This is a genomic window from Marinibacterium sp. SX1 (genome assembly GCF_050389775.1).
Classification (GTDB): domain Bacteria; phylum Pseudomonadota; class Alphaproteobacteria; order Rhodobacterales; family Rhodobacteraceae; genus Marinibacterium.
On the sequence record NZ_CP177144.1, the window covers coordinates 3,305,795 to 3,361,870 of the forward strand.

Below are 56,076 nucleotides of genomic sequence, written 5' to 3' on the forward strand. Positions count from 1 at the left end.
ATGGGCGTGCGCAAGGGCGACCGGGTGGTGATCTACCTGCCGATGATCCCCGAGGCGGCCTATGCCATGCTGGCCTGCGCCCGGATCGGCGCGATCCATTCCATCGTCTTCGCGGGCTTTTCGCCCGATGCCCTGGCCGCGCGGATCAACGGCTGCGACGCCAAGGTCATCATCACCGCCGACACCGCCCCGCGCGGCGGGCGCAAGACACCGCTGAAATCCAATGCCGATGCCGCCCTGCTGCATTGCAAGGACACGGTGAAATGCCTGGTGGTCAAGCGCACCGGCGACCAGACGACCTGGATCGCCGACCGCGATCACGATTACAATGAAATGGCCCTGGAGGCCGACGAATATTGCAAGCCGGCCGAGATGAACGCCGAAGACCCGCTGTTCATCCTTTATACCTCCGGTTCGACCGGCCAGCCCAAGGGCGTGGTGCACACGACCGGCGGCTACCTGGTCTATGCGGCGATCACCCATGAACACGTGTTCGATTACCACGATGGCGATGTCTACTGGTGCACGGCCGATGTCGGCTGGGTGACCGGCCACAGCTATATCGTCTATGGCCCCCTGGCCAATGGCGCGATCACGCTGATGTTCGAAGGCGTGCCGACCTATCCCGATGCCAGCCGGTTCTGGCAGGTCTGCGAGAAGCACAAGGTCAACCAGTTCTACACCGCCCCCACCGCCCTGCGCGCGCTGATGGGCCAGGGCGACGGGCCGGTCGAGTCCTGCGATCTCAGCTCGCTGCGCATCCTGGGCACGGTCGGCGAGCCGATCAACCCCGAGGCCTGGAACTGGTATTACAACGTCGTCGGCGGCGGCCGTTGCCCGATCGTCGACACCTGGTGGCAGACCGAGACCGGCGGCCACCTGCTGACGCCCCTGCCCGGCGCCCATGCGCTGAAACCCGGCTCGGCGATGAAACCCTTCTTCGGCGTCAAGCCGGTGGTGCTCGATCCCCATTCGGGCGAGGAAATCAGCACCTACCCGACCGAGGGCGTGCTGTGCCTGGCCGACAGCTGGCCGTCGCAGATGCGCACGGTCTGGGGCGATCACGAGCGGTTCGAGAAGACCTATTTCTCGGATTACAAGGGCTATTACTTTGCCGGCGACGGCTGCAAGCGCGACGAGGACGGCGATTACTGGATCACCGGCCGGGTCGATGACGTGATCAACGTCTCGGGCCACCGGATGGGCACGGCCGAGGTCGAAAGCGCGCTGGTCGCCCATGCCAAGGTGGCCGAAGCCGCCGTGGTCGGCTATCCGCACGACATCAAGGGCCAGGGCATCTATTGCTACGTCACCCTGATGAACGATGCCGAGCCCTCGGAAGAGCTGCGCAAGGAGCTGCGCGCCTGGGTGCGCACCGAGATCGGCCCGATCGCCAGCCCGGATGTCATCCAATGGGCCCCGGGCCTGCCCAAGACCCGGTCGGGCAAGATCATGCGGCGTATCCTGCGCAAGATTGCCGAGAACGATTTCGGCTCGCTGGGCGATACCTCGACCCTGGCCGACCCGTCGGTGGTCGACAACCTGATCGAGAACCGCGGCAAGTAGGCCCAGACGGGCCTTGCGCCGGCCCAGGACGGGCCGGCCGGTCCGGTGCCCCATGCAGGACACCGGGCCGATCCAAGGATTTCAACGGGTTAGAGATGCGGTTTAACCTTCTGGTCACCAGGCGACCAAGCCGCTACAACCCGACCCGCACCACGACCGGCCGACCCGGCCGCAACGACCTGCGCCCATGCGCCCCATGCGAAATGGAGAACCACACATGGACGGAACCACGACGACGACAACTCCGGCCGTTCTGATCCTGCTCGGCCCCCCGGGCGCCGGCAAGGGCACCCAGGCCCGCAAGCTCGAAGAGGATTTCGGCCTTGTCCAGCTGTCCACCGGCGACCTGCTGCGCGCGGCGGTGGCCCAGGGCACCGAGGCCGGCAAGGCGGCCAAGGCCGTGATGGAAGCCGGCGGGCTGGTCAGCGACGAGATCGTCATTGCCATCCTGCGCGACCGGCTGGCCGCGCCCGATTGCGCCGGCGGGGTGATCCTCGACGGTTTCCCGCGCACGACGGTCCAGGCCCAGGCGCTGGACCAGCTCCTGGCCGAGTCGGGCCAGTCGATCAACGCGGCGATCAGCTTCGAGGTCGATGATGCGGCCATGGTCGACCGGATCTCGGGGCGCTATACCTGCGCGGGCTGCGGCGAGGGCTATCACGACAGCTTCAAGCAGCCGGCCGTTGCGGGCACCTGCGACAAGTGCGGCGCGACCGAGTTCAAGCGCCGGTCGGACGACAAGGCCGAAACCGTGGCCGCGCGGCTGGAAGCCTATCATGCCGATACCGCCCCGCTGATCGGCTATTACGATGCGGCCGGCGTGCTGCAGAAGATCGATGCCATGGGCCGGATCGATACCATCTTCGCCGACCTGTCGCGCACGGTCTCGGCGGCCATCGCCTGACGGGCATCCTTCCGGGGCGGTGGGTGTGAACACCCCCCCTACCCCGGATGGCGCCCGTCGCGCCCACGATCACAGGATTGGGCGGGTGTTCATCCCCAGCCACGCCGTAGGGCGGGTGTTTACACCCGCGCCCACAACGCGGGGCACGTGGCCACGCCCGCGCCCAGCCTCAAGGCAAGTGTTCGCGCCCACGCCGAAGCGCGCTTGTTCACGCCCGCAAACACACCGCAGGGCAAGTGGTCACACCCGGGACCACACCGTAGGGCGGGTGTTCACACCCGCAGCCGCACCGCAAGGCAAGTGGTCACAGCTGGGACCACGCCATAGCGAACGTGTTCACACCCGCAACCACACCGCAGTGCAAATGGTCACGCCCGGGACCACGCCGTAGGGCGGGTGTTCACACCCGCCGCCCCCCGGTCACCCATCACCGCCGAACCACAGTTTCGGCTCGGCCAGTTCCACCGAATTGCCCGCCGGATCGCGCAGGTAGATCGACCGCGCCCCGTTCGGCCAGCGGAAATCCTGCTCGATCTCCAACCCCTCGGCCTCGATCCGCTCGCGCCAGGCCACCAGCGCCGTGCCACTGGCCGCGAAACAGACATGCGACGGGCCATCCGCCCCGTGGCTGGGCACCGGCAGGTCGGGATTGTGCGGCGGCTCACGCGTGGCCTCGGCCACGAAACACAGCAGCACCGCCCGCCCGCACCGAAAGAACACGTGCCGCCCGTCCAGCCGCAGGATGCGCTCCAGCCCCAGCAGACCGCCATAGAAGGCCTCGGCCGCATCCAGGTCGTCGACATAGACCGCCGCTTCCAGCAGCCCGTCCAGCACCGCCCCGCCCATGGCGCCCCTCTCCCCGGCCGTCATACCCCGGTGGCCGGGATTCCGCTGCGCTCGACCCTGCGCGGCGCGGTCAGCTCCTTCCAGGTCGACAGCGCCCGGCCCACCGGCTGATGCGGCGGGCGGGGCACAAAGGCCCCGTGGCCGGGCTCGGCCCGTGTTGCCCCGTCCTCGACGGCCAGCTTGCCCCGGGTCAGCACAAAGCGCGGCAGGCCGCGCACCTCCATGCCCTCGAAGACATTGTAATCGATGATCGAGGCCTGGCGTTCGGCCGAAATCACCTTGCCCTTCTTGGGGTCCAGCACCACCAGGTCGGCATCGGCCCCCACCAGGACGGCCCCCTTCTTCGGATACATGTTCAGGATCTTGGCAATGTTGGTCGAGGTCACGGCCACGAATTCGTTCATCGTCAGCCGCCCGGTCTCGACCCCGTGGGTCCACAGCATGGGCAGCCGGTCTTCCAACCCGCCGGTCCCATTGGGGATCTTGGTGAAATCGCCCAGGCCCATGCGCTTCTGCTCGGTGGTAAAGGCGCAATGATCGGTGGCCACGACCGACAGCGTCCCGGCCTGCAGCCCGGCCCACAGCCCGTCCTGGTGCAGCTTGCTGCGAAACGGCGGCGACATCACCCGCCGCGCGGCATGGTCCCAGTCGGGGTTGAGGTATTCGCTCTCGTCCAGCACCAGGTGCTGGATCAGCGGCTCTCCCCAGACCCGCTTGCCGTTCTGCTTGGCCCGCCGGATCGCCTCGTGGGCCTGTTCGCAGGACGTGTGCACGATATAGACCGGCACCCCGGCCATGTCGGCAATCATGATCGCCCGGTTGGTCGCCTCGCCCTCGACCTCGGGCGGCCGCGACCAGGCATGGGCCTCGGGTCCGGTGTTGCCCGCGGCCAGCAACCTGGCCTGCAGGTCGGCCACGATGTCACCGTTCTCGGCATGGACCAGGGGCAGCGCGCCCAGCTCGGCACAGCGCGTGAACGACGCGAACATCTCGTCGTCATTGACCATCAAGGCGCCCTTGTAGGCCATGAAATGCTTGAAGCTTGTCACCCCCCGGGCCACCACCTCCTGCATCTCGTCAAAGACCTGCTCGCTCCACCAGGTGATCGCCATGTGAAAGGAATAGTCGCAACAGGCCAGGCCCGACTTGTTGTCCCACATCCGGATGGCGTCCAGCAGGCCCTGGCCCGGGCTCGGCAGGGCGAAATCCACCACCATCGTCGTGCCCCCGGCCAAGGCCGCCCTCGTGCCGCTTTCAAAGGTTTCGGCCGCATAGGTCCCCATGAAGGGCATCTCCAGGTGGGTATGCGGGTCGATCCCCCCGGGCATGACGTAACAGCCCGTGGCATCCAGCACCTCGTCACCGGCCAGGTCCGGCCCGATCGCCGTGATCACCCCGTCCTCGATGCAGACATCGGCCAGCTGGGTCAGGTCCGCCGTCACCACCGTGCCGCCCTTGATAATCGTCGACATGCCCTCTCTCCCGTTCCTGGGGCCGGGCCAGGGGCCACGACCCTTGCTTCTTTCTCTTTCCAAGTATTCCCGGGGGAGTCCTCCACCGGAGGACGGGGGCAGCGCCCCCTTCCGCCCTCGCCGCCCGCGCCGTCGGCCGGGCCATGGCCGATCAGCCGGCGATGCCCGCCGTCTCGAGAACCGCGTGAAACAGCACATCCGTGCCCGCCGCGGCCCAGTCCCTGGTGATCTCCTCCGCCTCGTTGTGGCTCAGCCCGTCGACACAAGGGCACATGATCATCGCCGTCGGCGCCACGTCGTTGACCCAACAGGCGTCATGGCCCGCCCCCGACACGATATCCATGTGGCTGTAGCCCAGCCGCTCGGCCGCCCGGCGTACCGTCGCCACGCAGGTCTCGTCAAAGGCCGGCGGATCGAACTGGCCGACGATCTCCGTTTCCAGCCCGACCCCGATTTCTTCGCAGAGCCCCGGCGCCTTGGCCTCGAAGGCCTCCAGCATCGCGGCCAGCACCTCGGGCCGGTGCGACCGGAAATCGACGGTAAAGACCACCCGCCCGGGAATGATGTTGCGCGAATTGGGATAGACATCCACATGGCCGATCGCCCCAACCGCGTCGGGCTGGTGCGCCATGGCGATCTCGTGGACCAGTTCGGTGATCCGCGCCATGCCCCGGCCGGCATTGCGCCGCATGGGCATGGGGGTCGATCCGGTGTGGCTTTCCTTGCCCGTCACCGTGCATTCGATCCAGCGCAGCCCCTGGCCATGGGTCACCACGCCGATGTCGCGCCCCTCGGCCTCAAGGATCGGGCCCTGTTCGATATGCAGCTCGAACATCGCATGCATCCGGCGTTGGCCCACCGGTTCCTCGCCCTTCCAGCCGATCCGCTCCAGCTCGTCGCCGAACCGCCGGCCCTCGGCATCCGCCCGGTCATAGGCCCAGTCGCGCCCGTGCACCCCGGCAAAGACGCCCGAGGCCAGCATCGCCGGGGCAAACCGCGTGCCTTCCTCGTTGGTCCAGTTCACCGCCACGATCGGCCGGCGGGTGCGGATATCCAGATCGTTGAGCGAGCGCATGACCTCCAGCGCGCCCAGAACGCCCAGAACGCCGTCGTATTTCCCGCCCGTCGGCTGGGTGTCCAGGTGGCTGCCCATGTAGACCGGCAGCGCCTCGGGGTCGGTGCCCTCGCGCCGGGCGAACATGTTGCCCATCTCGTCCAGCCCCATGGTCAGCCCGGCCGCCTCGCACCAGGACTGGAACAGCGCCCGCCCCTCGGCATCCTCGTCGGTCAGGGCCTGGCGGTTGTTGCCCCCGGCCACGCCCGGGCCGATCCGCGCCATGTCCTCAAGGCTGGTCCACAGCCGCTCACCATTGATCCGAAGGTTTTCGCCCGGCGCCGCCATTCTGGCCTCCTTGCTGGCTTCATTCGCAAATTGATTTGACCAGATGGTCAAAGCGACGCTACCACGGGGTATCGGCGCCTCACAAGCGCGCCTCCCGGTTCCGGCCGGTCCCCGCCCTGTCCGGCGCCCGGCCTGACCGCGAAAGCAGCACGCCGCCGGTCCACGTTAACCGCGCCCCATCCGCGCAACAACCACGGCACCCGCAGGGGCGACCCCTTATAGCGCCCCGCAGGGGTGCCCCAAAAACCGAAACACCACCGGGCGGCCCGCCCGCCCGGCCTCGCAGAAAGGCCCGCCCATGCCCAAGGACCGCGCGCCCACCCGGATCCAGCGCAAGAACCGCAAGGCCATCCTGGATGCCGCGCTTGAGGTCTTTTCGTCCCGGGGGTTCCGCGGCGCCACGGTCGACGAAATCGCTTCGGCCGCCGGGTTGTCCAAGCCCAACCTGCTCTATTACTTCCCCTCCAAGGACGCCATCTACATGGCCTTGCTCGAAGCCCTGCTCGACAGCTGGCTCGACCCCCTGCGTGCCCTGGACGACAGCGGCGAACCGCTCGACCAATTGCTCGGCTACATCCGCCACAAGCTGGACATGAGCCGCGACGCCCCACGCGAAAGCCGCCTCTTCGCCCATGAAATCATGCAGGGCGCGCCCCGGATCAGCGACATCCTCACGGGCGAGCTGAAAGCCCTGGTCGATGACAAGGCCGCCCTGATCGCCCGCTGGTCGGCCGAAGGCCGCATCGCCCCGGTCCACCCCCAGCACCTGATCTTCTCGATCTGGTCGCTGACCCAGCATTACGCCGATTTCGATGTCCAGGTCCGCGCCGTGCTGGGCGACGAGGATCCCTTCGACAGTGCTCCCGATTTCGTCGACACCCTGTTCCGCCGCCTGCTGACGCCTTAACCCGCGCTTAACCCTTCCCACGCTAAGCCCGTGCCCATGCAGGTTGTTCACGACGACCGGGGCGTCGATCCCTGGATCCAGCAGATGTTCTCGACCCGGGCCGCCCGGCGCGGGGCGGTGGTGCGCCGCTCGATGTGCTGGGTCGACCGCGAGGTCGGGCGCGACACCTTCCTGCGCGAGGTCCGCCGCCGTGGCTGCCATGTCATCCAGACCGCCGACCAGTTCATCGTCATCTGCCATGACGGCCCCATCCGCCTGCTGTTCTAGAAAATTCCCCGAATTTTCTAGTCCCCCGGCCGCCACTACCCCGCCATCGGATTGTTGGCATGGGTCGTCCAGTCGGCATGCCCCGCCTCCACCACCTGCCCCGTGCGCGGATCGACATGCCCCGGCGCCAGCGGCTCCATCGTGATGCAGCCCTCCACCGGGCAGACATCGGCACAGAGATTGCAGGCCACGCATTCCGCGTCATCCACCCCGAAGACCCGCCCTTGGGACATCGTGATCGCCTGGTGCGACGTGTCCTCGCAGGCCGCGTAACAGCGCCCGCAGCGGATGCAGGCCGCCTGGTCGATCCGAGCCTTGGCCACGTAATTCAGGTTCAGATATTGCCAATCCGTCACGTTGGACACCGCCCGCCCGATGATGTCGCCCAGCCCGGCGTGGCCCTTGTCGTCCATCCATCCCGCCAGCCCGGCAATCATCTCCTGCACCACCCGGAACCCATAGGTCATCGCCGCCGTGCAGACCTGGACATTGCCCGCCCCCAGCGCCATGAACTCGGCCGCGTCGCGCCAGGTCGTCACCCCGCCGATGCCCGAGATCGGCAGGCCGCGCGTCTGCGGATCGCGGGCGATCTCGGCCACCATGTTCAGCGCGATGGGCTTGACCGCCGGGCCGCAATAGCCCCCGTGGCTGCCCTTGCCGTCGATCATGGGCTCCGGCGCGAAATCGTCCAGGTTCACGCTGGTGATCGACGACACCGTGTTGATCAGCGACACCGCATCCGCCCCGCCGTTCCGCGCCGCCCGGGCCGGAAAGCGGATATCCGTGATGTTGGGCGTCAGTTTGACGATGACCGGCCGGTCGTAATGGGTCTTGCACCAGCGCGTGACCATCTCGATGTACTCCGGCACCTGCCCCACGGCCGAGCCCATGCCCCGCTCGCTCATCCCGTGCGGGCAGCCAAAGTTCAGCTCGATCCCGTCCGCCCCGGTCTCGGCCACCCGCGGCAGGATGGCCTTCCAGGCCGCCTCCTCGCAGGGAACCATGATCGACACCACCAGCGCCCTGTCGGGGTAATCGGCCTTGACCCGGGCGATCTCCTCCAGGTTGGTCGCCAGCGGGCGGTCGGTGATCAGCTCGATGTTGTTCAGCCCAAGCACCCGGCGATCGGCCCCGTGCACCACGCCGTAGCGCGGACCGTTCACGTTGACCACCGGCGGGCCCTCGGCCCCCAGCGTCTTCCAGACCACCCCGCCCCAGCCCGCCTCGAAGGCCCGGCGCACGTTGTATTCCTTGTCCGTCGGCGGCGCCGAGGCCAACCAGAAAGGGTTGGGACTGTGGATGCCCAGGAAATCCGATGTCAGGTCCGCCATGCTCTGCCCTCCGTTCCTGTCCCGGCAAAGGCGCCACGGTCCGCCGCCCGCGCCCGACCTGCCGGCTTCTTCTTGGTCCAAATACCCGGCGCGCGGCCCGCCTCAGGCGCCCAGCTGACCATGGATGTCCATCGCCGCGTCACGCCCCTGGGCCACGGCCGTCACCGTCAGGTCATCGCCCCCCGCGGCACAATCGCCCCCGGCCCAAAGCCCCGGCCGGCTGGTCCGGCCCCGGGCATCCACGGCAATCTTGCCGCCGTCCGTCTCGATCCCCGCCGGCACCGGCCCCAGAACCTGGCCCGTGGCCACCAGCACCTGGTCGGCCGCCAGCCGCATCCGCTCGCCGGTCTCGACCAGCCGGCCTTCCCGCGTCTCGGTCACCGCCAGCTCGACCTCGGCCACCGTGCCCTCACCGTGCAGCGCCACGGGCACCAGGTTGAACATCAGCCGCACGCCCTTTGACGCGGCCAGGTCCTGTTCGTACCGGCTGGCTCCCATGGCCGCCCGGTTCCGCCGATAGACCAGGCTGACCGTCGCCGCCCCCAGCAGCCGGGCCTGGACCGCCGCATCGATGGCCGTCATGCCCCCGCCGATCACCACCACGTCGCGCCCGATTTCCAGCGCGGACAGGTCCCGGGCCTGGCGCAGCGCCGCGATGAAATCGACCGCCGGCTGCACGCCGCCCAACTCCGCCCCCGGCAAGGCCAGCGCCCGAACTCCGCCCAGCCCCATGGCCAGGAAGATCGCGTCATGATCGCGCGCCAGCGCCTCCAGCGTCAGCTCCGCGCCCAGGGCATTGCCCGGCGCAATGCGGATGCCGCCGATCTGCAAAAGCCAGTCGACCTCGGCCGCGGCAAAGCCCTGGGTCGCCTTGTAGGCCGCGATCCCGAATTCGTTCAGCCCGCCGGGCTTGGCCCGAGCTTCAAAGATCACCACGTCATGGCCCAGCAACGCCAGCCGATGTGCACAGGCCAGCCCGGCCGGCCCCGCGCCCACCACGGCCACCGAGCGCCCCGTCGCCGGCGCCCGTTCGAAAGGATGCCCGCCGGCCGCCATCATCGCATCGGTGGCAAAACGCTGCAGCTTCCCGATCTCGACCGGCCGACCCTCGGCCGCTTCGCGCACGCAGGCCTCTTCGCACAGCGTTTCCGTCGGGCAGACCCGGGCGCAGATGCCGCCCAGGATGTTGGCGTCCAGGATCGTGCGCGCCGCCCCGCGGGGCTGGCCGGCCTGGATCTGGCGGATGAACAGGGGGATGTCGATGCCCGTCGGACAGGCCGTGATGCAGGGCGCGTCGTGGCAGAAGTAACAGCGATCCGCGGCAACGGCGGCCTCGTGCGGGGCCAGCGGCGGATGCAGATCCTCGAAGTTCCGCGCCAGGTCGCGCGCCGGCAGACGGCCGGCCACGATCCCGGGGGTCCGGATGCCTGTGGCCATGGCGGTCTCCCTGATTGCTAGGCCTTCACGCAGATCGTGCCCTCAGCTTGCCACATCCCGGAATTTTATCAATTGGTAAATTTCGTCCACCGCAGGAATGACCCCAACGGCCGCTCACGGCTTGCCGTCCCCTCTGGTCCCGCGCACGGGCTAATGGTCTCGGTTTTCACGAGAAAACGGCCAATAGCGAGGGAACCTCGCCGGAGGCCACACAAGGCTTCCCGCCCTGCCCCGCCCGGGGTCATCACCCAGGTCGATTGCCGGACTAGTCAGCACGCGCGGCGCAGTAACATCACCAACAGCCGCGCACGGCTTGCCGCCCCCTCAGGGCCCGGCCCCAAGGTCGTCACCAATGTCCGTTGTCGAAATAGCGGCCCATGCAGCGCAAGATCATCGCCGGGGGCCGCGCGCGGTCACCTGCCGCCGCGCGCGGGGCGGCAGGTGGATGTCATCGGGCCGGGCGCACCGCCCGCCCGGCAGGCCTCACGATTGCGAGGCCTGGCAGTTGATCAGCTCTTCCACGCCGGCCAGCGTGCCATCGAGGCTCAGCGTCACCGGGGCATTGTCGCCGGCGGTCACGGTCATCTCGGTCTTCTTGGCAAAGTCGTAGACCAGCTCGGGATTGTTGGTGAACACGAAGCCACCCAGCCAGGGGCCGGAAATGTAACCTTCGGATTCGCCGTTGAACTCGATCCCGTCGAAATGGAATTTCACCGGCGCGGTCTTGCCTTCCTCGATGAAGGTCCAGCCTTCGTTATAGGCCGCAAAGAACCCGCCATCGCGCAGCGGCAGCAGGCCGAATTGCAGCAGAATGCCGTTATCAAACGTTTTTTCCATGAGGCAGCCGTTGCCGGCATTCTCGTCGACCTTGATCTCCCAGTCGCCCACGGTTTTCCAGCTGGGCAGGCCCTGGGCATGAGCCAGCGGGGCGGCAACGGCGAGAATCGCGGCGGCGATGGTCAGGTGTCTGGCGGTCATGATGTCCCTCAACAATTTCACTCTCCAGTACGGGCCAGCATGGGACAGCCATGCAAAGCCCAGATGACAATGCCCGTTATTTTCCGGATTTGGTACATAATTCTCGACCCTTAGTGGCAATGGCGGGAAAATGCCCAAGTCTGTTGCAAGCCTTGCACATGTCGGGTGACATATGGCCCGTCACCCGCGCGGCGGGCCGGCCCCGGCCCGACAAGCCCGCGCCCCGCCTGCCCCGAAATTGCCCCGATCACGTCCCGCAGCCGCCAAACCCCGGTGCGACGCTGGCCCCGAGGCAGCCAGCAGTTCGGGCACAACCGGAGACACATCCGGCCCCGCCCGGGGCACCCACGACCCTCCTCCGCGCGGCAGAAGGCGGCGCGGCCGGACCGGCCCCTGCGCCCTGCCCGTCCCGGCCCCGCCGGCCCGTTCCAAGACCCGAAGACCCGCCCGAAACCCCGACCGCCCCGATCCCGCAGAACGCGCCCAGAACAAGGTCCCCGCCCATGCCCATCCTTCATCTCAAGCAGGCCCACCCCCGCCCGGCCACCGAAAACGCCGACCTGCGCGAGACCGTGCGGACCATGCTGGCCCGGATCGAGGCCGAAGGCGAGGCGGCGGTGACCGATTACGCCCGCCAGCTCGACCGCTGGGACGGCCCGGCCGTGCTCTCGGCCGAGGCCCGCGCCCGCGCCGTGGCCCGCGTGCCCGAGACCGACAAGGCGCTGATCCGGCTGGCCCATGACAACATCCGCCGCTTTGCCGAGGCCCAGAAGGCCACGCTGCAGGATTGCGCCGTCGAGCTGCGCCCCGGCCATTGGGCCGGCCAGAAGCAGATCCCGGTGTCCTGCGCCGGCTGTTACGTGCCCGGCGGGCGTTACATCCACGTGGCCTCGGCGCTGATGACGATCACCACGGCCAAGGTTGCCGGCGTGCCCCGGATCCTGGCCGCCACCCCGCCGCGCCCGGGCCAGGGCATTCCCGATGCGGTGGTCTATGCCATGGACCTGGCCGGGGCCGACACCATCCTCAACCTCGGCGGCGTCCAGGGCATCGCGGCCATGGCCTTCGGGCTCTTCGGCACCCGGGCGGCCGATATCCTGGCCGGGCCGGGCAATTCCTACGTGGCCGAGGCCAAGCGCCAGCTCTTCGGCCGGGTCGGCATCGACATGTTCGCCGGGCCGACCGACAGCCTGGTGCTGGCCGATGACACGGCCGATCCGTTGATCGTGGCCTGGGACCTGGTCGGCCAGGCCGAACACGGCATCGACAGCCCGGTCTGGCTGGCCACCACCCATCGCCCCCTGGCCGAAGAGGTCATGCGCCTGATCCCCGGCCTGATCGACAGCCTGCCCGAGCGCAACGCCGCCCTGGCCCGCCAGGCCTGGGCCGATCGCGGCGAGGTCATGCTCTGCGACAGCCGCGAGGACATGGTGGCCGTGTCCGAAACCTATGCGCCGGAACACCTGCACGTGCAGGCCCGCGACCTCGCCTGGTGGCTCGACCGGCTGACGACCTATGGCTCGCTCTTCCTCGGCCAGGAGACCACGGTGGCCATCGGCGACAAGGTCTCGGGGCCGAACCACGTGCTGCCGACCAGCGGCGCGGCGCGCTATACCGGAGGCCTGTCGGTGCAGAAATTCACCAAGACCGTGACCTGGCAGCGCACCGACCCCGATGCAATGCGCGAACTGGCCCGGGCCACCGCGGGGATCAGCCGCGCCGAGGGCATGGCCGCCCATGCCGCCTCGGCCGAGATCCGGCTGGAGCGGCTGGCCGCGTCGGCTGATGCCCCTCACGCCGCCCCGGGGATCGATACTCCTGTCATCGCCTCCTCGTCCGACACCCCACTCGCGGCCCTGGGTGCCGACATTCCGCGCGCGATCCCCGCAGCCGACATCCCACTCGCGACCCCCGGTGCCGACATCCCACCCGCGGCCTCCGGAGCCGACACCCCGCTGGCGGCCTCCCGGTCTGATGCCCGCCCGGCGGCGGCCACCGAAACCGAGCCGCCCGCCCAGCCCGAGCCCCTGGCCCGCCGCGCCCGCGTGGCCTGAACCACCCGTCGCCATCGCCGGCGCACCCGGCGAAAGCAGTGAATTGATGCGCCGACGTTCACCCTTTGGTCAGACCCTTGCCACTATGCTCGCCCCAAAGAGGCAGGCAAGGCAGACATGGCAGACGTATGGACCTGGGGCTGGTACAGCCCGATCACCTGGCCGGGCTATTCCGCGGCGGACCAGGACAATCTGGACAGCATCGGCAACAATCTTCCGGTCAATCCGCTTGGGTATGTCGAATTCACCATGCGCGACGGCAATGACGACGGCATCATCTATGATCACGATACCGACGATGTCGTGCCGGCCGATTATTCCGAATATGTCTTCGGCCCGACGCTGACGCTGCATCCCCAGGAAATCGCGCTTTACACCAATTCGACCATGGTGATCGACGGCACGCTCTATACCGGGCTGGCGATCCAAGTCACCCTGTTCCAGGGCGGGACCTGGGGCGCCCGGCTGATGGATTTCTCGATCCCGCCGGGGTTGCACCATTCCGATGTCACGGCGATCACGCTGGGCACTTGGAACGGTGTCGAATACGACGGGATCACCCTGGCCGGGGTAGACGACCCGTTTGTCTGCTTTGCCGCCGGCACGCGCATTGCCACGCCGACGGGGCTGCGCCGGGTGGAAACGCTGGTGCCCGGCGACATGGTGCTGACCCGCGATGACGGCCCGCAGCCGATCCTGTGGCGCGATTGCCGGGCAGTGCCGGGGGTCGGGCGCAATGCGCCCTACATCCTGCGCGCCGGCGCCTTCGGCGATCACGGAACATTGTGCCTGTCGCCCCAGCACCGGCTGCTGCTGACCCTGCCGGGCCTGTCGCCCGGCGGCACCTCGCGTCCCGCCACCACCTCATGGCCCGAAGATGCCGGCGGCGGCGCGGCCCATTGTACGTCATCCGGCCCGCCCGGAGACCTGGCCGATCCGCAAACCGATCCGGGCGGTCATGACCCGTTCCCCAATTCGCCCGCCCATGCCGCGGGGGGACGATTGGCCGTGCCCGACGATGACATCATGGCCGGCACCTGCCTGGGCGCCATCAAGCACCTGGTCGATCCGCGCCGCCCCCATGCCATTGCCCGGCTGTCCTGCGATCAGCCCATTGCCTATGTGCACCTGCTGCTGCCCCGCCACGGGCTGATCTGGGCCGAAGGCATCTGGGCCGAAAGCCTCTGGCCCGGCCCCCAAGCCATCCGGCGCATGAGCCCACCTGCCCGCGCGCGCCTCGACCGGCTCTTTCCCGGCATCGTCGAGCGCCCCTCCGCCTATGGCCCCACCGCCCGGCCGCTTGCGCTGCGCCGCGACATCCTGCCGGTGGTGCGGTCGCTCGGCGCCGAGGCCCTGATCAGCCCCGCCCGCCTGCCGCCGTCCGTTCTGGCCACTCCGCCGGCCGGCCCGGCCCGACGGGCTGTGGGGTCACCTTAAGGGTCATGGTCATATGCGATCAGGTCGGACGAACACGCCAATCCCTGACACCGGCTTGGCGCAACATGCCAAAGGCCGGATCTGCGCCAGATGCCCTATGCCGAATTGGCGACGGGATGCGCTGCGGACGGACCCTCCCGGGTCAAACATGAACTTGCGATTTGGTACCCAAGGTCGGACTCGAACCGACATGACCTCGCGGCCGGGGGATTTTGAATCCCCTGCGTCTACCATTCCGCCACTTGGGCCTTAGACGTGTGATCTAGCGTCCCGGACCGCGCCATGTCCAGAGGCAATCGGGCCGTATCGAACCGGGATGAAGCACATCATGGCCGGATACCCGGCCCGCTGTCCTGGCAACAGAGGTGGCACACAGGTCAGACCCCGGCGCCACACCACGAATGATCCGACGGCATACCGACGGCATCACGTACGAGCGGAAGAATGCGCCACGGGCCGGCCCGATCACTCGGTCAGTGCCTGGCCGCAACTGCGTGTCGGCGGGCCAAACACCAGCCACACGATTGGATCAAAGGATCGCCCCGAACATTCGGGCACTCCCCTGTCGCCGCTGCGTGTCGGATGGCCAGGCACCAGCCCCGCGAATGGAACAACGGGCCGGGCCGATCATTCAGGCATTGCCCTGCCGCAGCCCCATATCGGATGTTCGGGCATCAGCAGCGGGAATGGATCACCGGACCGAGCTGACCATTTGTGCATTGCCAGGCTGACGCCGCACGTCGCATGATCAGGCACCAGCCGTTCGACAGGATCAACCGGCCGAGCCGATCATTTGAGCAGTACCTCGATGCCGGATGTCCGCCGGCCAGTCGCCAGTCGGTCCCAGCGAGACACACCGAACAACCCCCGCCGTCAATGCATGCCGCCCGACACATCACCAACCGTCCGAATGGATCCAACACCAACCGTCCGACTGGATCAACAGACCGGCCTTGGTCACCGGCCGCCGGATTGGATCAGCGCGCGGCCTTGCCGACGCGGGCGGCAAAGATCGGGTCCTGGCGCGGGAAGCTGATCGACAGCGCAAGGTCGGCATCCATGTGCCGGCGCGACGGGCGGCCGATGCCGGACGAGGCGCGCTCGTAGAACGCCACGACCTCGGGCGAAAACCCGACCCGCTCGCCGGACAGGAGATCGAGGAAGTCCGCCAGCATCCGGCAATACATCGCCTGGGCCTGCGGGCAGATCGCCCAGCCTTCGTCGGTCTTGGCCACGATCCCCGCGGCCTCCATCTCGCGCAGGCGCTTGAGCACATTGGTGCGCGGATGGTGGATGTAATCGGCCAGCGCCCGGGCGGTCCAGGGACGCGTGGCATCATGGAAGGCCATGGCCAGCGACAGGCCCAGCCCGTCCATTCCGAGCGAGCGCATCAGCTGGGTCGAGCGCATGGCCCGGTCGCTGAACACGGAAATGCGCGGATCGAAAGGTACAGTCATGTGGAGGCCGGTGTGGTTAACATCGCGCCCCTGTTCCAGAGCCCAGGGCAGAGGTCAATTGTTCCGGAACGGCCAAACCCGGCCATCCGGGCGGATTGTCCCGCCGGGGACAAGAATTGTCGTCTTGGCAAAAGGCTTGGTTGGCGATCACGGGGCCATGCCGGCCGAACACGTTTGCGGCACCGCGTGGCCACCCCACCTGCATGGGCTGTGGCGCAACGTGCCAAGCGGCGCCGACGCGCTGGCGTGATCCCGCGATCCCCGCTCCACGGCGCGACCGCCGGGTCCTCCCCTGATGCCATCCCGATAGTCCCCTCTTCGTAGTATCGATGTGACGTGCAAAGCCGCGTCCTGGCAAGCCCCCGGGCGGCAAAATGATCCAACCGGCGAATTTTCACCGGCGATCCTGACCATGCCGGCCCACCGCGCACGGCCCGCCACACAATGTGCCTGCCCACCGCCCGTGCGGCGCGATGACAATGGCGTCATTGCCCGCCCGGCCCGTGCCCGGCCACCCGGCGCCGGGCTTGACCCGGACAGGCGCCCATGCTTTGCCCGGACGGGCAGCATTTCCACGACCCAGGGCGCCCGGCCGATGATCAGATCGCTTTATGACCGCACCATGGCGCTTGCGCATCACCCCCATGCGCTCTGGGCGCTGGCGCTGGTAGCCTTCCTGGAAAGCTCGGTCTTTCCCATTCCGCCCGATCTCTTGATGATCCCGATGATCCTGGCCGCCCGCGACCGGGCGTTCCTGATCGCCGGGGTGGCGGTCGTGGCCTCGGTCCTGGGCGGGCTCTTGGGTTATGCCATCGGCGCGCTGGCCTTCGACGCCATCGGCCAGCCGATCCTGGCCTCGCTGGGCAAGGCCGACGCCATGGCCGAATTCAACCAGAAATTCAACGACCAGGGCTTTTGGGCTGTGCTCATCGCCGGGCTGACGCCCTTCCCCTACAAGGTCATCACGATCATGTCGGGCTGGACGGGCATGCCGCTGGCGACCTTTGTCGTGACCTCGATCGTGGCCCGGGCCGGGCGGTTCTTCCTGGTGGCCTGGCTGCTCTGGGCCTATGGCCCGCCGATCCGGGGCTTCATCGAAAAGCGGCTGGGGCTGGTGCTGACGGCTTTTGTCCTGGCCCTGATCGCGGGTTTCCTCCTGGTAAAAGCACTATGAACAGACAGACACTTATCCTGATTGCCACCGCCGGATCCGCCGCCCTGATGATGGGCGCGCTGGGGTTCCAGTACCTGGGCGGGCTGGCACCCTGCAAGATGTGCTATTGGCAGCGGTATCCGCATGTTGCCGCGGTGGTCGCGGGCCTGCTGGCGCTGGCCATCCGGTCGCGGCTGCTGCCGCTTCTGGGCGCGCTGGCCACGGCGATCACGGGGGGCATCGGGGTGTTTCACACCGGGGTCGAACGCGGCTGGTGGGAAGGCCCGACGACCTGCACGTCGGGCGATGTCAGCAACATGTCGGCCGATGCCCTGCTCGACCAGATCATGAACGCCCCTCTGGTGCGCTGTGACGAGGTGGCCTGGACCTTCCTCGACCTGTCGATGGCCAGCTGGAACGCCATTGCCTCGGCCGTGCTGGTGCTGATCTGGCTGGCCGCCGCCCGGCGCAGCGCCTGATCAGCGCGGCCGGCTGGAGCGCAGCAGCAGGCTGGTTTCGCTGGTGCTGACCCCGTCGAGCCGGCGGATGCGGCCCAACACGCTGTCAAAGCCTTCCAGCGTGTCGGTGCCGATCTCGGCGATCAGGTCCCAGCGGCCATTGGTCGAATGCACGGCGCGGATCTCGGCCATGCCCTGCAACTGGCGCAGGATGCGGTCGGTGCCGCGCCCTTCGATGCCCAGCATCATCAGCCCGCGCACCGGGTCGCCGGCCATGTCCTGCTTGACCACGACGGAATAGCCCAGGATCTGGCCGTCGCGTTCCATCCGCTCGATCCGGCTGCGCAACGTGGTGCGCGACAGGCCCAGGGCCTGGCTCATGTCCGACAGCGACATGCGCGCGTTGCGGCGCAGGGCGGCCAGGATGCGTTCGTCCGTTTCGTCCATTCACGCCATCCGAATTGAACAATCCTACGCCATATTGACCAGATTGATGGCTTATGACCATCCCGTTTCGGCGCATACTTCACCTGTCACACGACCAGATGACCGGAGAAGCCCCCATGACCCAAGCCACCTGCATCCTGATCGGCGCGCCCGTGGACAGCGGCAAGCGCCGGGCCGGCTGCCTGATGGGGCCCGATGCCTATCGCACCGCCGGGCTGGCCGGCGCGCTGGAAGAGCTGGGCCACAGGGTCGAGGACCGGGGCAACCTGGCCCCGGCCCCGCATGGCCCCGAGGCCGAGGACGACCCGATCTTCCAGCACCAGCGCACCATCGGCTGGACCCAGGCCCTGACCGGCGCGGCCGAAGCGGCGATGGCCGACGGGCTGCCGATCTTCCTGGGCGGGGATCATGCGCTGTCGCTGGGCTCGGTCGCGGGGGCCGCGGCCCATGCCCGGCGGGTCGGTCGGCCGCTCTTTGTGCTGTGGCTGGATGCGCACAGCGATTACCACACCCCGCGCAGCAGCACCTCGGGCAACCTGCACGGCACGCCGCTGGCCTACGTCACCGGGCGGCCCGGGTTCGACGGCTTTCCGCCGGTGCCCGCGCCGGTGGCGCCGGACAACATCTGCATCATCGGGCTGCGCTCGGTCGATGCGGCCGAACGCGAGGCCCTCCAGGCCAGCGCCATCCACCGCCACGACATGCGCGAGATCGACGAGACGGGCATTGCCCGGCCGCTGGCGGCCTTTCTCGACCGGGTGGCGGCGGCGGACGGGCTGCTGCATGTCTCGCTGGATGTCGATTTCCTGGACCCCGCGGTGGCCCCGGCCGTGGGCACGACGGTGCCCGGCGGGGCCACCGTGCGCGAAGCCCACCTGGTCATGGAAATGCTGCATGACAGCGGGCGGATGACCTCGCTCGACCTGGTCGAGCTGAACCCCTTTCTGGACGAACGCGGGCGCACGGCGCAGCTGATGGTCGACCTGGCCGCCTCGGCGCTTGGCCGGCGCGTCTTTGATCGCCCGACCCGGGCCTATGATTGACCTGTATCCACGACCGCCCCGCGCCTGTGACTGCCCCGTGCCCATGATTGAGCGGTGCCCATGATCGACCTGTGTTTGTGACTGATACGCGCCGGTAACTGCCCCATAGCCATGACTGAACCGTGCCTCCGAATACCCCGCGCCTGCAACTGCCCCGCGCCCATGACCACCCTGCCCCTGAACCCGCCCCCCTCCTGCAAGGATCGCCGATGACCACCCCGTCCGACAAAGCCCTCGTTCCCTTCGTATCGGTCGACGACATGATGCGCCTGATCCACCATGTCGGGCTTGAACCGATGCTGCGCGGGCTGGCCGACTACATCGAAGAGGACTTCCGCCGCTGGGAGCTCTTCGACAAGACCCCGCGCGTGGCCTCGCATTCGCGCGAAGGCGTGATCGAGCTGATGCCAACCTCGGATGGCGAGGTCTACGGGTTCAAATATGTCAACGGCCACCCCCGGAACACGGCCGAAGGGCTGCAGACGGTGACGGCCTTCGGCCTGCTGGCCGACGTGGCCACGGGCTATCCGGTGCTGCTGAGCGAGATGACCCTGCTGACCGCCCTGCGCACGGCGGCGACCTCGGCGATGGTGGCCAGGCATCTTGCGCCCCGGGGCGCGCGGACCATGGCGATGATCGGCAACGGCGCGCAATCCGAATTCCAGACGCTGGCGATGAAGGCGGTGATCGGGCTGGACCGCGTGCGGCTCTATGACACCGATCCGGCGGCCACGGCCAAATGCGCGGCCAACCTGGCACGCTCGGGCATCGAGGTGATCCGTTGCGCCAGTCCGGAAGAGGCCGTCGAAGGCGCGCAGATCCTGACGACCTGCACCGCCGACAAGCGCAATGCGACGGTGCTGAACGACAACCTTGTCGGCGCGGGCGTGCATATCAACGCGATCGGCGGCGATTGCCCGGGCAAGACCGAGCTGGCCGCGCCGATCCTGCACCGGTCCGAGATCTTCGTGGAATACCCGCCCCAGACCCGGATCGAAGGCGAGATCCAGCAGCTGGCCGAGGATCACCCGGTGACCGAGCTGTGGCAGGTCATCGCCGGCCAGGCGCCCGGGCGGACGAGTGCCGGCCAGATCACGCTGTTCGACAGCGTGGGCTTTGCGATCGAGGATTTCTCGGCCCTGCGCTACGTGCGCGACGCGCTGGAAGAGACGGGGCTGGGCCATATGCTGGACCTGCTGGCCGACCCGGACGATCCGCGCGACCTTTACGGCATGCTGATGCGGGCGGCCCCGGCGGGCTGATCCCGTCTACGGGTTGGGCTGTTCTGCGAGCCGGGCCGGGTTGATACGCGGTCCGGGCTGCGCTGTTCCTCGATCCGGGGCGGGCTGTTCCCCGGGCTGGCCGGATCCAAGGTTCGGGGCTGGCCGGTTCCTTGGTTTGGGGCTGGTTGATCCACGATCCTTGCCGGGTTGATACGGCGGTGCCACCCGCCGATTGATGCCCGGATCGGCATCATGTGCGGATCGCAGGACTGATCCGCAGCCCGAATACTCCCGGGCGCGGCGGCGTCAGGCCTCCAGCTCGGTGTCCCAGTAGAGGAAATCGATCCAGCTGTCGTGCAGGTGGTTGGGCGGGAATTTCCGGCCCGTGTTGCGCAGCTCTTCGGCATTGGGCTGGCGCGGCGGCTTGCGCAGGGCCATGCCCGCCTGGCGCAGCGATTTCGACCCCTTGCGCAGGTTGCAGCGCGAACAGGCCGCAACGACATTCTGCCAGCTGGTCACCCCTCCGGCGGCGCGCGGCACCACATGGTCAAAGGTCAGATCGCCCTTGGTGCCGCAGTACTGGCAGCGGAATTCGTCCCTCAAGAAAAGATTAAAGCGCGTGAAGGCCACGCGCTTTTGAGGTTTGACGAAATCCTTGAGGACGACGACAGAGGGTATTCGGATCCGGGTACTCGGGCTGCGGACCACCTCGTCGTATTCGGCGACGATGTCCACCCTGTCGAGCCAGGCCGCCTTGATCGCCTCCTGCCAGGGCCACAGCGACAGCGGATAATAGGACAAGGGCCGGTAATCCGCGTTGAGAACCAGTGCCGGATGCTGCTTCAGAGCCGATGGCTCGCGCACGAATTCCGTCCTGAAATCACCGTCCATGACCTTAGCCGTCCTCGCCCTGACTGCCCCGTCCCTGGTCTTTTGGGGCAACCTGTCTTCCCCATTAACCAAGGACTATATCTCGTGGTTTCTTTCTGGCAAGACCCAGATGTTCCACCGTTGTAGGCGTGATAAGACGATTCCGTTACAGGACAGTGACACTTATCCACACCTGCGGCACCCTGACGCCGGGCGGTTTCGCCCATGATGCACAAAAAGACGGCAGCCATGTCCCGCCTGATCGCCTTCAACAAGCCTTTCGGCGTGCTGACCCAGTTCTCGGGCGGCGCGGAAGGCCGGCCGACCCTGGCCGATCACATCGACGTCAAGGACATCTATCCGGCCGGCCGGCTCGATCGCGACAGCGAGGGCCTGCTGCTGCTGACCGATGACGGCAAGCTGCAGGCGCGCATCGCCGATCCGCGCCACAAGCTGGCCAAGACCTACCTGGTCCAGGTCGAACGCATCCCCGACGGCGCGGCGCTGCAGGCGCTGGCCAAGGGGGTCGAACTGAAGGACGGAATCACCCGGCCGGCCAGTGTCCGGCGGATCGATCCGCCCGACCTCTGGCCTCGGGTGCCGCCCGTGCGCGAACGCAAGAGCGTGCCCGATTGCTGGATCGAGCTGACCATCCGCGAGGGCCGCAACCGGCAGGTGCGCCGGATGACGGCGGCCGTGGGCCACCCGACCCTGCGCCTGGTGCGCTGGCGGATCGGGCCGGTCTCGCTGGCCGGCCTGACCCCGGGCGCCTGGATGGAGCTCAGCCCAACTCTGTTCGCGGACCTGCCTCGAACTTCGAAATCAGCATATCGGTCACGCCGCCCAGCTCCAGGGCGTCGTTGAACGCCTTGACCCAGGGCTGGCCCAGGTGGTCGGCCAGGGCCTCTTCGCTTTCCCATTCCTCGTAGATGCGGAAGGTGTTGCCGGCATCGACCAGCTGCGAGAATTCATAGACCACGCAGCCCGGCTCGCGGCGGGTTTCGTTGAGCGCATTCAGCGCGGCCTGCTGCAATTCCATCGCCGCGGCGGCATTGGTCAGCTTGAAGGTTCCGGTCACGATGATCATGGATCTGGTCCTCTGGTCGAAATCACTGTCTGAAATGGCCGGGGCCGCGAGGCTGAGCCCCGGCCCCGGCGGTCCGGGTCAAAGCCCCAGCTTGTCGCGCATGAAGGCCAGCGCCACGCTGAGCCCGTCGGGCGCGATGCCATGGCCCGTGCCCTTCATGACATGGGCATAGACATCCTTCCAGCCCGCCTCTTGCAGGGCCTCGGCCGCCTCGGGCAGCGATTGCGGGGGCACGACGTCATCGGCATCGCCATGCACCAGCAGCACCGGCGGACGCGACACGGTTTCCTCGGCCAGGGTATCGGGCGACATCAGCCGGCCGGAAAAGGCCACCACGCCGGCCACCGGGTCTTCGCGCCGGGGGGCGACGTGCAGGCTCATCATCGTGCCCTGGCTGAAGCCGAACAGCACGACCTGTTCGGGCAGCACGTCCTCGTCGACCATCAGCGCGTCGAGGAAGGCATCGAGATCGCGGATGGCCATGTCCATCGACCGGGCCGATTCCTCTTCGGACGAGCCGTCGATCCAGGGGATCGGGAACCATTGGAAGCCGCCCATCGACCCGGGGCAATCCTCGGGCGCGTCGGGGGCGACAAACAGCGTGTCGGGCAGGTGTTCGCCCAGCACGTCGGCCAGGCCCAGCAGGTCGGCCCCGTTGGCCCCGTAGCCATGCAGGAAGACCACGACCGAACGGGTGTCTCCTGAGACCGGCGCCCGCCGGCCGGCTGTCAATACGCGTGTCATTCCATTCCTTCCCGGTTGATATGTCGGTGAGATGCCCCTGCCGCGGGCCCGCCGGCCGCGCCTAGAGCGCGCCGTAGCAGGCCACCAGCCCGCGCCCCTGCGAGCCATCCAGCCAGACTTCCTTGTAGAGATACATGCCCCCGTCCATCGGTTGCAGCATGAAGGCATAGGCATCGTCGGGCGAGACCGCGTCGCCGGGGATCACGTGCTTGCAGATCCGCTCGCGGCCAAGGTCGCAGGCGCCGGAATCCTCGATGACCTCGCCGGTCGACAGGTCGCGGGCCACGACGGAAAACGCCCCGTCGTGGAACCACAGTTTCATGTCGTAGAGCCCGGCCGTGCCGTCGTCGTTGGGAAAGACGATCTCGCCTTCGCACCAGATTTCGCGGGTGAAATCCACCGCCCCGGCAGCGCTTGCCGCAAGGCCGGCGGCCAGGATGCCGGGCAGGATGCGCGCCGGTTTGGCACGCAGGGCGCCGCGCAGGACGCGGGCCGGATTGCCGGTCAGAATGCGGGCAGTAACGCCGAGCGGGGCGCCACGCGCGGCGCGGGCTGGATTGCCACGCAAGGCGAATGCCGGATCACCAGGCAGGACGCGGCGCAGGAGGCGTGCAGCATTGCCACGCAGGGCGCCGGACAAGGCGTGGGCAGCAAAGCCAGGCAGACCACGGGACACAATATCACGCCGCATGCGAGGCATCACAGGGGCCGGGACACGCAACGGCAATGCCCTCGCCCGGCCGGGCTGCGCGTCGGCGCGCCATGCCCCAAGGATCGCGCGGATCATCGAATGCCCTCCCTGTCCTTCGCCACCCGGTAGTAGGCCCAGAACAGCCGTGCCGCAACCGATCGCCAGGGCGACCAGTCTTCGGCCATGCGGCGCAGGTCGCGTTCCTTGGGCCGGTCGGGCAGATCGAACAGGATGCGGGCGGCTTCCTGCAAGGCCAGATCGCCCGGCGCAAAGACATCGGCCCGGCCCAGGCTGAACATCGCGTAGATTTCCGCCGTCCAGATGCCGATGCCCGGCACTTCGACCAGCCGGCGGATGACCTCGTCGGTCGGCGCCGCGCGCAGCGCGCGGTAGTCGATGCGCGCCTCGGCCAGCGCCCGGGCATAGCGGATCTTCTGGCGCGACAGGCCGACGGCCCGCAGCTCGTCGTCGCTGGCGCCCTGGATCTTGCGCGGGCCGGTCAGCCGGGCGTCCTTCATCCGGCCCCAGATCGCATTGGCCGAGGCCGTCGACACCTGCTGGCTGACAATGGCCGACAGCAGTTCGGCAAACCCGTCGGGTTTGCGCCGCAGGGGCAGCGGGCCGGTCAGCGCCAGAGCCCGGGCCAGCCGGGGATCATGGGCGGCCAGCCAGTCGGCGCCCTCGGCCACGCATGCCGGCGTCTCGATGATCCGTCCTGTGCTCATGGCCTGCCTTTCCGCGACGTTCGGGCGCTCTTGCCCGCCCCCGACAAGCCAGATACTGCGGTGGCATGCAAGCCTCGTCGGACCTTCGCGCCAAGCGCAACGTTGCCTTCCTGGTTGCCGCACAGGCGATCATCGGCAGCCAGATGCCCATGAATTTCGTTGTCGCCGGGCTGGCCGGCCAGCAGCTGGCGCCCAATGCCTGCCTGGCCACGCTGCCGATCTCGCTGATCGTCTTCGGCTCGATGACCACCGCGCCCTGGCTCAGCGCCTTCATGCAGCGCCATGGCCGCCGCGCCGGGTTCATGCTGGGCGCCATCGGCGGGATGCTCGGCGCGCTGGTTGCCGCGCTGGGGCTGTATATCGGCAATTTCTGGGTCTTTGCGGCCGGCGGATACCTGACCGGCATCTACATGTCGGCCCAGGGCTTCTATCGCTTCGCCGCCACCGACACCGCCTCGGAAGCCTATCGTCCCAAGGCGATTTCCTATGTCATGGCCGGCGGGCTGGTCTCGGCCATCATCGGCCCCCAGCTGGTCACCCTGCTCAGCGGGTCCAGCCCCGATGCCACGCCGATGCGCTTCTTTCCGGTCTACATGGCCGCGATGGGCGTCAACCTGCTGGGCCTGTTCCTGTTCCTGGGCCTCGACATCCCGCGCCCGGCCGCCCCGGCCGCCGATGCGCCGCGCGGGCGCAGTCGGTCCGAGCTGCTGCGCGATCCGACCATCGCCGTGGCCGTGATCTGTGCGGCGGTGTCCTATGCCCTGATGAACCTGGTCATGACCTCCACCCCCCTGGCCGTGGTCGGCTGCGGCTTTGCCGTGGCCGATGCGTCGAACATCGTGACCGGCCACGTGCTGGCCATGTTCGTGCCGTCCTTCTTCACCGGCCACCTGATCGCCCGCTACGGCGCGGAGCGGATCATGGGCGCCGGGCTGTTCATCCTGGCCATCGCCGGGGTCATCGCCCTGCAGGGCGTCGACCTGATGAATTTCTACGGTGCGCTGATCCTGCTGGGCATCGGCTGGAACTTCGGGTTCATCGGGGCCACGTCGCTGCTGGCCTCGGCCCATGCGCCCCATGAACGCGGGCGGATGCAGGGGCTGAACGACCTGATCGTCTTTGGCGCGGTCACCCTGGCCTCGCTGGCCTCGGGCGGGTTGATGAATTGCTCGGGCGGCTCGCCGGTCGAAGGCTGGAACGCGGTCAACATGGCCATGGCGCCCTTCCTGACCCTGGCCGGTGGCGCGCTGATCTGGCTGGCCCTGCGCCGGCGGACCGCGCCGGCGGGCTGAGCGCCCCGGGCCTGGCATGGCCCGGTCCGGTCTGGTCCGCGCGATCACGACCGATCAGACAAGTCCGACCCGATCAGACCCGCCCCGTCACCGAGGCCAGCAACAGCCGGCCGCGCTTGCCGGCTTCCGACAGGGCCAGTTCTCCCCGGGCCACCCGCCCCGGATCGCGCCGCACGCGGGCCAGCAACGGCCCGGCCTGCCAGGCCGCCAGCACCGCCGGCCGCGCCTCGGGCGACACCGCGCCCAACCCCCGCCGCGCATCGCTCAGCCGATCCAGCCCCTGTTCGGCCAGCCGCCGCACCCCGCCGGGCGTGCCATCCAGCAGCGGCACATGGCCCCGGGCTTCCAGCTCGGGCACCGCACGGAACCAGCTGGCCAGCCCCGCCGCCCAGCCCAGATCGCGAAGCGGTGCTTCGGGTGCCTCGCCCAAAGACGCGGCCGCCGCCCATAACAACGCACCCGCCGAATGATCGAGATAGGCCTGCATGTGCGGTTCGTCCTCGAAGGGATCCTTGTATATATCCCAACGCCTTACAGCGACATATTCATCCAGTTTCGCCGCCCTGTCCGCGCTTAGAACCCGGCCCAGCGGCGTGGTGACCTGGTGCTTGCGCACCGGTCCGCCGGCGGCGATTTCGCCCAGCACGTCGCGCCACCATTGCAGCCGCATCTCGGCGATCATCGGCTCGGCCGTCACCCAGGGCGCGCGGCTGACCTCGACATTCATCGCATAGATCGGGAACAGCACCGCCCGGGCCTGCGGCGGCGCGGCCATCACCGCCAGGAACCGGTCGGGATCGCCCTTGCGCAGCAGATCGGCGCAGGCGGTGACATCGGCGTCAAAGATCATGCCGGCCGGGCCAGGACCAGCGCATAGGCGATCCGGTCGGGCGCCGCGCGCCAATGGCTGATCTCGGCCCAGGAGGCGGCCAGCACGGCCTGCAACTCGGGGTCGGGATCGCCGGACAGCGCGAGGATGCGCGCGGCCAGGCTGCGGTAATAGGCCACCCAGGGCGCGCCCAGGATCAGCCGGTGGTCGATCACGTCATAGCCCGCTGCCCGGGTCTGATCGAACACCCCGTCCAGATCGGTCAGCGCCGGGTAATCGGCCCAGAACCGTTCGACATGCGCATCGCCCTCGACCGTGCGCACGGCCTGGGAAAAGGCCACCGCCCCGCCCGGCGCCAACGCCGGTTTCCAGGCCGTCAGCCCGTCGGTCACGCCCAGGAAATAGATCGCCCCGGCCGACCAGATCAGGTCGAACGGCCCGCTCAGCCCTGCCATGTCGCCGGTGTGCACGGCCACGTTGCCCAGCCCGGCGCAGCGTCCGCGCGCCTCATCGGCCAGGTGGGCCATCTGCTCGACCGCCTCGACCCTGGCGTCGGGCAGCGCCGCGCCCAGCGTGGCCGTATCCGCCCCCGACCCGCAGCCGGCATCACAGACCCGCACGGCCCCGCTGATACCCAGCCGGTCCAGCGCCCAATGCACGTCTTCGGCCAGGCCGGGGCCTTCGCGGTCCAGCCCGGAATAGAGCCGCTGAAAGGCGCTCACGGGGCCGTCTCCAGCGCTGGTTCCACCACGGCCGTGTCGCGCACCAGCTTCCAGCGGATCGCATCCAGCAGCGCCTCGAACGAGGCATCGACGATGTTGGCCGACACCCCCACGGTCGACCAGCGCCGGCCCTGGCCGTCTGCACTGTCGATGATCACCCGGGTCACGGCCTCGGTGCCGCCCTGGGTGATGCGCACCTTGAAATCCACCAGGTGCATGTCGGCCAGCTGCGCCGAATAGCGGCCCAGGTCCTTGCCCAGGGCCTGCCACAGCGCGTTGACCGGACCCCGGTCGCAACCCTGGGCATCAAAGCTCTCGCTGACCGACAGCTTCTTCTCGCCGTCGACCTTGACCACGACCACCGCCTCGGACACCGACACCATCCGGTCGCGCTTGTTCTTGCGCCGCTCGACGGTCACCTTGTAGCGCTTGACCTCGAAGAACTCCGGCAGCCGACCCAGTTCCTCCCGCGCCAGCAGCTCGAACGAGGCCTGCGCCGTGTCATAGGAATAGCCCTCGTCCTCGCGCGCCTTGATCCGTTCCAGGATGCGCGCCAGCGCCGGGTCGCCCTTGTCCACGGCCAGCCCGGCCTCGGACAGGCGCTTGCGCAGGTTCGACTGGCCGGCCTGGTTCGACATCGGCACGATCCGCGCATTGCCCACCAGCCCCGGCTCGACATGTTCATAGGTCGACGGGTCCTTCAGGATCGCGCTGGCATGCAGCCCGGCCTTGTGGGCAAAGGCCGAGGCGCCGACATAGGGCAGCTGTTTCATCGGCACCCGGTTGAGGATGTCGTCCAGCATCCGGCTCACGCGCGTCAGACCGGCCAGCGCCTCGCGGCTCACGCCGATGTCGAACCGGCTCGCCCAGGGCTCCTTGAGCAACAGCGTCGGGATCAGCGAGGTCAGGCTGGCATTGCCACAGCGCTCGCCCAGCCCGTTCAGCGTGCCCTGGATCTGGCGGGCGCCTGCGCCCACGGCGGCCAGCGATCCGGCCACGGCCATCTCGGTGTCGTTGTGGCAATGGATGCCCAGGCGGTCGCCCGGCAGGCCCGCGGCGATCACCTCGCCCGTGATCCGCCCGATCTCGTCGGGCAGCGTGCCGCCATTGGTGTCGCACAGCACGATCCAACGCGCCCCCGCCTCATGGGCCGCCCGGCAACAGGCCAGGGCATAGCCCGGGTTGCGCTTGTAGCCGTCAAAGAAATGCTCGGCATCAAACAGCGCCTCGCGCCCCGCAGCGACGATATGGGCGACCGACGCCCGGATGTTCTCCAGGTTCTCGTCCTCGCTGATCCCCAGGGCCGCCGCGACATGGTAACTGTCGGACTTGCCCACCAGACAGATCGTGCCCGTCCCGGCATTCATCACCGCCGCCAGCACGTCGTCATTGGCCGCCGACCGGCCCGCCCGCTTGGTCATGCCAAAGGCCGCCAGCCGCGCCTTCATCGCCGGCGCCGCCTCGAAGAACCCGCTGTCGGTCGGGTTCGCCCCGGGCCAGCCACCTTCGATGTAATCGATGCCCAGCCGGTCCAGCGCCCGGGCGATCTGCACCTTCTCGGCCACGGAAAACTGCACGCCCTGGGTCTGTTGCCCGTCCCGCAGGGTCGTGTCGTATAGGTAAAGACGCTCTGTCGTCATTGGCTGGCTCCCGCATGTCCCCGGCTCGGGACAAACCTCCGCTTGTTTCTTCTCAACAGGTTACAGGGACAGCCTCACCGACCGCCCCGCGTTCATCCGACCCGGCCGCTTTGCCGGCCCGTCTCGCTCCCATGTTCTTCTTGGCCCAAGTACCCTTCGGGGGGGCACCGCAAGGCGGTGCGGGGGGCCGACAGCCCCCCTCCGGACCCAACAGCCCTCACCCGATGCCCTCGAGCGCGGCCCCGTCAAAGCCCGGCCCGGCGACCAGCTCGACCCCGGCCTTCGACATCCTGACCTCGACCCCGGCGGCCACCAGCGCCGACTTCAGCCGGTCAACCTCGGCGAAATCCTTGGTCTGCATCGCCTCGGCCCGCACCGCAGTCAGCCGCTCGGCCCATGCGGACAGGTCGACGCCCTCGGCCGCCTTGTCCCAGCCGCCCAGATCAGGGCCCAGCAGGCCCAGCACCCCGGCCCCGGCCTTCAGCCCGGCCGCGTCGCCGGCTCCGGCCAGCCGGTGCAGCTCGGCCAGCGCCCCGGCCGTGTTCAGATCGTCGGCCACCGCCTCCAGCACCGCCTGCGGCACCGGCCCGGCCTCGACACCCTCGACCATCGCACGCCACTTCCGCAGCACCTTCTCGGCCTCGCGCGCCTTCTCCGCCGTCCAGTCCATCGGCTTGCGGTAATGGGTCGACAGAAAGACAAACCGGATCACCTCGCCCGGCACGCCCTGGTCGAGCAGGTCGCGCACGGTGAAGAAATTGCCCAGCGACTTGGACATCTTCTTGCCTTCGACCTGCAGCATCTCGTTGTGCAGCCAGACATTGGCAAACCCGGCCCCCGGATGGGCGCAGCAGGATTGCGCGATCTCGTTCTCGTGGTGCGGGAACATCAGGTCGTTGCCCCCGCCGTGAATGTCGAAATGCGCCCCCAGCAGGGCGTCGGACATGGCCGAGCATTCGATATGCCAGCCCGGCCGCCCGCGCCCCCAGGGCGAGTCCCAGCCCGGCAGATCGTCGGAAGACGGCTTCCACAGCACGAAATCCATCGGGTTGCGCTTGTAGGGTGCCACCTCGACCCGTGCCCCGGCGATCATGTCGTCGACCGACCGGCCCGACAGCCGGCCATAGTCGGCATAGCTGTCCACGGCAAAAAGCACGTGGCCCTCGGCCGCATAGGCATGGCCCGCCGCGATCAGCCCTTCGATCATCGTCACCATCTGCGGGATGTATTGCGTCGCCCGTGGCATCGCCTCCTCGTGGGCTTCCCCCCGGATCGACGGTTGCAAGGCGCCCAGCAGGCCCATGTCCTCAAGATACCAGGCCGTGGTCTCGGCAGTGATCTCGGCGATCGCCCGGCCCGACTGGGCCGCGCGGGCGTTGATCTTGTCGTCGACATCGGTGAAATTGCGCACATAGGTCACGTGCCCGGGCCCATAGACCTGCCGCAACAGCCGGTAGAGCGTGTCAAACACCACGACCGGCCGGGCATTGCCCAGGTGCGCCCGGTCATAGACCGTCGGGCCGCAGACATACATCCGCACATCCTGGGGATCGATCGGGGTAAAGACCTCTTTCTGCCGGGTCTTCGTGTTGTGGAACCTGATGATGTCCATGTTTCCCTCGGAAAGGTTGCAACCACGCGGTCAAGGGCCCGGCGGGCTTACCAAGTTCACTCTGGGATGGAAACAGAAAGAACGGCCCGCCTGACGATGTCAGCCGGTAATGCAGCAGGTGATGATGATGCGCCGTGTCATGGGGGCCTTCTATCAGCTGGATCGCCGGCCGCCAAGCCATCAGATGGCCGCGCCCCCTCCGCGCCCGCCCGGGGCCGGCCGGAGCACCTGCCTGATCTGCGTTCCGCGCCCCCGTGTGAGCCCCGTCTGAGCGCAGTCTGAGCCCCGTCTGGGCCCCGCCTGAACCGCGCCTCCCCCCTTGCCCGGACGCCCGCTCCGGTGCAGGCTGAGCCCATGACACGCGAGGCCACCAACCAGATCTGCGCGGGCTTTCCCGGCGCCGAATGCTCCGATCCCTGGGGCGGCGGCCATGACGCCTGGAAGGTCGGCGGCAAGATGTTCGCCTGTATCGGCACGGCGGACGACGGCGTCGCCGTCAAGACCGACAGCATCGAAACCGCCACCATGCTCATCGACGCGGGCATCGGCCGCCGGGCGCGCTATTTCCACCGCTCCTGGCTGCTGCTGCCCTGGGGCGCCGCGCCGGACGAGCTGCGCCACCGGCTGGAAACCTCCTATGACATCGTCCGGGCCGGGCTGACGAAAAAGGCCCAGGCCGCCCTGCCGCCCCGCACCTGACCCCGGCCCGTCACGTCTGACCCCGGCCCGTCACGTCTGCCCCCGGTCCGTTACGTCCGGGGCGCCCGACGGCGCCCCGTTGGCCCTGTCACCAGATGACCCCGAGGACGCCACGGCGCCCCACAGGCCCATTACCGGTCAATCATAGGCCACCACTTCGAATTCTATCCCGTCCGGCCCGTCGAAATAGAACCGCCGGCCCGGCTCGTAATCGGCGTGGTTGTGCGGCCGATAGCCCCGCGCCTTGACCCGCGCCTCGACGGCCTCCAGGTCATCGACCTCGATGCCGATATGATTCAGCCCGCCGGTGGTGTGATAGGTATCGCCCGCCGGGCCCTGGCCGTCGCCCGGAGCATAGAGCGCCAGGTAGCCATCGGCATCGCCCACATGCACGGTGAACCCGTCGTTCAGCGCCGGGCCTTCCCAGCGGATTGTCCAGCCGAACAGCTCGACCAGCACCGCCGCCGTGGCGCGGGGATCGGGCACCGACACGTTCACATGTTCCAGCCGCATCGCTTGTCTCCTTCTTGAAATCACGATCAACAGGGGGCAAGCTACTTTCTCAAGTCAACTTGAGGTCAATAGCAAAGATCCCATGGCTCCCAATCCTTTGCGCCCCGTGCCCCCGCGACCCAAACCCCTGCGCCCCAGCGGGCTGGCCATCGGCGATGTCGCCCGGCGGACCGGCCTGGCCGTTTCCGCGATCCGCTATTACGAGGACGAAGGCCTGATCACGCCCTATCGTGCCGCCTCCGGCCAGCGCCGGTTCACCCGGGCCGACCTGCGCATCCTGTCCTTCATCCGCATCGCCCAGTCGCTGGGCTTTCCCCTGGCCCGCATCCGCACCGCGCTGGCCACCCTGCCCGACGGCCGCCCGCCGTCCAAGGCCGACTGGACCCGCCTGTCGACCGGCTTTCGCGCGGATCTCGACGCCCGCATCGCCCAGCTGGAAACCCTGCGCGACACGCTCGACGGCTGCATCGGCTGCGGCTGCCTGTCGCTGGACAGCTGCGCGCTCTACAATGCCCAGGACCGCGCCGCCACGCGCGGCAGCGGCCCGCGCTACCTCATGGGCGACAGTTCGTCCGACCCGTGACCCGATGGGGCTTCTTTCTCTTTCCAAATATCCGGCCCCGCCCGCTCCGCCGCCGCGACGTCATCGCCGATGCGCCCGATTGACACCATGGCCGCCTTGTGACCCTCTCCGCCCCATGACGCAGGCACATCTTTCCTCCCGCATCACCAACATCACCGGCGGCGGTTCCGACGGCTGGGATGTCTTTCACCGCGCCCGGGCCATGATCGCCCGCGGCCTGCCGGTGACCGAACTGACCATCGGCGAACATGACATCCGCACCGATCCGGCGATCCTCGACGCCATGCATGCCGCCGCCCGGGCCGGCCATACCGGCTATGCCGAGGTGCCCGGCACCCGGGCCCTGCGCCGGGCCGTGGCCGCGCGGGTGGCCCGCCAGACTGGCGTGCCCACGACCGAGGCCAACGTGCTGGTCACCCCCGGCGCCCAGGCCGCGCTCTTTGCCGCCCATATCGCCACCTGCGATCCCGGTGACACCGCGCTCTATCTCGATCCCTATTACGCCACCTATCCCGGCACGATCCGGGGCGCCGGCGCCGTGCCGTGCCCGGTGCCCACCCGGGCCGCCGACAATTTCCAGCCCCGCGCCGCCGATCTGGCGCCCTTTGCCGAAGGCGCCCGGTCGCTGCTGATCAACACGCCCAACAACCCCACCGGCACGGTCTATGACCGGCCCTCGCTGGACGGCATCGCCGGCATCTGCCGGGAACACGACCTCTGGCTGATCTCGGACGAGGTCTATGACAGCCAGGTCTGGCAGGGCGATCACCTCTCGCCCCGGGCCCTGCCCGGCATGGCCGAGCGCACGCTGGTCATGGGCTCGATGTCGAAATCCCATGCCATGACCGGGTCGCGCTGCGGCTGGATCATCGGCCCCGAAGCGGCCATCACCCACCTGATCAACCTGTCGACCCACACGACCTATGGCGTGCCGGGCTTCATCCAGGATGCCTCGGTCTTTGCCTTCGACCAGGGCGCGGCGCTGGAAGCGGCCATTGCCGCGCCCTTCCGCCGCCGCCGCGACCTGGCGCTGCAGATCCTGGGCCGGCAACAGATCGTGCGGGCGATCCCGCCGCAGGGCGCGATGTACATCATGCTGGACATCCGGGCCACGGGCATGAGCGGCGAGGATTTCGCCATGGCCCTGCTGGACGAACACCATATTGCCGTCATGCCGGGCGAAAGCTTTGGCCAGGCCGCGGCCGGGCATCTGCGCGTGGCCATGACCGTCGACGACGACCGGTTCGCCGCCGCGCTGGAAACGCTTTGCGCCTTTGCCGCCGCCCGCAGCTAGGCCGATGACCGCGCCCTTGCCTCCCGGTCCTGCCGCGTCCGACGCGCCCCGGGTCACGGTGGTCACCGTGGCCTATTCCAGCATCGACGTCCTGCCCGACATGGCCGCCAGCCTGCCTCCGGGCGTGCCGCTGGTCATCGTCGACAACGGGCCGGACGACGGGCTGCGCGCCTGGGCCGAGGCCCGGGGGCACCGGCTGATCCTGCCCGGGCGCAACCTGGGCTTTGGCGCGGCCTGCAACCGGGGCGCCGACGCCGCCGGGACCGAGTTTGTCTTCTTCCTCAACCCCGATGCCCGGCTGACCCCGGACGCCCTGCCGGCCCTGCTGGAGGCCGCCGACCGCCATCCCGATTGCCCGGCCTTCGGCCCGGCGATCCTGCGCGGCGATGGCTCGGTCTTCCGGGTCAATGCCTCGCGCATCCCGGCGCCGCGCGACCGGCTGATCCCGCCGCCGCGCCCCGAGACGGAAACGCCGCTGCATTCGCTTAACGGTGCGGCCATCCTGGCCCGGCGCGCGGCCTTTGCGGCGGTGGGCGGTTTCGACGAGGCGATCTTTCTCTATTTCGAGGATGACGACCTGACCCTGCGCCTGTCCGACCGGTTCGGCCCGCTGCTCTACGTGCCGCAGGCGCAGGTCACCCACGCCTCGGCCGGCAGCACGCCGCCAACGCCGGCGCTGGCCCGGTTCAAGGGCTATCACTATGCCCGGTCGCAGATCCTGGTCATGGCCAAGCACGGCCGGCGCTGGCCCCGGCTGCGCGGTCTGGTCAGCTCGGCCCGCCGGCTGGTCTCGGCGCGCAACCTGACCCGGCCCGAGAAATGGAACGACGCCCGCGGGCGCTGGCAGGGCAGCCTGTCGGTCTGGCGCGGCGACGATCCCGGGCCGCGCTGATCCACCTCAGGAACGCCTCATAACAGCCTGTCCAACAATAAAAAACGGAAGACGCAGAGCGCCTTCCGTAAGTTTCGTCAACCCGGCTCATTATGGTTCACCGCCCGCGTTTTTCTGCCTGCGGCCTGGCCGACGTCTGGGGCGAGCGCACCCGCCCCGGGACAGAGTGGAAGGACTGGTATTCCGTCCCACTCCACACCAGAGGCCCCCCAGGGACAGCGGGTCTCCGGTATTCGTCGGGGCCGGCCGCGAGGAGCGGTCCCCGGCCCCTTCCGGCACCCTTGGGGGGCACCGGTCTTGAGGTCTGGCGCATGGCGCCGGTCTTGAGGTCTGGCACCCGATGGCGCCGGTCTTGAGGTGTGGCATCCGAAAATGCCAGTCTTGAGGTCAGCGCCCGAAGGCGCCGGTCTTGGGGTCGTGGCGCGCCGGGCGCGCCCGCCTTGCGGTCACGGCACCCGGGGGTGCCGATGCGGGTGTTTTGGCGCCGGGCCGCCTGTCTTGGGTGGTGGCGCCCCGAAGGCGCCTGTCCCGGATCGCGGCGCCCGGAGGCGCCGCGTGTCTCAGCTGCAGCCCGAGGTCGCGCCGCAGGTGTTGCACTTCATGCAGGTGCCGTTGCGGACCAGCGTATAGTTGCCGCATTCGCCGCAGGCTTCGCCTTCGTAGCCCTGCATCTTGGCCTTGGTCCGCGCGTCGATCTGCACGCTGCCCGTGCTCATCGCCGTCGAGCCATTGGCCGCGACCTTGGTGGTTTCGGGCACCAGCGTCTGCAGCGCCGTGACCGGATCGCCGGCCAGGGCGGCGGCACCGCCGTTCAGCACGACGAAATCCTGGGGCAGACGCTTGCGCAGGTAACCCGTCGACGAGATCTGCTTGAGCACCTCCAGCGATTTGCTGGCCGCGCTTTCCGACAGTTCCGAGATGTTCGACACGCCCTCTTCCTCGCCCCGGCCGAGGTCGTCAAAGGTGGCCCCGGTGGGCGCCACATGGGCCAGGTCGGTGCGGTCCAGGTAGGACACGGCCAGTTCGCGGAAAATGTAATCCAGGATCGACGTCGCATTCTTGATGCTGTCATTGCCCTGCACCATGCCCGCCGGTTCGAACTTGGTGAAGGTGAAGGCGTCGACGAATTCCTCCAGCGGCACGCCGTATTGCAGGCCCACGGACACGGCGATGGCAAAGTTGTTCATCATCGCGCGGAAGCCGGCGCCTTCCTTGTGCATGTCGATGAAGATCTCGCCCAGCGAGCCGTCCTTGTACTCGCCCGTGCGCAGATAGACCTTGTGGCCGCCGACGATGGCTTTCTGGGTATAGCCCTTGCGCCGTTCGGGCATCTTCTCGCGGTGCGAGCGCACGATTTCCTTGACGACCACCTTCTCGATGATCTTCTCGGCCAGCACGGCGGCCTTTTCCTGGGTCGAGCCGCTTTCCAGCACCTCGGCCGCCTCGTCGTCATCCTCGACCAGGGCCGCGGCCAGGGGCTGCGACAGTTTCGAGCCATCGCGATAGAGCGCGTTGGCCTTCACACCCAGGGCCCAGGACCGTTCATAGGCCTTCTGGCAATCTTCGATGGTGGCATCGTTGGGCATGTTGATCGTCTTGGAGATCGCGCCCGAGATGAACGACTGCGCCGCGGCCATCATGGTGATGTGGCTGTCGACCGACAGGTACCGCTTGCCCTTCTTGCCGCAGGGGTTGGCGCAATCGAAGACGGTCAGGTGCTCGTCCTTGAGATGCGGCGCGCCTTCCAAGGTCATGGTTCCGCAGACATAATCGTTCGCGGCCTCGATATCCTTGCGGGTATAGCCCAGGTGCTTGAGCAGATCGAAGGTCGGGTCGTTCAGCTTCTCGGCCGGGATGCCCAGCACGCCCGAGCAGAACTCTTCGCCCAGGGTCCACTGGTTGAACACGAAGCGGATGTCGAAGGCGCTTTCCAGCGCGGCTTCGATCTTGGTGAACTCGGCCTCGCCAAAGCCGTGGCCGGCCAGCGACAGGTGGTTGATGCCCGGCGCCGTGGCAATGGTGCCATGGCCCACGGCATAGCCGATGATGTCCTCGATCTCGGCCGAGGAATAGCCCAGCGTTTCCAGCGCGGCCGGGACCGAGCGGTTGATGATCTTGAAGTAGCCGCCGCCGGCCAGCTTCTTGAACTTCACCAGCGCGAAATCGGGTTCGATGCCGGTGGTGTCGCAATCCATGACCAGGCCGATGGTGCCGGTCGGCGCGATCACGGTCGATTGCGCGTTGCGATAGCCGTTCGTCTCACCAAGGCGCAGGGCCTCGTCCCAGGCCGCCTGGGCCAGGGCCACCAGCTTCTGGTCGGGGCAGTTTTCCTGGTCCAGCGCAACCGGCTTGGTCGCCAGGTCCTCGTAGCCCTCGGTCAGCCCATAGGCCGCCGTGCGGTGGTTGCGGATGACGCGCAGCATGTGCTTGGCATTGCGCTCGTAGCTGGGGAACGCACCCAGTTCACCGGCCATCTCGGCCGAGGTCGCATAGGACACGCCGGTCATGATCGCGGTCAGCGCGCCACAGAGCGCCCGGCCCTCGTCGCTGTCATAACCGATGCCGAGGTTCATCAGCAGGCCGCCGATATTGGCATAGCCCAGGCCCAGCGTGCGGAAGTCATAGGACAGCTGGGCAATCTCCTTGGACGGGAACTGCGCCATGGTGACCGAGATTTCCAGCGTCACGGTCCACAGGCGGGCCGCGTGCATGTACTCCTCGGCCTTGAACTGGCCGTCTTCCAGGAAGGTCAGCAGGTTCATCGAGGCCAGGTTGCAGGCCGTGTCATCGAGGAACATGTACTCCGAGCACGGGTTCGACCCGCGGATCTCGCCGTCTTCGGGACAGGTGTGCCAGGCGTTGATCGTGTCGTGGTACTGGATGCCCGGATCGGCACAGGCCCATGCCGCGTGGCCGACCTGCTCCCAGAGATCGCGCGCCTTGACGGTCTTGGCGACCTTGCCCGAGGTGCGGCTGATCAGTTCCCAGTCGGCGTCTTTCTCGATGGCATGCAGGAAGGCATCGGTGACACGGATCGAGTTGTTGGAATTCTGGCCCGACACGGTGTTGTAGGCCTCGGAATCCCAGTCGGTGTCATAGGTCGGGAACTCGATCGAGGTATGCCCCTGCCGCGCGTAATCCAGCACGCGCTTGATATAGGTCTCGGGGATCGACGATTTCTTGGCCGCGCGGATCGCGGATTTCAGCGTGTCGTTCTTTGCCGGATCCACGGCATCGTCCAGCGCGCCGTCCCACTGGGCAATGGCCTCGAAGATCGCGTTCAGCTTTTCTTCGTGCATCTTCGAGCCGGCGACGATGCTGGCCACCTTTTGCTCTTCGAGCACCTTCCAGTTGATGAATTGTTCGATATCGGGGTGGTCGGCGTCGCAGATGACCATCTTGGCCGCCCGGCGCGTGGTGCCGCCCGACTTGATCGCGCCGGCCGCCCGGTCGCCGATCTTGAGAAAGCCCATCAGGCCCGAGGACTTGCCGCCGCCCGACAGCGGCTCGCCGGCCGCGCGCAGGTGGCTAAAGTTGGTGCCCGTGCCCGAGCCGTACTTGAACAGCCGCGCCTCGCGGACCCAGAGGTCCATGATGCCGCCCTCGTTCACCAGGTCGTCGCCGACCGACTGGATGAAGCAGGCGTGGGGCTGGGGATGTTCATAGGCACTGGCCGACTTGGTCAGCTTGCCGGTCTTGAAATCGACGTAGTAATGGCCCTGGCTCGGGCCGTCGATGCCATAGGCCCAGTGCAGGCCGGTGTTGAACCATTGCGGCGAGTTCGGCGCGCCCATCTGGCTGGCCAGCATGTAGCGCATTTCGTCGTAATAGGCGCGGGCGTCTTCCTCGGTGGAGAAATAGCCACCTTTCCAGCCCCAATAGGCCCAGGCGCCGGCCAGGCGGTCAAAGACCTGCTTGGACGAGGTTTCCCCGGTCAGTTCGACGCCGTCGCCATCGGGCACCGACCGCCACAGGAAGGGCGGCACGCCCTTTTCGCGGATGCGGCGCAGGCGGGTCGGCACACCGGCCTTGCGGAAGTATTTCTGGGCGATGACATCGCTGGCCACCTGGCTCCAGGACGCGGGCACCTCGATGTTTTCCAGTCGGAAAACGATGGTGCCGTCCGGGTTGCGGATTTCCGAGGTGGCCCCCACGAAATCGATCGACGCATATGCGTCCTGCCCTGCCTCGGTGAACTTTCTTTCGATTTTCATCTTTGCCTTCCCGCAAATAGTCGCCGTGCGCCCGCCGCGCCCACCGCAGCCGATGCCTAATTTTGCAGAAGCGACACGAAACCCGTTCACCCCCGTTCCCTTCCGGGGGTTTCGTCGCGGCCCTCAGCCGCCTGGTGCTGGTCGTGGTCAACTGTCCCTGAGCTTGCCGCCTGCCCCTTGTAGTCTGCGCTACATATTGTGGCTGGCCAACTTGCCCGCACAAATTGACGTATATTCAGGGCAAGGGTCAACGAAGATTTTTGCGACAATCGGGACTCTTTTCCGTTGACCAGATTTTTACCGTTGCCGCCGCCCGGCATGCCATGATTCACTCACAGCAAGGCCGTCCTGTGGGCGGTTCGTTTTTGGGCTTTTGTTTCAAGCCTCTTGACCCGTGGAGTTCAGCCATCGCCTTGAGTTTTCCCCAGCCCCCCGCCAGCACGACCGCTGCGGGCACGCCCCGGCCCAGAGGCTGGCGAAATGGTCACAGATTGCCCGGTCACCGCAGTTTCACGCGGTGGATGCGGGCCGTGGCCTGCACAATGCCTATGCTTTTGGCGGCCTGCGCAACACAAGATCCTGTGTCGAACAGCGGTCGCGCCCGATTCCCCGAGTTTCCCGAACCGCTCTACGCAGCCTTCCGCGCGGCCTGCGAAGGCCCGGCGCAAAGCTACAACCGGCCCGAACGCGGCTTTGCCGAATGCCGCGAGCTGCTGCCCCCCGACACGACGGCGGCGGTGATCCTGAGCTATGACGGCTCGCTCGAGGATCTGCCCGAGCTGGTGATCCGGTTCACCACGACGGAAACCGCCGATACACCCGGGTATCTCGTGCAGAACGACATCTTCCTGAACGTGCCACGGCGCAATGCCGGCGAATTGCAGGTGCGGCTGCCCGATGAGCGGCTGAGCCGGACCATCAGCGCGCTCTACCGCAAGGCCGGAGGCGTGCCGGAATGACCGGCCCCCTGCCCTACGGCCCCCGTGCCGCATACAAGATGTAGACTGATAGGGTCTCTGGCACCGCCAGCTGTCCGGCGGTGCGTGTCATCGTCCTGCACGGCGGCGAATGTTGTCCCTGCGCCGGTCACCTTTGCGCCCGGCACCGCGCATCACCGGCGGACGTTGCATAGCCCATCACCATCGTAGCCGACAGCGCGTGTCATCACCGCGCCCGGCAACGCGGGTCACCGTTGTACACGGCAATACATCTCACCATCGTCCCCGGCAGCGCGCTTCATCAACGCGACCGGCAACGCATGCCACCACCGCGCAAAGCGGCGCACATCATCAACGCGACCGACGGCGAACGTCACTATCACAGGGAAGAAAATGGTCGGGGCGGCGAGATTCGAACTCACGACCCCCTGTACCCAAAACAGGTGCGCTACCAGACTGCGCCACGCCCCGGACCATGCGCGCCTTCCTAGACGCTGGGCCGGGCTTTGAAAAGGGCCATTCGTCGGTGCCTCACGCAGGGTCGGCCGCCTGGGCCGGCCCCCTGTTGTGGCGCGCTGCCCGTGGTACCGCCTGACGGCCCCCACCTGACGCATCCCGCCAACTCCGCCGCCCAGTCAACCCGGCGGCGGCCCTGGTCGCCAGCCCTCGTGTCCGGCCCTATTCGCAGGGCCAGGCGGCTTGCGCGCCATAGACCGGATGTTGCATCACCGTGCCTTCGGCGATGCCATAGCGCTCGGCCAGGCCGCCGTTGATTTCCAGCACGGTATAGATGTCGTCGCCCCCGGGGATTGGGGTCAGGTCGCCCGGCACGGCATTGGAATGCACATGCACGACGGTGCCCGTCCGGTCGGTAAAGATCATGTCCAGCGGGATCAGCGTGTTCTTCATCCAGAAGGACACCGACCGCGGCGGATCGAAGACAAAGAGCATGCCGGCGCTGTTGGCCATCTCTTCCACGAACATCAGCCCGCGCGACCGTTCCGGGTCGTCATCTGCGACCTGGACGGTAAAGCGCATCTGCCCCCAATCGCCGCGCAGGGCCAGGGCATCTTCGTTGCAGGCGGCCAGGGCTGCCTGCGCGCCAAGAAATGTTAAGGCGCCGGCCAGGATCATCCCCGCCAGCGCAATGGTCGCGCGCATTCTGCGCATGGCTTCAGCCCTCCTTGAGGGGCGTCGCCTTCTCCCAGGAAAAGACCTCGGCAGCCATGCGGCCGCGGCGCCCGTCGATTACCCGCATAGCCAATGCCTCACCCGGCTGCAGGTCGGCAAGACCCGACCGCCGGAGGACTTCGATATGCAGGAACACATCTTCGGCATTACCAAAGATGTTGGCGAAGCCAAATCCCTTTCCCTTGTCGAACCATTTGACCCGGGCCGGTTCCAGCGGCGCGCGCTGGACTTCTTCCGGGTCGAGAGCTGCAAAATCGCTGAGTTCAGCAGTCGCGCAAATTTCCGGCGGGGTGATCGCGGTCACTTCGGTCGCCTGGACGCCCCGGGACGTCTGGTGAGCAAGCACCTCGATTCGGCTCCCGTCCGCCACCGAACTCTGCCCGAAATTGCGCAGGACGTTGACGTGGAGGAGAATGTCGGGGCCGCCTGAATCGGCGACCACGAACCCGTAACCCTTTGCCGGGTCAAACCATTTTACGCTGCCTTGAACTAGCCGTGCATCACTTGTGACATCAGCCAATTGGTAACCTGTCTTCGTTAGAGTGTAGTTCCATCCCACCTACAGGTGTGCAGGAACTGCCATGTCTCTTTCAAGCAGAAAATGTTCAGCATTGTCAGTGTGATGTAATTTCACGCTACGTGAAATTCACGGGTTCAGCCGTTGAATCGTCCACGGCGCACCCGCGGAAACCCTACGCCAGACGAAACGATCATGCAACCTGAAGGCGCCATCTGCCCAGAGCTCGATCTCGACCGGCACCAGCCGGTACCCGCCCCAGAATGGCGGCCGCGCCGGGCTGGGCCCCTGGGCCAGCGTGACCTTGGCGACCTCGGCCATCAGCGTGGCGCGGCTGTCCAGCGGTCGGCTCTGGCGCGAGGCCCAGGCGCCCAGCCGGCTCTTGATCGACCGCGACGTGTAATAGGCATCGGCCTGGGGCCCGTCCTCGCGGGTGATCAGCCCCCGCGCCCGGACCTGGCGGCGCAGCGATTTCCAATGCATGACAAAGGCCGCCTTGCCGGCCCCGTCCAGCTCGCGGGCCTTGGCGCTTTCGTAGTTGGTGTAGAAGACAAAGGCGTCGTCCTCGACTTCCTTCAGCAACACCATCCGCGCATTGGGCAGGCCGTCGTCGTCGACGGTGGCCAGCGCGATGGCATTGGGGTCGTTGAGTTCCTCGGTTTCGGCCTCGGCCATCCACCGGCGCACGATGTCGAATGGCTGATCTCCGGCAAAGATGCCCTCGCGATCGCTCATGGTCCCGCCCTTTCCTGGCTGTGTTCGGGGTTTCCCGGGCCATAGCTAGCGCCTTGCAGGGCCGCAACCAATCGCATAAAGGTCGGGCCCAATCCAAACGAACGGTGGAGATCTGGCGATGGCGAATGGTCTGATGGCGGGCAAGCGCGGACTGATCATGGGACTTGCCAACGACAAGTCCATCGCATGGGGCATTGCGCGTGCCTGTGCCGATGCGGGGGCCGAGCTGGCCTTTTCCTATCAGGGCGACGCGCTGAAGAAGCGGGTCGATCCGCTGGCCGCCCAGCTGGGCTCGGACATCGTGCTGCCCTGCGACGTGTCGGATGCCGACAGCATTGACGGGCTGTTCGACGCGCTGGGACAAAAATGGGACGGGCTGGATTTTGTGGTCCATGCCATTGCCTTTTCCGACAAGAACGAGCTGCGCGGGCGGTACCTGGACACCACGCGCCAGAACTTCCTGACCTCGATGGACATTTCGGTCTATTCCTTCACGGCGGTCATGCAGCGGGCCGAAAAGATGATGTCGCCCGGCGGCAGCGCCCTGACGCTGACCTATTACGGCGCCGAAAAGGTCATGCCGCATTACAACATGATGGGCGTGGCCAAGGCCGCGCTGGAAGCATCGGTGCGCTATCTCGCCGAGGATCTGGGCAAGGACGGCATCCGGGTCAACGCGATCTCGGCCGGCACGATCAAGACCCTGGCGGCTTCGGGCATCGGTGATTTCCGCTACATCCTGAAATGGAACGAGCTGAACGCGCCGCTGCGGCGCAACGTGTCGACCGAAGATGTCGGCGGCTCGGCGCTCTACCTGCTGTCCGATCTGGGCGGCGGCGTGACGGGCGAGGTGCTGCACGTGGATGCGGGCTATCACATCGTCGGCATGAAGGCCGTCGACGCGCCCGATATCGCCAAGAACTGACGCAAGATCAGAGCCAGAGCCCGAGGAGGCCCGCGATGAACGACCGCCTGCCACACGAGAAGGGGTTCCACATTTCCTGGGACCAGATCCATCGCGACAGCCGGGCGCTGGCCTGGCGCCTGGACGGCCACGGGCCCGACGACGGCAACTGGCGGGCGGTGGTGGCCATCACCCGGGGCGGCATGGCCCCGGCGATGATCGTGGCACGCGAGCTCGACATCCGCACGATCGACACGATTTCGATCAAGTCCTACGATTACCAGCAGCAGGCCGAGACCAAGGTGCTGAAGATGCCCGAGCCGTCGCTGATGGGCGATGGCACCGGCATCCTGATCATCGACGACCTGGTCGACACGGGCAAGACGCTGGACGTGGTGCGCGGGATGTATCCCAAGGCCCATTTCGCCACGGTCTATGCCAAGCCCAAGGGCCGGCCGATGGTCGATACCTTCATCACCGAGGTCAGCCAGGACACCTGGATCTTCTTCCCCTGGGACATGGCCCTGCAATACGTGGAACCCTATCGCGGCCACGACTGAAACCTGCGCCCCCGGGCGCGGTCAGTGTCGGGTATTTAGCCCAAGAAGAAGACAGGGCGTCGGGAAAAGCCGGCCACGGGCGCGCGCTTGACCTGTTGGCGCTTTCCATTCTTCTTCTTGGTCCAAATACCGTTCACCAGCATCACCACCGGGACCTCCGTTTCAGAAAAATGCCCAGCCGCACCCAAACCACCTTTGCCCCGCCCGTCATGGCCGCCTCGCGCTGGCTCGAGGGCGTGACCTTTTCGGCCGACCGGCCGCTGATCAACGTCTGCCAGGCCGCGCCGGTCGATCCGCCGCCGATGCCCATGCGCGAAGCCATCGCCGAAGCCGTTCTGCACAATGACGCCGCCCATCTCTATGGCCCCGACCTGGGCCTGCCCGAGCTGCGCGCCGAGCTGGCCGGCAAGTGGAGCCGGGCCTATGGCGGCGCCGTGGCCCCGGCCCAGGTGGCCATCACCTCGGGCTGCAACCAGGCCTTTGCCGGGGCGATCATGGCGCTGTGTGCCGAAGGCGACGAGGTCATCCTGCCCAGCCCCTGGTATTTCAATCACCACATGTGGCTGGACATGTGCGGCCTGCGCACCGTGGCCCTGCCCACCGGCCCCGACATGCTGCCCGATCCGGCCGAGGCCGCCGCGCTGATCACCCCGCGCACCCGGGCCATTGCCATCGCCAGCCCCAACAACCCCGCCGGGGTCGAATACCCGCCCGAGCTGCTGCGGGCCCTGTTCGAGATCTGCCGCGAGAACCGCATCAAGCTGATCCTCGACGAGACCTACCGCGATTTCCACGCCGCCCCCGGCGCGCCGCATGACCTCTTCACCGATCCCGACTGGCACGACACGCTGATCCAGCTCTATTCCTTCTCCAAGGCCTATCGCCTGACCGGCCACCGGGTCGGCGCGATGACCGCTGCGACCGCTGTCCTGGCCGAAGTCGAGAAATTCATCGACAGCGTCACCATCTGCCCCAACCAGGTCGGCCAGATCGCCGCGCTCTGGGGGCTGCGCAACCTCGACCAGTGGCTGGCCGGCGAGCGGGCCGAGATCCTCGACCGGCGGGCGGCCATCCTGGATGGCCTGCCGGCGATTGCCGGGCGGGGATGGGAGCTCTTGGGCCTGGGCGCCTATTTCGCCTATTTCCGCCATCCCTTCGACATGCCGGCCGACCAGCTGGCGCCCTGGCTGGTACGCGAACATGGCGTGCTCTTGCTGCCCGCGACGATGTTCCGGGCCGAGGGCGATCCGCGCGGCCAGCGCGAATTGCGCGTGGCCTTCGCCAATCTCGACCGGGCCGGCATCGGCCGGCTCTACGACCGGCTGGGTGACATTCCGGCCTGACCGACCGTCCTTGCGGGGCGGCCCGGGCGACGGGCCGCTCACGCCAGGATGACGGTCCCGTCACCGCGATCCCCGCGAGACGGCTTGTTCCCGCCGCCTGCCCCGCGTATGGAGTCGCGCGATAACGCAAGAACCGGCGGGGAGCACCGACATGGCCAAGGGCGACAACAAGATCAGCAAGATGGCCGTCTGGGTTCTGATGGCGCTGCTCATCGTGGGCCTGGCGGGCTTTGGCGCGACCAACCTGACGGGCACGGTGCGCACGGTCGGCAAGGTCGGCAGCGAACAGATCAGCGTCGATGAATTCGCCCGCGAGATGCAGCAGGAAATGCGCGCCGCCGGGGCCCAGATCGGTCAGCCGATGACCATGGAACTGGCCCGCTCCATCGGGCTGGACCAGCAGGTGCTGTCGCGCCTGGTGATGATCGGCGCGCTGGATGGCGAGGCCAAGGAAATGGGCCTGTCGATCGGCGACGAGACCCTGCGCCAGGAAATCACCGGCATTTCGGCCTTCCAGGGCCCGGGCGGGTCGTTCGACCGCGAGACCTATCGCCTGGCGCTGGACGGCATCGGCATGAGCGAGAACGAATTCGAGGCCGACCTGCGCGACGAGGCCGGGCGCACGCTGTTGCAGGGCGCCGTGGTGGCCGGGGTATCTATGCCCGCCGAGATGACCGATGCCATCGTGAACTTTGTCGGCGCGCGGCGCGATTTCACCTGGGCGCCGCTGACCGAGGCCGACCTGGACGAGCCGCTGGCCGATCCGACGCCCGAGGCGCTGCAGGCCTTCTACGACGACAATCCCGAGATGTTCCGCCTGCCCGAGAGCAAGGCGATCACCTATGTCCTGCTGTCGCCCGAGATGATCCTCGACACTGTCGAGATCGACGAGGCCGCCCTGCGCACGCTCTACGACGAGCGGGCCGACCAGTACGACGTGCCCGAACGGCGGCTGGTCGAACGGCTGGTCTTTCCGACCGAAGAGGCCGCGGGCGAGGCAATGGCCCAGCTGGAAGTCGGAGGCACGACCTTTGAACAGCTGGTGTCCGACCGGGGCCTGGCGCTGCTCGATGTCGACCTGGGCGATCTGACCCGCGACGAGCTGGACGCGGCCGGAGACGCGGTCTTCGAGGCCGAGTTCGGCCAGGTGGTCGGCCCCCTGCCCTCGGCGCTCGGGCCGGCGCTGTTCCGGGTCAACGGCGTGGTCGCCGCCCGTCACACGACCTTTGAAGAGGCCGAACCCGAGCTGCGCGACGAGCTGGCCGGCGACCGGGCGCGGCGGGTGATCGAACAGCAATCCGAGGATATCAACGACCTGCTGGCCGGTGGCGCGACGCTGGAAGAGCTGGCCGAGACGACCGACATGGAACTGGGCCAGATCGAGTGGGCCGAGGGTGTCGAGACCGGCGTGGCCGCCTACGAGGGCTTCCGCGAGGCCGCCGCCGCGCTGACCGCCGACGATTTCCCCGAGGCGGTCTTCCTGGACGACGGCTCGATCGTGGCCATGCGCCTGGACGAGACCCTGCCCGAGCGGCCCGAGCCCTTTGACGCGGCCATCGACACCGTGACCGAGGCCTGGACCGCCGCCGAGCTGGAAAGCCGGCTGACCGGCCAGGCCGACGGCCTGCTGGCCGCGCTTGCCGATGGCGGCGATTTCGCCGACCAGGGCCTGGCACCGCGCAGCGAGAGCGGGCTGACCCGGTCGGATTTCGTGGCCGGCGCGCCGTTCACGCTGATGACCGAGGTCTTCCAGATGGACGAGGGCGAGGTGCGCGTGGTGTCGGGCCCGGCCGGCGTGGTGCTGGTGCGGCTGGATGCGGCGCTGCCCCCGGCCGAGGATGGCCAGGTGGCCCAGCTGCGCTCGCAGCTGTCCGGCCAGCTGGACCAGCAGCTGTCCAACGCGCTGTTCCAGGCCTTTTCCTACGATGCGCAGGTGCGGGCCAATCCGCAGGTCGACCAGAACGCGGTGAACGCCGTGCTGAACAGCTTCCAGTAAGGGCCGGCCGATGCAGTTGATCCCGGAATTCGACGCGTTCGCCACGGCCTACGAGGCGGGCGAGAACCAGGTGGTCTATGCACGGCTGGCCGCCGATCTCGACACGCCGGTGTCGCTGATGCTGAAACTGGCGGGGGCGTCGGAAAACGCCTTCATGCTGGAATCGGTGACCGGCGGCGAGGTGCGCGGGCGCTATTCCATCGTGGGCATGAAGCCCGACCTGATCTGGACCTGCCGGGGCGAGACCAGCGAGATCAACCGCCATGCGCGGTTCGATCCGGCCGGCTTCGTGGCGCAGGACGGCAACCCGCTGGACAACCTGCGGGCGCTGATCGGCGAAAGCCGCATCGCCCTGCCCGAGGATCTGCCGCAGGCCGCGGCCGGGCTGTTCGGCTACCTGGGCTATGACACGGTGCGGCTGGTCGAACACCTGCCCGACGTGCCGCGCGATCCGCTGGGCCTGCCCGATGCGGTGATGCTGCGCCCGTCGGTCGTGGCCGTGCTGGACGGGGTCAAGGGCGAGGTCATCGTGGTGGCCCCGGCCTGGGTGTCGGACGGGCTGTCGGCCCGGGCGGCCTATGCCCAGGCGGCCGAGCGGGTGATGGACGCGATCCGCGACCTCGACCGGGCCCTGCCCGGCGACAGCCGCGAGATGGGCGAGGCCGATGTCGAAGCCGCGCCGGTGTCGAATTTCACCGAAGCCGGGTACAAGGCGGCGGTGGAGAAGGCCAAGGATTACATCCGGGCCGGTGACATCTTTCAGGTGGTGCCGTCGCAACGCTGGGCCCAGCCGTTCCGGCTGCCGCCGTTTGCGCTCTATCGCAGCCTGCGGCGGACGAACCCGTCGCCCTTCATGTTCTATTTCAACTTCGGCGGCTTCCAGGTCATCGGGGCAAGCCCCGAGATCCTGGTGCGGGTCTTCGGGCGCGAAGTGACGATCCGGCCGATCGCCGGAACCCGGCCGCGCGGGGCGACACCCGACGAGGACCGCGCGCTTGAGGCCGATCTGCTGGCCGACAAGAAAGAGCTGGCCGAGCACCTGATGCTGCTGGACCTAGGCCGCAACGACGTCGGGCGCGTGGCCAAGATCGGCACGGTGCGGCCGACCGAGAAATTCATCATCGAGCGCTATTCCCACGTGATGCATATCGTGTCGAACGTTGTGGGCGAGCTGGATGCCGACAAGGACGCGGTGGATGCGTTCTTTGCCGGGATGCCGGCGGGCACGGTGTCGGGCGCGCCCAAGGTGCGGGCGATGGAGATCATCGACGAGCTGGAGCCCGAGAAGCGCGGGGTCTATGGCGGGGGCGTGGGCTATTTCAGCGCCGGCGGCGACATGGACATGTGCATCGCGCTGCGCACGGCCGTGGTGAAGGACGAGACGCTGTACATCCAGGCCGGCGGCGGGATCGTCTATGACAGCGATCCGCAGGCCGAGTTCGAGGAAACCGTACACAAGTCGAACGCCATCCGGCGGGCGGCGGCGGATGCCGGGCGGTTCGACCGGGGCAACCGCTGATCAGCGTGGTCCGGGCGGTCTGAAGGGGGTCGTGAAGGTCTGAGCGGTGTGCCGTGTCGGCCCGTCGCGTGATGGCCGGGTCCCACTGCAGATGCATTGGCCCGACGCCCGCTGCCCCGGGGTACACCATTTTGCCCCCAGCAACGGGGACCACCGACCTGCCAGCCCTGACAACGGCCTGCCCCGGCAGGTCGCGCATCACCTCGGCGGGACGGCTTGTCGCCCGTTACCGGGACGACGCGCGGTCAGGCCCCAAGGCCTTGCTCATTGTGATCGAGGTCGGCCGGTCATAGCCCGCATGGGCCGTGCGCCCGGTTTCGACAAAGCCCAGCCGGGCGAAGGTGGCGTGGTTCTCGACCAGTTCGACGCGGGTCTGAAGTTCGAGCCTGCCACGGCCCAGGGCGCGGGCCCGGGCGGCGGCGTGATCGACCAGCATCCGGGCCAGCCCCTGCCCGCGCGCCGATTGCGCCACGGCCAGCTTGCCGAGATAGAGCGCATCGGGCCGAAGCTGCAGGATCACGCAAGCCAGCGGGGGATTGCCGATCGCCCAGATTTCGCCGCTTTGCGCGGCGGCCGACAGATCGTCAGTGCTCAGCCGCAGCATCGACGAGGGCGGATCGATTCGCCCGTCCATGTAGGCAAAGCTGTCGCGGATCAGCTCCAGGACCGGGCCCAGGGCCGGATCGCCGGGGCCAAGCCGGTGCGGTTTGCGGGTCTGTTTCATGGGATGCCCACCCCTTGGATACTGTCGGGCGGGCGGCGCGCACCAACCCAACAAATGGCCCACACCACAGGCCCCACCCCCGGCCTAACGCCGGCATGCGCCGGGCAACAGCCCCCATGGCACGCACGAAGCCTCGGCCTGCCGCAAGGCAGGCACATCTCACCGGCAAAGCCCGCACGGCCCAAGTCGACGGATCAGGCGATCCGCCGGGCCGCGGCCGTCACGGCCGGCAACATCAAGGTCCGGGCCTTTTCCCGCCGGCCCCATTTCCGGCGGGGAAAGCGCCTTAGACCAGGTGTTCGATCCGCGAGGAAATCCGGGACATCATCGACATGAATTCGCCCTGCTCGCCGCCGTCCAGGGCGCCCAGCATGGCCGAAATGTTCAATATGTCCTGGTTAAGGATCGAGTTGTACATGTTCCAGCCGGCTTCCGTCAGCATCAGCTTGGTCGCCCGGGCATCGCTTTCGTCGGTCGCCCGTTCGATCAGCCGCGCCGCTTCCATGCGATCGATCACGCCTGTCATCGTGGTCGGCGCGATCTCCAGGAACTTGCCGATCTCGCCCGCGCGTGCGGCCTTGTGTTCGGCGAGGTACCCCAGCGTGTGGAAATCATGTGGCGAATAGCGTGCGTTCCGCCCCCCGACAGGGAAGCGGCGTTCGCTTATCAGGAATACACGGTGGATCCGCATGAAGCTCTGCCGGAGCTGGAGCATCTGGTCTTCGTTCAATTCAAAGTCGTTCATCGCAGTCTCAAAAAGGTCACCGGCAACTGCCGGAGGGCACGAAATGGTCTTGTGGTAACACTTTCCAACCCCCCGGGTGGCGGGAGGCCTCACTTTTTACACCCACATTGTCACTCAGTGCACTTTTGACAGAACTGCGGTCACGGGCGCAAGTGCTACGCGACTTGCCCGATCCTGTAATCCCCATAGTAGAAGCGCGGACACAGTATCTGGCTGCACTCTGCCCAACATTAGGACAGAGCCCTGCTGGCCGGCGCGAAAGGCCGCCTGGTCGAGGAACCGGCGCATGACGGTCGGGGTCTGGCCGGCGCCGTCGAAATCGCGGAAGACGATGGCCGTGGGCACGCCTTCGCGGGCGGCCAGCTTGGGCACGGTGTTCAGGCCATTGTCCTGGGTGACCAGCCCGTGGCCGGTCTGGGCGAGGATGCCGGTGACCTGGTCCGACAGCGGGCGATTGCCCTGGATGCCGGTGCCGGTGCCTTCCAGCACGCCGACCACCTCGTCCAGCGTGGCCAGCCCGGCGGCCAGAGAGACCTCGGCATCACTGGGCAGCGCGGCGGCGGGCAGATCGACCAGGGCCATGACCTCGAACCCGGCGGCGCGATGGGCGCGCATGCGCGCGGCGGCGCCCGGCTGGGTGGGGTCGATGGCAAAGGTCAGCGGATAGGGGAAATCGGCCAGGGCCTCGGCGCCGACGGCATCGGGGCCGTCGATCAGGACAATGGCCATCAGGGGCTTGTCCTCTGGGTTGGCGAAAGGCGCGGCGAAGGCCTCGACCGGGGGGATGGCAGAGGGGGCTGGATCGGGTTCGGGCGTTGCAGGGGCGTCGTCGCCGCCGATGACCGGCAGGCGGGGGCTGGCATTGGGGGCCAGGGTGCCGATGGTGGTGTCGGTGTCGCCCGGCACGTCGGCGCGGTCTTCGGGCGGTGTTGCGCCGGGCGTGGTGCCGGGGCTCTCTTCGGTGATCTGGGGCAAGGCGGCCAGGCGGGGTTCGTCCCCGGGCGCGTCGGTCGCGACGGGTTCGGTCGCATCGGTCACGGGAGCGACAGAGGTATCATCGGTGACGGGCGCAACCGGGGTCTCACCGGCCGCCGGGGCGGCGGGTGGCGTGGCGGCGACGACCGGGGCGGTGGCTGAGGCCTCGGGCGCAACCGGGCTTGCGGTCACGTCGGACCGGGGCTCATCGGCCAGGGCCTCATCAATACGGGCCTCATCGGACCGGGACTCATCCGTCTGGCCATCATTCCCGGCCGCAAATGCAGCGGCCGCCCCGTCGGCTGCGGGCGCAGTGTCCTGCACGGTGACCGGCGCGGCAGGCGTGGTATCGGCCCGGGCCGCCTGCCCGGCCGGCGCCGGCGCGGCGATGGGCCCGGCCGGGGCGGCGGCGGGGCTGGCATCGGGCCGGCTGATCACCTCGGGCGCGTCATCCGCCCCGGGGGCCGCGCCAAAGGCCGCGCTGTCGCCGACATCGGGCGTGACCGGCTGGGCCGGCTGGGTCGACACGGCCAGGTCGGTTTCATCCATGGGCGTGGCAGGCGCGTCACCGGGCGCAAAGGATGCCGCCGGGGCCTGCTCGGGCGCGGCCGGCGCCTCGGCGGCCTCGGGCGGCTGGGCCGGCGCGTCGAGCGGGCCGGTGTCATCGGCAACCTCGGGCAAGGCCGCGGGCGCGGTATCGGCCCCGGCCATCTGGCCCAGCGTGTCGCTGTCATCGCCGGCCACGGCCGGCGCGGCGGGCGGGCGTTCGACCAGGTCGGAATCGCGCCCCGCCCCGTCCGCCAGCCCGGTGGCGCCTGCCCCGGCCGGCGCAGCCGGTCCGGCCACGTCGGCCGGCGCCTGGCTGGACGTCTCTGGCGCGCGGGGCAGCGGCGCTGCCAGCGACAGGATCACAAGGCCGGTGCCGGCTGCTGCCGTGCCCCATGCCAGACCACCAATATATCCGCGTGCCAACTGCCCTAGCCCCCGTCCGTCCCGTCTGTATCCCGGACCCGAAGCTGCGCCCGGTGCCCGATCCGGCCCCCGGGGGCCGGTAAATGCCTGCCCGGGGCTTTCCCCGGATGTCGTGCCGCCCCTGCGCGCCGGCGGCACGGCCCCGTGGCCCGGTGCCACCGCCGCCCCACCAGCGGACCGGCCCGCGCGCACAAGGCCCCTGCGGCCGGCGACTCCCGGCCTGCCCTTGACGCCGACCTTCATCCCTGACCATCTATGCCGCAACCACATTATCGCGAGCGGGGGTGCGGGCTCCAGCCCCCGCGTAAGGGATTGCGCCATGCTGCTGCTGATCGACAACTATGACAGTTTCACCTACAACCTCGTCCATTACCTGGGCGAGCTGGGCACCGAGATCGTCGTGCGGCGGAACGATGCGCTGAACGTCCAGGAGGCCATGGCGATGAACCCCGCCGGCATCCTGCTGTCGCCCGGCCCCTGCACACCCGATGACGCCGGCATCTGCCTGGCCATGGTCGAGGCCGCGGCCGAAACCGGCACGCCGCTGATGGGCGTCTGCCTGGGGCACCAGTCGATCGGCCAGGCCTTTGGCGGCAAGGTCGTGCGCTGTCATGAAATCGTGCACGGCAAGATGGGCACCATCCGGCACGAGGGCAAAGGCGTGTTCAAGGGCCTGCCCGCGCCCTTCGAAGCCACGCGCTATCATTCCCTGGTCGTCGAACGTGCCAGCCTGCCCGAGGCGCTGGAGGTCACGGCCGAGCTGGACGATGGCACGATCATGGGGCTGAGCCATCGGACCCTGCCGATCCACGGGGTCCAGTTCCACCCCGAGAGCATCGCATCCGAACACGGCCATGCGCTGCTGAAGAATTTCCTGAACGACATGAAAGTACCGGCATGAGCGACGCGATGAAACCGCTGATCGGGGCGGCGGCCGACCGACCGCTGACCCGCGACGAGGCCGAAAGCGCCTTTCGCCAGCTGTTCGAGGGTGAAGCCACGCCCAGCCAGATCGGCGGCCTGCTGATGGCCCTGCGCACGCGGGGCGAAACGGTCGAGGAATATGCCGCCGCCGCCGCGGTGATGCGGTCGAAATGCAACCCGGTGAAGGCGCCGGCGGGCGCCATCGACATCGTCGGCACCGGGGGCGACGGCAAGGGCACGCTGAACATTTCGACCGCCACGGCCTTTGTCGTGGCCGGCGCGGGCGTGACCGTGGCCAAGCACGGCAACCGCAACCTGTCGTCCAAGTCCGGCGCGGCCGATGCCCTGGGCGAGATGGGCATCAATGTCATGGTCGGACCGGCCATCGTCGAACGGGCGCTGGACGAGGCGGGCATCGGCTTCATGATGGCGCCGCTGCACCATCCGGCCATCGCCCATGTCATGCCCACCCGGCAAGAGCTGGGCACGCGGACGATCTTCAACATCCTCGGGCCGCTGACCAACCCGGCCGGCGTGACGCGCCAGCTGACAGGGGCCTTTTCCCGCGAGCTGATCCGGCCCATGGCCGAGACGCTGTTGCAGCTGGGATCGGAAAAGGCCTGGCTGGTGCATGGGTCCGACGGCACGGATGAACTCACGATCACCGGGGTGTCCTGGGTCTCGGCGCTGGAAGACGGCGCGGTGACCGACCGCGAGCTGCATCCCGAAGAGGCCGGCCTGCCGGTGCATCCGTTCGAGGCCATCGTCGGTGGCACGCCGGCCGAGAATGCCGCGGCGATGAAGGCCCTGCTGGCCGGCGAACCCTCGGCCTATCGCGATGCCGTGCTGCTGAATTCCGCCGCCGCGCTGGTGGTGGCCGACGTGGCCGCCGACCTGCGCGAAGGCGCGGCCATGGCCGCCCGGTCGATCGACAGCGGCGCCGCGCGGGGCAAGATCGCGGCGCTGGCCCGGCTGACCCAGGAGGCCGGCTGATGCTGGACATCGCCCGGCCCGAGGGCTGGGCCGACCTGGACTTTTTTGCCAGCGACTGGCCGATGATCCGGTCCGCGCTGGCCGCCGAGACGCGCACCATCCTGCCGCCCCGGGCCCAGGTCTTTGCCGCGCTGGATCTCTGCCCGCCCGAGGCCACCCGCGTGGTGATCCTGGGCCAGGATCCCTATCCGACGCCCGGCCATGCCCATGGGCTTGCCTTTTCGGCCGAACCCGACGTGCGGCCCCTGCCCCGGTCGCTGAGCAATATCTACAAGGAAATGCAGGCCGACCTGGGCGCCTGCCCGCCCGATGCCGACCTGCGGTTCTGGGCGCGCCAGGGCGTTCTGCTGCTGAACACCGTGCTGACCGTGCCCGCCGGCGAGGCCCATGGCCACAAGGACCTGGGCTGGCAACGGCTGACCGGCGAGGTGCTGGCCCGGCTGCTGGCCGATCCGGCCCGGCCGCGGGCCTTCCTGCTCTGGGGCAAGCCGGCCCAGAAGCTGGGCCGCGACGTGGCCGCCCCGCATCTGCGCATCGACAGCGCCCATCCCTCGCCCCTGTCCGCCCGGCGCGGGTTCTTCGGATCCCGCCCCTTCTCGCGCACCAATGAATGGCTGACCGCCCAGGGTCACGCCCCCATCAACTGGACCACCCCGGAGGCCCCATGACAGAGACCATCCTGGACCGCATCAAGGCCTACAAGCTCGAAGAGATCGCCGCCGACAAGGCGGCCAAGCCGCTGGAAGAGCTTGAGGCCGAGGCCCGCAATTCGGCCCATCCCCGGCCTTTCGCCGAAGCGCTGATCAAGGCCAGCCGCGACGGCTATGGGCTGATCGCCGAGATCAAGAAGGCCAGCCCGTCCAAGGGGCTGATCCGCGAGGATTTCGATCCGGCCACCCTGGCCCGGGCCTATGAGACCGGCGGGGCGACCTGCCTGTCGGTGCTGACCGACACGCCCAGCTTCCAGGGCGCCAAGGAATACATCGGCCAGGTCCGCGCGGCGGTCGACCTGCCGATCCTGCGCAAGGAATTCGTCTACGATCCCTACCAGGTGATCGAAGCCCGCGTGCTGGGCGCCGATTGCATCCTGATCATCATGGCCAGCGTGTCCGACACCCAGGCCCGCGAACTGGCCGACACGGCCCGCGAATGGGGCCTGGATATCCTCGTCGAGGTGCACAACCGCGAAGAGCTGGAACGGGCGATCCCGCTGGAAGCGCCCATGCTGGGGATCAACAACCGCGATCTCAACACCTTCGAAACCACGCTGGACACCACGCGCAAATTGTCGAAATTCGCGCCGACGGACAGCCTGCTGGTGTCGGAAAGCGGCCTGTCCACGCCCGAGGACCTGGCCGACCTGGCCCGCTACGGCGCCCGGTCCTTCCTGATCGGCGAGGCGCTGATGCGCCAGGACGACGTGACCGCGGCCACCATTGCCCTGCTGGCCGATCCGCTGACCGCCGGGGGCCGCTGATGCTGACCCATTTCGACGGCAAGGGCGATGCCCACATGGTCGATGTCACGGACAAGCCCGTGACCGATCGCATCGCCGTGGCCGCGGGCTGGGTGCGGATGCGCCCCGACACCCTGGCGCTGATTGCCGAGGGCACGGCCAGGAAGGGCGACGTGCTGGGCGTGGCCCGGCTGGCCGGCATCATGGGCACCAAGCGCACGGCCGACCTGATCCCGCTGTGCCACCCGCTGCCGGTGACCAAGGTGGCCGTCGACCTCTCCGTCGATCCCGACCTGCCGGGCGTGCGCATCGAGGCCACGGTGCGCACCACCGGCCAGACCGGCGTGGAAATGGAAGCCCTGACCGCCGTGTCCACCGCGGCGCTGACGGTCTATGACATGGTCAAGGCGGCCGACAAGGGCATGGAAATCGGCGGCATCCACGTGCGCCTGAAGGACGGCGGCAAGTCCGGCCGCTACGAGGCGCCATGAGCGGGCCGGCAACGGGCATGATCGCCGTGGCCGAGGCGCTGGACAAGCTCTTTGCCCTGGTCGACCCGCTGGACACCGAAACCATCGACCTGGCCCGGGCCGGCGGCCGCGTGCTGGCCGCCCCGGTCGAGGCCCGGCGCGATCAGCCGCCCTTTGCGGCCTCGGCCATGGATGGCTATGCGCTGAAATCCGTCGAGGCCATGCGCGATGCGCAATTCCTGGTGGTCGGTGAATCCGTGGCCGGGCGGCGCTATGACGGCAGGGTCGGGCCCGGCCAGGCCGTGCGCATCTTTACCGGCGCGCC

52 protein-coding genes, 2 tRNA genes and 1 pseudogene (2 of these 55 only partly in view) are annotated in these 56,076 nt (G+C 68.1%); 28 read left to right on the forward strand and 27 right to left on the reverse strand.

All coding sequences use genetic code 11. The features are described 5' to 3' along the window. Together acs and ACK3BB_RS14915 are read left to right on the forward strand one after the other, a co-directional pair. Nucleotides 1–1,566, forward strand: partial view of an acetate--CoA ligase gene (acs, locus tag ACK3BB_RS14910; RefSeq protein ID WP_428928744.1) — the 3' portion only. The gene continues 393 nt to the left of window position 1, outside the view; only the last 1,566 of its 1,959 coding nucleotides appear in the window; its start codon lies off the left edge, out of view; its stop codon occupies nt 1,564–1,566. Nucleotides 1,567–1,783: 217 nt separating this feature from the next. Further along, a complete protein-coding gene (locus ACK3BB_RS14915) occupies nt 1,784–2,470 on the forward strand; it encodes an adenylate kinase (RefSeq protein WP_428925433.1) in 687 nt (228 codons plus the stop codon). Between the two features lie 420 nt (nt 2,471–2,890). Here the strand turns inward: ACK3BB_RS14915 and ACK3BB_RS14920 are convergent, their stop codons facing one another. The 3 genes from ACK3BB_RS14920 to ACK3BB_RS14930 form a co-directional block, all read right to left on the reverse strand. Further along, on the reverse strand, nt 2,891–3,316 hold the full coding sequence (locus ACK3BB_RS14920; RefSeq protein ID WP_428925434.1) for a VOC family protein: 426 nt from the start codon (nt 3,314–3,316) through the stop codon (nt 2,891–2,893). Nucleotides 3,317–3,336: 20 nt separating this feature from the next. Beyond that, nucleotides 3,337–4,788, reverse strand: coding sequence for a dihydropyrimidinase (gene hydA, locus ACK3BB_RS14925; RefSeq protein ID WP_428925435.1), 1,452 nt, complete (start codon nt 4,786–4,788; stop codon nt 3,337–3,339). Between the two features lie 151 nt (nt 4,789–4,939). After that, nucleotides 4,940–6,190, reverse strand: coding sequence for a Zn-dependent hydrolase (locus ACK3BB_RS14930; protein ID WP_428925436.1), 1,251 nt, complete (start codon nt 6,188–6,190; stop codon nt 4,940–4,942). Nucleotides 6,191–6,488: 298 nt separating this feature from the next. Here ACK3BB_RS14930 and ACK3BB_RS14935 point away from each other — a divergent pair, with 298 nt between their 5' ends. Together ACK3BB_RS14935 and ACK3BB_RS14940 are read left to right on the forward strand one after the other, a co-directional pair. Then, nucleotides 6,489–7,097, forward strand: coding sequence for a TetR family transcriptional regulator C-terminal domain-containing protein (locus ACK3BB_RS14935; protein WP_428925437.1), 609 nt, complete (start codon nt 6,489–6,491; stop codon nt 7,095–7,097). A 36-nt stretch (nt 7,098–7,133) separates the two neighbouring features. After that, nucleotides 7,134–7,364: an N-(5'-phosphoribosyl)anthranilate isomerase gene (locus ACK3BB_RS14940; RefSeq protein WP_428925438.1), complete on the forward strand. Its 231-nt coding sequence runs from the start codon at nt 7,134–7,136 to the stop codon at nt 7,362–7,364. A gap of 35 nt (nt 7,365–7,399) precedes the next feature. Here the strand turns inward: ACK3BB_RS14940 and preA are convergent, their stop codons facing one another. The 3 genes from preA to ACK3BB_RS14955 all read right to left on the reverse strand — a co-directional run bounded on the left by preA (nt 7,400) and on the right by ACK3BB_RS14955 (nt 11,110). Next, nucleotides 7,400–8,695 carry an NAD-dependent dihydropyrimidine dehydrogenase subunit PreA gene (gene preA, locus ACK3BB_RS14945; protein ID WP_428925439.1) on the reverse strand — a complete coding sequence of 432 codons (1,296 nt, stop codon included), beginning with the start codon at nt 8,693–8,695 and terminating at the stop codon, nt 7,400–7,402. 102 nt (nt 8,696–8,797) lie between these two features. Continuing rightward, nucleotides 8,798–10,132, reverse strand: coding sequence for an NAD(P)-dependent oxidoreductase (locus ACK3BB_RS14950; RefSeq protein ID WP_428925440.1), 1,335 nt, complete (start codon nt 10,130–10,132; stop codon nt 8,798–8,800). A gap of 483 nt (nt 10,133–10,615) precedes the next feature. Then, nucleotides 10,616–11,110: a hypothetical protein gene (locus ACK3BB_RS14955; RefSeq protein WP_428925441.1), complete on the reverse strand. Its 495-nt coding sequence runs from the start codon at nt 11,108–11,110 to the stop codon at nt 10,616–10,618. A gap of 503 nt (nt 11,111–11,613) precedes the next feature. Here ACK3BB_RS14955 and hisD point away from each other — a divergent pair. Both hisD and ACK3BB_RS14965 read left to right on the forward strand, forming a co-directional pair. Beyond that, a pseudogene (gene hisD / locus ACK3BB_RS14960) lies at nt 11,614–12,882 on the forward strand (histidinol dehydrogenase); the annotation flags it as partial. A 399-nt stretch (nt 12,883–13,281) separates the two neighbouring features. Beyond that, nucleotides 13,282–14,601, forward strand: coding sequence for a Hint domain-containing protein (locus ACK3BB_RS14965; protein ID WP_428925442.1), 1,320 nt, complete (start codon nt 13,282–13,284; stop codon nt 14,599–14,601). Nucleotides 14,602–14,763: 162 nt separating this feature from the next. Here ACK3BB_RS14965 and ACK3BB_RS14970 read toward each other — a convergent pair. Then, a tRNA-Leu gene (locus ACK3BB_RS14970) sits at nt 14,764–14,849 on the reverse strand. A 729-nt stretch (nt 14,850–15,578) separates the two neighbouring features. Beyond that, a complete protein-coding gene (locus ACK3BB_RS14975) occupies nt 15,579–16,058 on the reverse strand; it encodes a hypothetical protein (protein ID WP_428925443.1) in 480 nt (159 codons plus the stop codon). 595 nt (nt 16,059–16,653) lie between these two features. On the opposite strand from ACK3BB_RS14975, the gene ACK3BB_RS14980 reads away from it, so the two are divergent. Beyond that, a complete protein-coding gene (locus tag ACK3BB_RS14980; RefSeq protein ID WP_428925444.1) occupies nt 16,654–17,232 on the forward strand; it encodes a YqaA family protein in 579 nt (192 codons plus the stop codon). After that, nucleotides 17,229–17,690, forward strand: coding sequence for a disulfide bond formation protein B (locus ACK3BB_RS14985; protein ID WP_428925445.1), 462 nt, complete (start codon nt 17,229–17,231; stop codon nt 17,688–17,690). The genes ACK3BB_RS14980 and ACK3BB_RS14985 overlap by 4 nt, the downstream gene beginning before the upstream one ends. On the opposite strand, the gene ACK3BB_RS14990 is transcribed toward ACK3BB_RS14985, so the two are convergent. Next, on the reverse strand, nt 17,691–18,116 hold the full coding sequence (locus ACK3BB_RS14990; protein WP_428925446.1) for an Lrp/AsnC family transcriptional regulator: 426 nt from the start codon (nt 18,114–18,116) through the stop codon (nt 17,691–17,693). 116 nt (nt 18,117–18,232) lie between these two features. Between ACK3BB_RS14990 and rocF the strand changes: the two genes are divergently transcribed. Beyond that, a complete protein-coding gene (rocF, locus tag ACK3BB_RS14995; RefSeq protein WP_428925447.1) occupies nt 18,233–19,159 on the forward strand; it encodes an arginase in 927 nt (308 codons plus the stop codon). Nucleotides 19,160–19,368: 209 nt separating this feature from the next. Further along, nucleotides 19,369–20,421: an ornithine cyclodeaminase gene (locus tag ACK3BB_RS15000; protein WP_428925448.1), complete on the forward strand. Its 1,053-nt coding sequence runs from the start codon at nt 19,369–19,371 to the stop codon at nt 20,419–20,421. Nucleotides 20,422–20,688: 267 nt separating this feature from the next. Here the strand turns inward: ACK3BB_RS15000 and ACK3BB_RS15005 are convergent, their stop codons facing one another. After that, a complete protein-coding gene (locus ACK3BB_RS15005; RefSeq protein WP_428925449.1) occupies nt 20,689–21,273 on the reverse strand; it encodes an HNH endonuclease in 585 nt (194 codons plus the stop codon). A 228-nt stretch (nt 21,274–21,501) separates the two neighbouring features. On the opposite strand from ACK3BB_RS15005, the gene ACK3BB_RS15010 reads away from it, so the two are divergent. After that, complete coding sequence (locus tag ACK3BB_RS15010; RefSeq protein ID WP_428925450.1) at nt 21,502–22,116, forward strand: pseudouridine synthase; 615 nt, start codon at nt 21,502–21,504, stop codon at nt 22,114–22,116. Here the strand turns inward: ACK3BB_RS15010 and ACK3BB_RS15015 are convergent. The 4 genes from ACK3BB_RS15015 to ACK3BB_RS15030 all read right to left on the reverse strand — a co-directional run bounded on the left by ACK3BB_RS15015 (nt 22,034) and on the right by ACK3BB_RS15030 (nt 24,499). Further along, entirely contained in the window at nt 22,034–22,339 is a 306-nt protein-coding gene (locus ACK3BB_RS15015) for a putative quinol monooxygenase (RefSeq protein ID WP_428925451.1), read from the reverse strand. The genes ACK3BB_RS15010 and ACK3BB_RS15015 overlap by 83 nt on opposite strands. Nucleotides 22,340–22,417: 78 nt before the next feature. Further along, a complete protein-coding gene (locus ACK3BB_RS15020; RefSeq protein ID WP_428925452.1) occupies nt 22,418–23,083 on the reverse strand; it encodes an alpha/beta hydrolase in 666 nt (221 codons plus the stop codon). Between the two features lie 61 nt (nt 23,084–23,144). Beyond that, nucleotides 23,145–23,651, reverse strand: a complete 507-nt coding sequence (locus tag ACK3BB_RS15025) for a hypothetical protein (protein WP_428925453.1) — start codon at nt 23,649–23,651, stop codon at nt 23,145–23,147. 215 nt (nt 23,652–23,866) lie between these two features. Continuing rightward, the gene (locus ACK3BB_RS15030; protein WP_428925454.1) at nt 23,867–24,499 is read right to left on the reverse strand and encodes a DNA-3-methyladenine glycosylase family protein; all 633 of its coding nucleotides are present in this window, start codon (nt 24,497–24,499) and stop codon (nt 23,867–23,869) included. A gap of 65 nt (nt 24,500–24,564) precedes the next feature. Here ACK3BB_RS15030 and ACK3BB_RS15035 point away from each other — a divergent pair, with 65 nt between their 5' ends. Next, nucleotides 24,565–25,791 carry an MFS transporter gene (locus tag ACK3BB_RS15035; protein ID WP_428925455.1) on the forward strand — a complete coding sequence of 409 codons (1,227 nt, stop codon included), beginning with the start codon at nt 24,565–24,567 and terminating at the stop codon, nt 25,789–25,791. A 73-nt stretch (nt 25,792–25,864) separates the two neighbouring features. Here the strand turns inward: ACK3BB_RS15035 and ACK3BB_RS15040 are convergent, their stop codons facing one another. The 4 genes from ACK3BB_RS15040 to cysS form a co-directional block, all read right to left on the reverse strand. Further along, entirely contained in the window at nt 25,865–26,641 is a 777-nt protein-coding gene (locus ACK3BB_RS15040; protein ID WP_428925456.1) for a squalene/phytoene synthase family protein, read from the reverse strand. Continuing rightward, on the reverse strand, nt 26,638–27,342 hold the full coding sequence (locus tag ACK3BB_RS15045) for a class I SAM-dependent methyltransferase (protein WP_428925457.1): 705 nt from the start codon (nt 27,340–27,342) through the stop codon (nt 26,638–26,640). The genes ACK3BB_RS15040 and ACK3BB_RS15045 overlap by 4 nt, the downstream gene beginning before the upstream one ends. Then, nucleotides 27,339–28,982: a citramalate synthase gene (gene cimA, locus ACK3BB_RS15050; protein WP_428925458.1), complete on the reverse strand. Its 1,644-nt coding sequence runs from the start codon at nt 28,980–28,982 to the stop codon at nt 27,339–27,341. The genes ACK3BB_RS15045 and cimA overlap by 4 nt, the downstream gene beginning before the upstream one ends. Before the next feature lie 217 nt (nt 28,983–29,199). Next, nucleotides 29,200–30,594 carry a cysteine--tRNA ligase gene (gene cysS, locus ACK3BB_RS15055; RefSeq protein ID WP_428925459.1) on the reverse strand — a complete coding sequence of 465 codons (1,395 nt, stop codon included), beginning with the start codon at nt 30,592–30,594 and terminating at the stop codon, nt 29,200–29,202. Between the two features lie 354 nt (nt 30,595–30,948). Between cysS and ACK3BB_RS15060 the strand changes: the two genes are divergently transcribed. Beyond that, nucleotides 30,949–31,293: an MmcQ/YjbR family DNA-binding protein gene (locus tag ACK3BB_RS15060; RefSeq protein ID WP_428925460.1), complete on the forward strand. Its 345-nt coding sequence runs from the start codon at nt 30,949–30,951 to the stop codon at nt 31,291–31,293. 138 nt (nt 31,294–31,431) lie between these two features. On the opposite strand, the gene ACK3BB_RS15065 is transcribed toward ACK3BB_RS15060, so the two are convergent. Then, complete coding sequence (locus ACK3BB_RS15065) at nt 31,432–31,806, reverse strand: VOC family protein (RefSeq protein ID WP_428925461.1); 375 nt, start codon at nt 31,804–31,806, stop codon at nt 31,432–31,434. An 82-nt stretch (nt 31,807–31,888) separates the two neighbouring features. Between ACK3BB_RS15065 and soxR the strand changes: the two genes are divergently transcribed. From soxR to ACK3BB_RS15080, 3 genes are all read left to right on the forward strand, one after another. Beyond that, nucleotides 31,889–32,389, forward strand: coding sequence for a redox-sensitive transcriptional activator SoxR (soxR, locus tag ACK3BB_RS15070; protein ID WP_428925462.1), 501 nt, complete (start codon nt 31,889–31,891; stop codon nt 32,387–32,389). A 115-nt stretch (nt 32,390–32,504) separates the two neighbouring features. Next, the gene (locus tag ACK3BB_RS15075; protein WP_428925463.1) at nt 32,505–33,683 is read left to right on the forward strand and encodes a pyridoxal phosphate-dependent aminotransferase; all 1,179 of its coding nucleotides are present in this window, start codon (nt 32,505–32,507) and stop codon (nt 33,681–33,683) included. Nucleotides 33,684–33,699: 16 nt separating this feature from the next. Continuing rightward, nucleotides 33,700–34,575, forward strand: a complete 876-nt coding sequence (locus tag ACK3BB_RS15080; RefSeq protein WP_428925464.1) for a glycosyltransferase family 2 protein — start codon at nt 33,700–33,702, stop codon at nt 34,573–34,575. A gap of 560 nt (nt 34,576–35,135) precedes the next feature. Here ACK3BB_RS15080 and ACK3BB_RS15085 read toward each other — a convergent pair. Next, nucleotides 35,136–38,789: a vitamin B12-dependent ribonucleotide reductase gene (locus tag ACK3BB_RS15085; RefSeq protein ID WP_428925465.1), complete on the reverse strand. Its 3,654-nt coding sequence runs from the start codon at nt 38,787–38,789 to the stop codon at nt 35,136–35,138. Nucleotides 38,790–39,370: 581 nt separating this feature from the next. Between ACK3BB_RS15085 and ACK3BB_RS15090 the strand changes: the two genes are divergently transcribed. Then, nucleotides 39,371–39,748: a hypothetical protein gene (locus ACK3BB_RS15090; RefSeq protein ID WP_428925466.1), complete on the forward strand. Its 378-nt coding sequence runs from the start codon at nt 39,371–39,373 to the stop codon at nt 39,746–39,748. 373 nt (nt 39,749–40,121) lie between these two features. Here ACK3BB_RS15090 and ACK3BB_RS15095 read toward each other — a convergent pair. The 4 genes from ACK3BB_RS15095 to pdxH form a co-directional block, all read right to left on the reverse strand. Further along, nucleotides 40,122–40,198, reverse strand: a tRNA-Pro gene (locus ACK3BB_RS15095). Nucleotides 40,199–40,405: 207 nt separating this feature from the next. Next, nucleotides 40,406–40,888, reverse strand: coding sequence for a DUF192 domain-containing protein (locus tag ACK3BB_RS15100; protein WP_428928745.1), 483 nt, complete (start codon nt 40,886–40,888; stop codon nt 40,406–40,408). A gap of 13 nt (nt 40,889–40,901) precedes the next feature. Then, complete coding sequence (locus ACK3BB_RS15105) at nt 40,902–41,438, reverse strand: cold-shock protein (RefSeq protein WP_428925467.1); 537 nt, start codon at nt 41,436–41,438, stop codon at nt 40,902–40,904. 126 nt (nt 41,439–41,564) lie between these two features. Further along, the gene (pdxH, locus tag ACK3BB_RS15110; RefSeq protein ID WP_428925468.1) at nt 41,565–42,170 is read right to left on the reverse strand and encodes a pyridoxamine 5'-phosphate oxidase; all 606 of its coding nucleotides are present in this window, start codon (nt 42,168–42,170) and stop codon (nt 41,565–41,567) included. 118 nt (nt 42,171–42,288) lie between these two features. Here pdxH and fabI point away from each other — a divergent pair, with 118 nt between their 5' ends. The 5 genes from fabI (at nt 42,289) to trpE (ending at nt 48,492) form a co-directional block, all read left to right on the forward strand. Continuing rightward, nucleotides 42,289–43,095, forward strand: coding sequence for an enoyl-ACP reductase FabI (gene fabI / locus ACK3BB_RS15115; protein WP_428925469.1), 807 nt, complete (start codon nt 42,289–42,291; stop codon nt 43,093–43,095). A 35-nt stretch (nt 43,096–43,130) separates the two neighbouring features. Further along, on the forward strand, nt 43,131–43,634 hold the full coding sequence (gpt, locus tag ACK3BB_RS15120; protein ID WP_428925470.1) for a xanthine phosphoribosyltransferase: 504 nt from the start codon (nt 43,131–43,133) through the stop codon (nt 43,632–43,634). Nucleotides 43,635–43,804: 170 nt separating this feature from the next. Beyond that, nucleotides 43,805–44,977, forward strand: coding sequence for an aminotransferase (locus ACK3BB_RS15125; protein WP_428925471.1), 1,173 nt, complete (start codon nt 43,805–43,807; stop codon nt 44,975–44,977). A gap of 151 nt (nt 44,978–45,128) precedes the next feature. Next, nucleotides 45,129–46,973, forward strand: a complete 1,845-nt coding sequence (locus ACK3BB_RS15130) for a peptidyl-prolyl cis-trans isomerase (RefSeq protein ID WP_428925472.1) — start codon at nt 45,129–45,131, stop codon at nt 46,971–46,973. Nucleotides 46,974–46,983: 10 nt separating this feature from the next. Further along, nucleotides 46,984–48,492: an anthranilate synthase component I gene (gene trpE / locus ACK3BB_RS15135; RefSeq protein WP_428925473.1), complete on the forward strand. Its 1,509-nt coding sequence runs from the start codon at nt 46,984–46,986 to the stop codon at nt 48,490–48,492. A gap of 226 nt (nt 48,493–48,718) precedes the next feature. Here the strand turns inward: trpE and ACK3BB_RS15140 are convergent, their stop codons facing one another. The 3 genes from ACK3BB_RS15140 to ACK3BB_RS15150 form a co-directional block, all read right to left on the reverse strand. After that, complete coding sequence (locus ACK3BB_RS15140) at nt 48,719–49,216, reverse strand: GNAT family N-acetyltransferase (protein WP_428925474.1); 498 nt, start codon at nt 49,214–49,216, stop codon at nt 48,719–48,721. Nucleotides 49,217–49,502: 286 nt separating this feature from the next. After that, nucleotides 49,503–49,961 (reverse strand): MarR family winged helix-turn-helix transcriptional regulator, encoded by a 459-nt coding sequence (locus ACK3BB_RS15145; RefSeq protein ID WP_428925475.1) that lies wholly within the window; start codon nt 49,959–49,961, stop codon nt 49,503–49,505. A gap of 114 nt (nt 49,962–50,075) precedes the next feature. Further along, entirely contained in the window at nt 50,076–51,908 is a 1,833-nt protein-coding gene (locus ACK3BB_RS15150; RefSeq protein WP_428925476.1) for a divergent polysaccharide deacetylase family protein, read from the reverse strand. 319 nt (nt 51,909–52,227) lie between these two features. Here ACK3BB_RS15150 and ACK3BB_RS15155 point away from each other — a divergent pair, with 319 nt between their 5' ends. The 6 genes in view from ACK3BB_RS15155 to ACK3BB_RS15180 are tightly spaced (at most 17 nt apart) and all read left to right on the forward strand, a layout consistent with a single transcriptional unit that may run on beyond the window. After that, nucleotides 52,228–52,809, forward strand: coding sequence for an anthranilate synthase component II (locus ACK3BB_RS15155; RefSeq protein WP_428925477.1), 582 nt, complete (start codon nt 52,228–52,230; stop codon nt 52,807–52,809). Then, on the forward strand, nt 52,806–53,825 hold the full coding sequence (trpD, locus tag ACK3BB_RS15160; RefSeq protein WP_428925478.1) for an anthranilate phosphoribosyltransferase: 1,020 nt from the start codon (nt 52,806–52,808) through the stop codon (nt 53,823–53,825). The genes ACK3BB_RS15155 and trpD overlap by 4 nt, the downstream gene beginning before the upstream one ends. After that, nucleotides 53,825–54,493: a uracil-DNA glycosylase gene (locus ACK3BB_RS15165; RefSeq protein ID WP_428925479.1), complete on the forward strand. Its 669-nt coding sequence runs from the start codon at nt 53,825–53,827 to the stop codon at nt 54,491–54,493. Before trpD ends, ACK3BB_RS15165 begins: the two co-directional genes overlap by 1 nt. After that, nucleotides 54,490–55,302, forward strand: a complete 813-nt coding sequence (trpC, locus tag ACK3BB_RS15170) for an indole-3-glycerol phosphate synthase TrpC (RefSeq protein WP_428925480.1) — start codon at nt 54,490–54,492, stop codon at nt 55,300–55,302. Before ACK3BB_RS15165 ends, trpC begins: the two co-directional genes overlap by 4 nt. Then, nucleotides 55,299–55,772 carry a cyclic pyranopterin monophosphate synthase MoaC gene (gene moaC, locus ACK3BB_RS15175; RefSeq protein ID WP_428928746.1) on the forward strand — a complete coding sequence of 158 codons (474 nt, stop codon included), beginning with the start codon at nt 55,299–55,301 and terminating at the stop codon, nt 55,770–55,772. The genes trpC and moaC overlap by 4 nt, the downstream gene beginning before the upstream one ends. A 17-nt stretch (nt 55,773–55,789) precedes the next feature. Next, nucleotides 55,790–56,076: the start of a molybdopterin molybdotransferase MoeA gene (locus ACK3BB_RS15180; RefSeq protein WP_428928747.1), read on the forward strand. Its footprint extends 886 nt past the window's final position; 287 of the gene's 1,173 nt are visible here — the first part of the coding sequence; it begins with the start codon at nt 55,790–55,792; its stop codon lies beyond the right edge, outside the window.

Excerpts from the sequence above, each read along its gene's own strand:
- cimA (WP_428925458.1), bottom strand. The coding sequence starts at position 28,982 with ATGACGACAGAGCGTCTTTACCTATACGACACGACCCTGCGGGACGGG.
- ACK3BB_RS14915 (WP_428925433.1), top strand. The coding sequence starts at position 1,784 with ATGGACGGAACCACGACGACGACAACTCCGGCCGTTCTGATCCTGCTC.
- ACK3BB_RS14975 (WP_428925443.1), bottom strand. The coding sequence starts at position 16,058 with ATGACTGTACCTTTCGATCCGCGCATTTCCGTGTTCAGCGACCGGGCC.
- ACK3BB_RS14990 (WP_428925446.1), bottom strand. The coding sequence starts at position 18,116 with ATGGACGAAACGGACGAACGCATCCTGGCCGCCCTGCGCCGCAACGCG.
- ACK3BB_RS15145 (WP_428925475.1), bottom strand. The coding sequence starts at position 49,961 with ATGAACGACTTTGAATTGAACGAAGACCAGATGCTCCAGCTCCGGCAG.
- ACK3BB_RS14985 (WP_428925445.1), top strand. The coding sequence starts at position 17,229 with ATGAACAGACAGACACTTATCCTGATTGCCACCGCCGGATCCGCCGCC.
- trpD (WP_428925478.1), top strand. The coding sequence starts at position 52,806 with ATGAGCGACGCGATGAAACCGCTGATCGGGGCGGCGGCCGACCGACCG.
- ACK3BB_RS14920 (WP_428925434.1), bottom strand. The coding sequence starts at position 3,316 with ATGGGCGGGGCGGTGCTGGACGGGCTGCTGGAAGCGGCGGTCTATGTC.
- ACK3BB_RS15020 (WP_428925452.1), bottom strand. The coding sequence starts at position 23,083 with ATGACACGCGTATTGACAGCCGGCCGGCGGGCGCCGGTCTCAGGAGAC.
- ACK3BB_RS14940 (WP_428925438.1), top strand. The coding sequence starts at position 7,134 with ATGCAGGTTGTTCACGACGACCGGGGCGTCGATCCCTGGATCCAGCAG.
- fabI (WP_428925469.1), top strand. The coding sequence starts at position 42,289 with ATGGCGAATGGTCTGATGGCGGGCAAGCGCGGACTGATCATGGGACTT.
- ACK3BB_RS15060 (WP_428925460.1), top strand. The coding sequence starts at position 30,949 with ATGACACGCGAGGCCACCAACCAGATCTGCGCGGGCTTTCCCGGCGCC.
- ACK3BB_RS14980 (WP_428925444.1), top strand. The coding sequence starts at position 16,654 with ATGATCAGATCGCTTTATGACCGCACCATGGCGCTTGCGCATCACCCC.
- trpE (WP_428925473.1), top strand. The coding sequence starts at position 46,984 with ATGCAGTTGATCCCGGAATTCGACGCGTTCGCCACGGCCTACGAGGCG.
- ACK3BB_RS14935 (WP_428925437.1), top strand. The coding sequence starts at position 6,489 with ATGCCCAAGGACCGCGCGCCCACCCGGATCCAGCGCAAGAACCGCAAG.
- ACK3BB_RS15125 (WP_428925471.1), top strand. The coding sequence starts at position 43,805 with ATGCCCAGCCGCACCCAAACCACCTTTGCCCCGCCCGTCATGGCCGCC.
- trpC (WP_428925480.1), top strand. The coding sequence starts at position 54,490 with ATGACAGAGACCATCCTGGACCGCATCAAGGCCTACAAGCTCGAAGAG.
- pdxH (WP_428925468.1), bottom strand. The coding sequence starts at position 42,170 with ATGAGCGATCGCGAGGGCATCTTTGCCGGAGATCAGCCATTCGACATC.
- ACK3BB_RS15130 (WP_428925472.1), top strand. The coding sequence starts at position 45,129 with ATGGCCAAGGGCGACAACAAGATCAGCAAGATGGCCGTCTGGGTTCTG.
- ACK3BB_RS15140 (WP_428925474.1), bottom strand. The coding sequence starts at position 49,216 with ATGAAACAGACCCGCAAACCGCACCGGCTTGGCCCCGGCGATCCGGCC.
- ACK3BB_RS15040 (WP_428925456.1), bottom strand. The coding sequence starts at position 26,641 with ATGATCTTTGACGCCGATGTCACCGCCTGCGCCGATCTGCTGCGCAAG.
- soxR (WP_428925462.1), top strand. The coding sequence starts at position 31,889 with ATGGCTCCCAATCCTTTGCGCCCCGTGCCCCCGCGACCCAAACCCCTG.
- gpt (WP_428925470.1), top strand. The coding sequence starts at position 43,131 with ATGAACGACCGCCTGCCACACGAGAAGGGGTTCCACATTTCCTGGGAC.
- ACK3BB_RS15000 (WP_428925448.1), top strand. The coding sequence starts at position 19,369 with ATGACCACCCCGTCCGACAAAGCCCTCGTTCCCTTCGTATCGGTCGAC.
- preA (WP_428925439.1), bottom strand. The coding sequence starts at position 8,695 with ATGGCGGACCTGACATCGGATTTCCTGGGCATCCACAGTCCCAACCCT.
- ACK3BB_RS14950 (WP_428925440.1), bottom strand. The coding sequence starts at position 10,132 with ATGGCCACAGGCATCCGGACCCCCGGGATCGTGGCCGGCCGTCTGCCG.
- ACK3BB_RS15010 (WP_428925450.1), top strand. The coding sequence starts at position 21,502 with ATGTCCCGCCTGATCGCCTTCAACAAGCCTTTCGGCGTGCTGACCCAG.
- ACK3BB_RS15165 (WP_428925479.1), top strand. The coding sequence starts at position 53,825 with ATGCTGGACATCGCCCGGCCCGAGGGCTGGGCCGACCTGGACTTTTTT.
- ACK3BB_RS15100 (WP_428928745.1), bottom strand. The coding sequence starts at position 40,888 with ATGCGCGCGACCATTGCGCTGGCGGGGATGATCCTGGCCGGCGCCTTA.
- ACK3BB_RS14930 (WP_428925436.1), bottom strand. The coding sequence starts at position 6,190 with ATGGCGGCGCCGGGCGAAAACCTTCGGATCAATGGTGAGCGGCTGTGG.
- ACK3BB_RS14965 (WP_428925442.1), top strand. The coding sequence starts at position 13,282 with ATGGCAGACGTATGGACCTGGGGCTGGTACAGCCCGATCACCTGGCCG.
- ACK3BB_RS15015 (WP_428925451.1), bottom strand. The coding sequence starts at position 22,339 with ATGATCATCGTGACCGGAACCTTCAAGCTGACCAATGCCGCCGCGGCG.
- rocF (WP_428925447.1), top strand. The coding sequence starts at position 18,233 with ATGACCCAAGCCACCTGCATCCTGATCGGCGCGCCCGTGGACAGCGGC.
- ACK3BB_RS15155 (WP_428925477.1), top strand. The coding sequence starts at position 52,228 with ATGCTGCTGCTGATCGACAACTATGACAGTTTCACCTACAACCTCGTC.
- ACK3BB_RS14955 (WP_428925441.1), bottom strand. The coding sequence starts at position 11,110 with ATGACCGCCAGACACCTGACCATCGCCGCCGCGATTCTCGCCGTTGCC.
- hydA (WP_428925435.1), bottom strand. The coding sequence starts at position 4,788 with ATGTCGACGATTATCAAGGGCGGCACGGTGGTGACGGCGGACCTGACC.
- ACK3BB_RS15075 (WP_428925463.1), top strand. The coding sequence starts at position 32,505 with ATGACGCAGGCACATCTTTCCTCCCGCATCACCAACATCACCGGCGGC.
- cysS (WP_428925459.1), bottom strand. The coding sequence starts at position 30,594 with ATGGACATCATCAGGTTCCACAACACGAAGACCCGGCAGAAAGAGGTC.
- ACK3BB_RS15035 (WP_428925455.1), top strand. The coding sequence starts at position 24,565 with ATGCAAGCCTCGTCGGACCTTCGCGCCAAGCGCAACGTTGCCTTCCTG.
- ACK3BB_RS15085 (WP_428925465.1), bottom strand. The coding sequence starts at position 38,789 with ATGAAAATCGAAAGAAAGTTCACCGAGGCAGGGCAGGACGCATATGCG.
- ACK3BB_RS15030 (WP_428925454.1), bottom strand. The coding sequence starts at position 24,499 with ATGAGCACAGGACGGATCATCGAGACGCCGGCATGCGTGGCCGAGGGC.
- ACK3BB_RS15065 (WP_428925461.1), bottom strand. The coding sequence starts at position 31,806 with ATGCGGCTGGAACATGTGAACGTGTCGGTGCCCGATCCCCGCGCCACG.
- ACK3BB_RS15005 (WP_428925449.1), bottom strand. The coding sequence starts at position 21,273 with ATGGACGGTGATTTCAGGACGGAATTCGTGCGCGAGCCATCGGCTCTG.